This window comes from Myxococcus xanthus (assembly GCF_013116825.1).
In the GTDB taxonomy this organism is placed as follows: Bacteria; Myxococcota; Myxococcia; order Myxococcales; family Myxococcaceae; genus Myxococcus; species Myxococcus xanthus_B.
The window spans coordinates 1-44,548 of the sequence record NZ_JABFNS010000074.1 but is presented as its reverse complement, the minus strand read 5'-3'; the positions used below and the strand labels follow the sequence as shown (position 1 = coordinate 44,548).

Genomic DNA, 44,548 nt, shown 5'->3' with positions numbered 1-44,548 from the left:
ACCCGCCCCAGCATGTCCCCGCCCGCTTCCAGCGACAGCCGCAGCACGTCCTCCGCCGCGCGGTTGACGTTGAGCAGCCCTCCGTCCTCGCCGAACACCACCACCGGGTCCGGCAGGCTGTCGATGGCCGCCTGAGATGCCGCCTGCGCCTGGAGCAACTCCCCCAGGCTGCTGCGCCGGTACTGCTGAAGCGCCTCCGCCATGGCGTTGAAGTCCCGCCCCACCTGGGCGATTTCGTCCTGTCCCTCCACCACCGCGCGCGCCGCGTAGTCGCCCTCGCCCAGGCGCCGCACCGCCTGCGACAGCACCGACATCGGACGGAGCGCCCGGTCCGTCAGCGACTGCGAGGCGAACAACCCCACCACGAAGGCCACCAGCACCGCCGCCACCATCACCGTGTTCACCCGCGCGCTCTGCCGCTGCAACGCATCGCTCTTGCGCACCATGGCGTCCTGGTTCAGGTCCAGGATGGCCCGGGCCGCTCCCGTCACCTCCAGAAAGGCCGGCTCGAGAACACCGAAGTACGCCTCCCGCGCCGCCTCCGGCGATGACTGGGCGAGGAACCCGTCGTAGGCCTCCTGGTAACGCCGCCAGGCCGCGCGCAACTGGAGCGTCGCCGCGTCCTCGGCGGGCTCGGTGACGTTGCCTTCCTGCACCCGCAACTGCGACTCCAAGCGCTCGCGCTGCGCCGCCTGCTGCGTCAGCCCGCGCCGCCGCTCGCCCGCGATGATGAAGAGCGCCCCGCTGTCCATGCGCTCCAGATGCGCCATCATCTCCTGCGCGGCCAGCACACTGCGGTAGTTGTCCTGAAGCACGCGAGGCCCAGAACGCCCCACCTGGGACAACGTCACCACCGCCACCACGCCCACCAACAACAGCGCCAGGGCCAGGGGCGCCTGCGCCAACAACAACCGGGCTCGCAGCGTCATGGGCGGCGTCCCTCCTCGCGCGGCTCGAAGGCCACCACGTGGATGTCGAAGCCCCGGCCTTCACGCACCAGCCGCATGTCCACCGCGCGCCCCAGCCGCTGCTTCCACCACGGCTGATGCGAACGGCCGACGATGATGTGGCCCACGCCGTGCGAGCGCGCGAAGTCCAGGATGCTCTTCACCGGGTCCGTGGCCCGCAGGCGCACCACCTCCGCGCCCAGCTCCTTCGCCTTCTCGATGTTCGTCAGCAGGTGCCGCTGCGCCTCCGCGTCGATGAGGTGCGGCGCCTCGCGCGGCGTCTCCACGTACACGACGAACCAGTCCGTGTTCAGCCGGCCCGCCATCCGGGAGCCCCGGCGCAGCAGCGTCGCCGCGTGCCGGGGATAGCTGGACAGCGCCACCAGCACCCGGCCCCACGCCGCGCCCCGCTGCGGCCCCTCATCTCCCTCCTCCGAAGGCGGCCTCGCGGTGGCGCGCTCCAGGCTCTCCGCCACCTCACGCAGCGCCAGCTCGCGCAGGGTGGCCAGGTTCTCATCCTTGAAGAAGCGCTCCAGCGCCCGCGGCACCTTGTCCTGCGCGTAGATCTTCCCCGTCCGGAGCCGCTCATGCAGGTCCTCCACCGCCAGGTCCAGGTTCACCACCTGGTCGGCGGCCTTGAGGAAGCTGTCGGGCAGTGTCTCCCGCACGGTGACGCCGGTGGCGCGCTCCACCAGGTCGTTGAGGCTCTCCAGGTGCTGGACGTTGAAGGCCCCGATGACGTTGATGCCCGCGTCCAGCAACGCCTGCACGTCCTGGTAGCGCTTGCGGTGGCGGCACACCGGCAGGTTGGTGTGGGCCAGCTCGTCCACCACCGCCACCTGGGGCTTGCGCGCGAGTACCGCGTCCAGGTCCATCTCCTCCACGGTGACGTCGCGGTAGGTGTACTGCTTGCGCGGAACCACCTCCAGGCCCTCCACCAGCGCCTGTGTGTCCGCGCGGCCGTGCGACTCGACGAAGCCCAGCACCACGTCCACGCCGCGCCGCTTCAGCGCGTGTGCCTCCTCCAGCATCCGGTACGTCTTCCCCACCCCGGCCGCGAAGCCGATGTAGAGCTTGAGCCGGCCGCGCCTGCCCCGCTCCACCAGCTCCAGGAAGTCCTCCGCGCGCGAGCGCCGCGTCATCGTCATCCTCTGCCCATCCGGTGGGGCGCCGGGGCAAGGATGCCCTCGCGCCCGGCGAATCTCACGTGGTGAATGCGCGTGCCCCCACGTCGCTCAAGGTGCGCCCTGGCCCGGTGAGGCTCCGCCCCCCACGCCCGGCGCCGCGTCCGGAAGCGGCCCGAAGCGCCTGTCCAACGCGAGGTTCAACAGCAGGACGTTGACGCGCGGCTCGCCCAGCACGCCGAAGGTCCGCCCCTCCACCAGCGCGTCCACCACGTTCAGCACCCGCTCCGGCGCCAGGCCCCGCGCCCGCGCCACCCGCGCCGCCTGCCAGCGTGCCGCCTCCGGCGACAGGTGCGGGTCCAACCCGGACGCGGACGTCGTCACCAGTTCGGCGGGAACGGCCCCCGCCGCCTCCGGATTCTCCCGGCGCAGGCGCTCCAGTTCGGCCGCCGCGCGTTCCTTCAGCTTCAGCGACGTGGGCCCCAGGTTGCTGCCCGAGGACGCCGCGCCGTCGTAGCCCGGGCCAGCGGCGGAAGGACGCGGATGGAAGTACCCCGCCCGGGTGAAGCCCTGGCCGATGAGCGCGCTGCCCACCACGCGGCCCCGGCCGTCCTTCACCCACGAGCCGTTGGCCTCCCCCGGAAAGAGGAGCTGCGCCAGCCCGGTGACGGCCAGCGGGTACAGCAGGCCCGTGAGCACCATCGTGACGACGCACGTGCGCAGGGCCGTGAGGAATGTGGAGAACATGGGGATAAGTCCTTTCACGCCAGACCCATGGCGCCAATCAGCACGTCGATGACCTTGATGCCCACGAAGGGAACGATGACGCCGCCCACGCCGTACAGCAGCAGGCTGCGCCGCAGCAGGGCCTCGGCGCCCAGCGGGCGGTAGCGGACACCCTTCAGCGCCAGGGGGATGAGCAGGATGATGATGAGCGCGTTGAAGATGACGGCCGACAACACCGCGCTGAACGGCGAGGACAGCCCCATCACGTTGAGCGGCGCAATCTGGGGGAAGACCCCCATGAAGAGCGCCGGGAGGATGGCGAAGTACTTCGCCACGTCGTTGGCGATGGAGAAGGTCGTCAACGTGCCGCGCGTCATCAACAACTGCTTGCCCACCTCCACCACCTCCAGCAGCTTGGTGGGGTTGGAGTCCAGGTCCACCATGTTCCCGGCCTCCTTCGCCGCCTGGGTGCCGGTGTTCATCGCCACGCCCACGTCCGCCTGGGCCAGCGCGGGCGCGTCGTTGGTGCCGTCGCCCGTCATGGCCACCAGCTTGCCGCGCCCCTGCTCGGTGCGGATGAGGGCCAGCTTGGCCTCGGGGGTCGCCTCGGCCAGGAAGTCATCCACGCCCGCCTCGCGTGCAATGGCCGCCGCCGTGCGCGGGTTGTCGCCCGTAATCATCACCGTGCGGATGCCCATGGCGCGGAAGCGGTCGAAGCGCTCCTTGATGCCGCCCTTCACCACGTCCTTCAGGTGGATGATGCCCAGCAGCCGCGCACCGTCCGCCACCGCCAGCGGCGTCCCTCCCGCGTCGCCAATGCTGCCCGATGCCTGCGCCAGCTCGTCCGGCACCGCGCCGCCCTGGGAGCGGACGTACGCGATGATGGCGTCCACCGCGCCCTTGCGGATGCTGCGCGGGTGCGGGTCCACCAGGTCACAGCCGCTCATGCGCGTCTGCGCGGTGAAGGGCACGAAGGTCGCGTGGTGCGCCTGCAGTTCGCGCGGGCGCATCTTGTACGTGTCCTTCACCAGCGTGACGATGGAGCGTCCCTCGGGCGTCTCATCCGCGAGGCTGGCGAGCTGCGCGGCCTCGGCCAGCTCCTCCATCCGCACGCCCGACATGGGGAGCAGCTCCGTGGCCATGCGGTTGCCCAGGGTAATCGTCCCCGTCTTGTCGAGCAGCAGCGTGTCCACGTCACCCGCCGCCTCCACCGCGCGGCCGCTCATGGCCAGCACGTTCTTGCGCAGCAGCCGGTCCATGCCCGCGATGCCAATGGCGCTCAACAGGCCGCCAATCGTCGTGGGGATGAGGCACACCAGCAGCGCCACCACCGCAGTGCCCGACAACGGCACGCCCGAATAGAGCGCCAGCGGGACCAGCGTCACGCACGCCAACAAGAAGATGAGGGTGAGCCCCACCAGCAGGATGTGGAGCGCCACCTCGTTGGGCGTCTTCTGCCGGGCCGCGCCCTCCACCAGGCCAATCATCCGGTCCAGGAAGGAGTCGCCGGGGTTGGCGGAGATGCGGACGCGGATGCGGTCGGAGAGCACCTTCGTCCCGCCCGTCACCGCCGAGCGGTCGCCGCCCGACTCCCGGATGACGGGCGCGGACTCGCCGGTAATCGCGGACTCGTCCACGCTGGCGATGCCCTCCACCACCTCACCGTCACCGGGGATGAGGTCCCCGGCCTCGCAAATCACTTCGTCCCCCTTGCGCAGATCCGGCGCGGGCACGCGCTCCTCGCGCCCGTCCTTCCAGCGGCGCGCGGTGGTGTCCTTGCGCATCTTCCGCAGGGCGCCAGCCTGGGCCTTGCCGCGGCCCTCCGCCACGGCCTCCGCGAAGTTGGCGAAGAGCACGGTGAACCACAGCCACAGCATCACTTGCACGGTGAAGCCCAGCGGCGCGGCATCCGGGCGCGGCGACACCACGTCCTTCACCACCAGCACCGTGGTGAGCAGGCTCCCGGCCCACACCACGAACATGACGGGGTTGCGGGCCACGTCGCGCGGGTGGAGTTTGCGCAGGCTGTCCACCATCGCGAGTTTGAGCAGGGAGGCGTCCAGCAGCGACGCCGGTTTCGAGGCAGGCGAGGACATCTCAGTAGAGCTTTCCGGCCCCGGCGAGGAAGTGCTCGACGATGGGGCTCAAGGAGAGGGCGGGGAAGAACGTGAGCGCGCCGACGACGACAATCACGCTCACCAGCAGACCGGTGAAGAGCACGCCGTGCGTGGGGAGGGTGCCCGGGCCCGCTGGCACCACCTTCTTCCCCACCATGGAGCCGGCGATGGCCAGCGCGGGCACCATCATCAGGAAGCGTCCGCCGAGCATCGCCACGCCCAGGGTGATGTTCCAGAAGGGTGTGTTGGCGTTGAGGCCCGCGAAGGCGCTGCCATTGTTCGCCGTGCCGCTGGTGTACGCGTAGAGGATTTCCGACAGGCCGTGCGGCCCCCCGTTGTTGAGCGAGGACACGCCCTGCGGCAGCACGGATGCCAGCCCGCTGAAGCCCAGCGTGAAGAGCGGGAAGATGAGCACGTACAGCATCGCGAGCTTCATCTCCCGCGCCTCGATCTTCTTGCCGAGGTATTCGGGCGTGCGGCCCACCATCAGCCCGGCGATGAAGACGCTGAGCACCACCATGACGAGGATGCCGTAGAGGCCCGCGCCCACGCCGCCGAAGACGACTTCGCCCAGCTGCATGTTGACCATGGGCACCAGGCCGCCCAGGGGCGTGAAGCTGTCGTGCATCGCGTTCACCGCGCCGCACGAGGCCGCGGTGGTGACAGTCGCGAAGAGCGCGGAGGCCGCGACGCCGTTGCGCACCTCCTTGCCCTCCAGGTTCCCAGCCTGCGCCACCTGCCCCGCGGCGCTCACGGCCGGGTTCGCCTGGGACTCCGCCGCGTACACCGCTGCCACGCCTACGAGGAAGAGGACGGACATCGCCGCGAGCAGGGCCCAGCCCTGCCGGTGGTCACCCGCCATCTTCCCGTAGGTGTACGTGAGGGCCGCTGGGATGGCGAAGATGGACAGCATCTGCACCAGGTTGGTGAGGGGCGTGGGGTTCTCGAAGGGATGCGCGCTGTTGGCGTTGAAGAAGCCGCCGCCGTTGGTGCCCAGCGTCTTGATGGCCTCCTGCGAGGCCACCGGTCCCTGCGCCAGCGTCTGACTCGCGCCCTCCAGCGTCACGACCTGCGCATAGGGCGTGAAGTTCTGGAGCACGCCCTGCGACACCAGGAAGAGCGCGTAGACCAGGCACAGCGGCAGCAGCACGTAGAGGGTGGCGTTCATCACATCCACCCAGAAGTTGCCCAACGTCTTCTGCCCGTCCGGACCGGGACGGCGGGTGAAGCCCCGCGCCAGCGCCAGCGCGACCCCCATGCCCGCGGCGGCGGAGACGAAGTTCTGCCACGCCAGCGCCACCATCTGCGTGAAGTAGCTGAGCGTGGACTCACCCGCGTACGACTGCCAGTTGGTGTTCGTGGTGAAGCTGACGGCGGTGTTGAAAGCCAGCTCCGGCCCCACCGCGCCCAGCCCTTGCGGGTTGAACGGCAGCAGGTGCTGCACGCGCTGGAGGCCATAGACGATGAGGACGCTGAAGAGGCTGAACGCCAGCAGCGAGCTCGCGTAGGCCCCCCACGTCTGCTCGCGCCGGTCCGCCGCGCCACACAGGCGCAGCAGCAGGCGCTCCACGGGCCCCAGCACGCGCGGCAGCGGACGGGTGTCCCCTTCGAGGACGCGGAAGAGATAGGCCCCCAGCGGCTTCGTCACCGCCAGCACCAGGGCGAAGAACAACAGGATTTGCGACCAACCGATGAAGGACATGGTGGGGGCCTAGAAGCGCTCCGGGCGGAGCAGCGCGTAGATGAGGTAGGCACCGAGCAACACGGACAGGACGGCGCCAGCGGCGTATTCGAAAGTCATCGGGCAGTGCCTCACAGGCGCTCGCAGCCGTGGACGTAGGCCCACGCGAGCGCGAAGAAAGCGGTGGTGACAAGGACGAGCACGAGGTCCATGAGATGGGGCTCCCGTTCAGAACCAGGCGACGGCGCTGAGCACCCCGAGCGTCTCGGCGTCCTCGAGCGTGGGTGCGCCATCCCCTCCCGTGGCGCGGCCGGTGAATACGTCTGCGGTGGAGGTGTCGCGGCGCGCCTCCATCTTGAGGACCAGGTGTTCTGCGGGCTTCAACTCCAGGGTGAGGGTGCCGCCCGCCAACGTCTGGACGACCCCCGTGATGAGCCCGTCCTCGTCGCGATAGGCCTCCACCCGGGCGGCAACGGCCACGACGTCGGAGAGTTGCATCCGCGCGTTGAAGCCCGCCGCGTACCACAAGGCCGCGGACTGTCCGGAACGCGCCTGCCGGCCCACGTCCGCCGTGGCGGCCAGCGCGAGGGCGTGCGTCACCTTCCAGGTGGCCACGGCGTCCACGAAGAGCCGCAGGCCACCGTCACCTTCTTCGCCCACGAAGGTGTTGAGGGCGGTGGAGAGCCGCGTGCCCGCGTAGGCCACCTGCGTGCCCAACGCCTTGCCGCGGTTGTTCTCTCCAATCGTCTGCCAGCCATTGAGCAGGTGGAGCTGCGCGCTCCACGCGTCATCGAAGGCCCAGGTGCCCTTGAGGCCGGATTGGTAGTAAGGCGACAGCTCGCCCATCCACGAGCGCGTATAGGTCCAGTTGAGCTGCGACTGGAACGACTCCAGACCGATGTGGCTGGGATAGACGCCCGCCTCCAGCGTCAGGGGCCCCGTCGCGTATGACACCGTGGCCTGCTGGAGATGGCGCCACACCTCGGGCCCGATGGCCGGGCCTTCCGGCTCGGCCTGGTGCAGCACCTCCATGCCGGTGCCAAACCCCAGCAACACCTTGAAGCCCACGGGCTCGGGCGCGAGCGACACGCCCAGCGACGCGAGGTTGATGGAGACCTCGTTGTCCCGCCGGGCGGTGGTGCCCGTACCAGGGATGAAACTGGCGCCGTCGGCGGGGCGATTGGCGTTGTAGCCGAAGTAGACGTCCACCCCGCCTTCCACCTCCAGGCGAGACAGCAGGCCCGGGGCTTCGGCAGCGGGAGACGGCTCCGGCGAGGGAGCCTGGGACAACAACAGGGAGGACACCAGGGAGGTCAGCGGAGAAGAGAGCATGGTCGTGCCCTCCCCAAGAGCACGCGCCGTGCCTGGCGACGGCTCACGAAGGCGCCGTCATTCCAGGGGGTTGTGTCCCTGCCACCATTCTCCAGGTTGCAACTTGCACGAACGGGCTCGAGCGCATCGTGCGCGCTGAAATCCCGCCGCCTCTCCCTGCCCCGCGAGGCCAGGGCCCGTCCTCACGTCGACGTAGGGAGAACGGCACCCGCCCGGAATGACGGCTGCCCACCAACGCGGGACGAGCCGCGCCCACCCCGCGTGGCGCCGGGTGCTTTCTTCCGCGCGCGTGCAAGCCCCTGAACGACGCAGGCCTCAGCCGTGGCTCATCCGAGTCACCCACTGGCTCAACGTACCGCTGCTGCTCATCATGGCGGCCAGCGGACTCCAGATACTCGTCGCCTATCCGATGCTCGGCCCACAGGGCCGGCCCTACGGCTGGTATCCCTTCCAGGGCATCCCCCCGCCCGAATGGATGCGGCTGGGGAGCTGGCTGGCCGGCGCCCGACACTGGCACTTCGCCTTCGCGTGGTTCCTCACCCTCAACGGCGTGGCGTACGTGCTCTACCTCGCCCTCAGCGGTGAGTGGCGCCGCCGCCTCTTCCTGCCCCGCCGCGATACACGCAACGCCCTGGACACGCTCGCCTTCTACCTGCGCGTGCGAAGACACGCACCCGCGCAGGGGCTCTACAACGGCCTCCAGCGGCTGGCGTACACGGGCACGCTGGCGCTGGGGCTGCTCGCGGTGCTCTCCGGGCTGGTCCTCTACAAGCCCGTGCAGCTCGGCGCGCTCACTTCGCTGCTGGGTGGCTACGACGCGGCGCGCGCCATCCACCTCATCGTCCTGGCGCTGCTCGCCCTCTTCACCGTGGGCCACATCGCCCTGGTGCTGCTCCACCCGCGGAGCCTGGCGGAGATGGTGACGGGCGGAAGGAAGCCGGATGCCTAGACACCTCCTCACGCGGCGCACGGCGCTGCTGGGCACCACCGCGCTCACGGCCAGCGCGTGCGACAGCACCCGCCCTCGCGAGGGCTTCCTGGGCGTCATGGAGCGCTTCAACGCGCGCGCTCAGGCCGCGCTGTTCGACGAACGCCGGCTGGCGCCGGAGCTGCCCCCCGAAGAGACGACGCCTCCAGGCAAGTTCCCCGAGTACTTCATCTCCGACACGGTGCCGCTCGCGCCCTCGGGATGGGCGCTCCGAGTGGGCGGGCTCGTGGCGCGCCCCACCGTGCTGACGCTGGACGCCCTCCAGCGCCTGCCGCGCACGGACCTGCGCATTCGCCACCACTGCGTGGAAGGCTGGAGCGCGGTGGCGTCCTGGCATGGCGTTCGCCTGAGTGAGCTGGCCCGCCACGTGGGCGCGGACACCCGCGCGGGCTACGTGGAGCTGCGCTCGTTCGACGCGGGCTATTACTCGTCCTGGGACCGGCCCAGCGCCTTCCATCCGCAGACGATTCTGGCCTACGGAATGAACGGCCAGCCGCTGGCGCCCGGCCACGGCGCGCCGCTGCGCCTCTATTCGGGCGTGAAGCTGGGCTACAAGATGGTGAAGTACCTCACCGAGGTGAACTTCCTGCCCGAGCCCTCCGGAGGCTACTGGGAGGACCGCGGCTACGAGTGGTTCGCGGGCGTGTGAGGCCCCCTCAGCCCGCCTCAGACCTTGCTGCCGGCGAAGCCACCGCCAAAGGGCGAGAAGCCCCGCTTGCGCAGCGCCTCGCGCTCGGCGTGGAGCGCGGCCAGCGCCTCGTCGCGCGTGGCGTAGTGATTGACGGCCGCGCCGTTGATGGCGCCGCTGGTGAGCACGAACATGCGCGTCATCTCATCACCACCGAAGCGGTACGAGCGGTGCGTGTAGCGCTCCAGCACCTCGCGCCGCTCCTTGCCGAAGACGCGGCCGGCGGTGAACTTCACCACCAGCCCGTCCAGGTTGATGAGGAGGTCCACCTTGGGCGGATACTTGGAAAGGTGCTCCTCGACTTCCTTCCGCCAGCGAAGGACGTCCGCCTCATTCACCAACACACAGTCGGTGAAGTACGCGGTGACGACGTCGTTCAGCGCGTCGTACTCGAAGGACATGTTCCAGGCCATCGTGCTGCCTCCTCGAAGCGGGCGCTCAGGCCGGCAGGGAGCCGGCGAGGAAGGCGGACACCAGCGCCGCCGTCTCCGCCGGGCGCTCCACCTGTGGGTAGTGACCGGGGCCGGGAAGGTACGACAGGCGCGCGCCGCGAATCCTCGACACCACCGCCTCCCGCAGGAAGGCCGCCGGCAGGAAGGCGTCGTCCGTGGCCAACACCAGCGTGGGCGCAGTAATCGAGGCCAGCTTGTCGGCGAAGCCACCCGCCGTCCACGCGTCGAAGACGTGCTCGATGGCCGCCGGGCTGACGCCCATCGAGTCCTTCACCAACGCCTCCAGGGCCTCCGGCGACAGCTGCTTGCACGCGAGCCCGAGGATGGTCTGCTTCTTCTCGCGGCTGTCCGCCGACGTGCGGAACAGCCCCGCCGCATCCGGAGGCAGCGGAAGCCCCGCGGCGGGCACCGTGTTGAGGAGCACCAGCCCCTCCACGCGCGCCGGCACTTCCGCGGCCACCCACTTCACCAGCTGGCCGCCCATGCTGTGCCCCACCAGCGTGAAGCGCCGCGCGTCCACGGCGTCCGCCACGGCCAGCACGTCGCGCGCCAGCGACTCCAGGCTGAAGCCTCCGTCCGGCCGGCCCGACTGACCGGAGCCCCGCATGTCCGGAATCACCAGCCGCAGCCCCGTCAGGTCCAGGCGCTCCACCAGCGCGTCCCAGACGGCGCCTGATACCATCCAACCGTGGACCAGGATGACCGTGCGCGGACCCTCACCCACGACACGGTAGTGGAGCGAAGTCCCGTCTTTCGCTGAAGTCGTGGGCATTCCGTCTCTCCGTTGCAACGAGATAAAACAGGATTGTAGAAATCTACAGAAGCACTAGCAAGCCACGGTTTGGGCGTGTTGACCAGCCCGACGCGGAGTGCGCGCGGCTCTGGCAGACTCCGGCGCCTCATGGTGGACGAACAGGCAGGCGCCACGGGCGCGGCGAAGCGCACGGTGTACTGCGAAGACGCACTCGTGTGGCTGGAGGCGCGGCCGGTGCTGGAGGGCAGCTCGGCCATCGCGTCCCTGCCGGACTGGTCCGAGTTCCCGTCCCTCTCGCTGGCGGAGTGGAAGGCCTGGTTCATCCGCGCCGCGGCGCTCATCCTCGCGCGCGTGCCGCCCGAAGGGGTGGCCATCTTCTACCAGACGGACGTGAAGGACGAGGGCACCTGGGTGGACAAGGGCTATCTGGTGGCCCGCGCCGCGGAGGAGGTGGGCGTCGACCTGCTCTGGCACAAGGTGGTGTGCCGGCGGCCGCCCGGGACGGTGACGTTCGGCCGGCCCGCGTACTCCCACATGCTGTGCTTCTCGCGCGGCGTCCGCGTGGACATGGCGAAGTCCACGCCGGACGTCCTGCCCGAAGCGGGCGAGGTGACGTGGACGCGCGGCATGGGCGTGGAAGCGTGCCTCATCGCGTGCCGCTTCATCCTGGAGCACACCCGCACGCGCACGGTGGTGGACCCCTTCTGTGGCCACGGCACCGTGCTGGCCGTGGCCAACGCGCTGGGTCTGGACGCGGTGGGCGTGGAGCTCAGCCGCAAGCGGGCGCGCAAGGCCCGCAACCTGCGCGCGGAGCTGATGGACGGCACGCTGGTCCTGTCAGGCGCCCATGGCACGGGCGCGCCTGTGAGCGACGACGACGCGCTGTAGTCACCCTTGCGGCGACCGCGCCGCGACGTCCTCGCCAGGCGCCGGAACGAAGGCGGACTGGGCGCCCGACTCCCGCGCCACGGCGGCCTCCAGCTCACCGATGAAGGCCGCGAAGAGCCGCTCTTCCAGCGCCAGCGCGGCGTCCAGCGTGGCGCCCACGGCGGTGAGGCGCTCGACACACGCATCCTCGATGGTGCGCCGGTGGCTCTGCTCCTCGGTGACGACGCGCCCCAGCTCCTCGCGCACGGCCGGCTGGCGGGACGCGGCCTTGTAGAGCGGGTACAGCACCATGGCGCGCCGTTCGATGGCCGTCGTCGTGAGCAGGTAGTGCAGATAGACGTCCGGCGCGCCCGTGAAGGACGTCGCCCAGGTGGCCAGCTCGTGGTCCAGCGCCTGGAAGTAGCGGCCCGCGGCCTCCGGGCAGAGGAACGTGGTGATTTCCGCGCCGGCGACCTCGGCGGACAGGCGCTTGAAGGCGAAGGCGTGGCGCGTCTCGTCGGCCAGGTGCCCCAGCACCTCCAGCGTCGGGTGCCGGTCCGCCACGGTGCGCGAAATCTTCCGCGCGCCGATGAACTCCATCAGGGACAGGGTGTGGAGCCAGCGCGCCTCCATGTCGGGCGACTGGGCAAGCTGGCGGAGCACGGCCTGGATTCGGTCACGCATGAGGCCGTCCTCTAGCCCGGCGCCGGGCCCCATTGCGAGCCCGAAGACAGGCCCGCCCCCGGGGAACGGTGTCGGCGGACCCTTCCGGTCAGCTCGCGGCGGCGACTTCGACGGGCTTGCGAGACGTGGCGGAGCTGCCCACGGACGCCAGGATGATGCAGCCGATGGCCGCCCATTGCACCAGCGACAGCCGCTCCTTCAGCAGCAGCAGCCCGGACACGGCGGCCAGCGCCGGCTCCAGGCTCATCAGGATGCCGAACGTGCGCGTGGGGAGCGCCTTGAGGGCATACATCTCCAGCGAGTACGGCAGCGCGCTCGACAGCACGGCCACGCAGAGGATGATGGGCAGCAGCGACACGTCCAGCAGCTTCATGCCCGCGTGCGCGACCCCGAAGGGCATGACGAGCAGCGCCGCGACGCACATCCCCAGCGACGCCGCCGTGCCACCGTGGACGGTGCCTCCGGCCCGCTGACCGAAGAGGATGTACAGCGCCCAGCAGGTGGCGGCCACCAGCGCCCAGAAGACGCCCATCCAGTCCAGCGCCCGCGACGTCTCCGACAGCGGCAGAATCAGCAGGATGCCGGCCAGGGCCAGCAGCGCCCACACGAAGTCGAGCGCCCGTCGCGTGGAGAAGATGGCCAGGGCGAGCGGCCCGGTGAATTCAATGGCGACGGCGATGCCTAGCGGGATGCGCTCCAGCGCCAGGTAGAAGGTCAGGTTCATCCCGCCCAGCGCCGCGCCGTAGATGGCCACGGCCCGCAGGTCCTCGCGGGTGAGCCGCTGCCGCCAGGGCCGGAACACCGCCGCCAGGATGAGCGCCGCGAAGAACACGCGAAGCGCCGTGGCCCCCGCCGCGCCCAAGACGGGGAAGACTTGCTTGGCCAGCGAAGCGCCCGTCTGGATGGAGGCCATCGCGACGAGCAACGTCAGGACCGCCACCGTGACCGGCCCCGGCTTCGTCAAGACTCGAGACATTCCGCGCACCTCTTCCACCGCGCCCTCTGTCCATCCCGTATCACCCGCCTGCCCTGAAGGGTGAAGAGAACACGCTGGACAACACTCGCCTGGCCGGGAGTTTGACGGCGCGGGGGCGCCTTCGCTTTGCTCGGGGGTGAAACGACTGTGCCGGGCCCCGGGGGGGGGAAGCCAGCATGACGCCAAGAGTCCGAGAAATCCGGTTCCATCCACTTCGCACGCGACGAGAATGCCCACCGCGCTGGGATGCCCGCACGGGCGCGCTCGCGACGCCGCGGCCTCGAAGCCGCGCGTTCAAGCCAGAGCTCGGCGGCCCGCGCGGTGACACGGTCCGTGACGACGCGCTGACCGCCTACCTGGCGCGCTGCAATGAGCTGGGCGCGATGGAGGGCCCGTTGGGTGCGCGCACGCTCAACCCCGCACTGCGGCCCGTGGTGGAGGCCCTCCACCACGTGCTCGCGGGCGGCGAGGTGTCGGTGCAGCTGCTCCAGCGCGGCAACGCGGACATCGTCAATGAACTGAACCTCCGGGCCGAACGCGCCACCGAGGAGTCGTCCAGCCTGGGTACGGCGGGTGACATCCTGTCCGCCACCGTATGAGTCCGCGCTCCGCCGGGCGACAGGCCGTCCTGTCCTCGTTCCGGCGGTGGACGCGCGCCCAGGATGCCGCGGAGGTGCTGGCCGCCTCGGGCCTGGGCGCGTGGCTCGCGCTCTGCGCCTTCGTGCCGAGCCTGCTGGCCATGACGGCCTGGGCCCCCGGCGCGCGGAGCTTCTTCGGCATCCACTTCGGCACCGCGCTGCTGTGCGCCGCGCCCATGTTGGCCAGCGGCGTCCTGTTCTCGCTCGTCCACCGGCGGCGCCGCCGCATCGAGCCCTGGGGCTGGGTGTGGCTCATCTTCAGCGTGGCGGCGATGCACTTCTTCGTGGCCGCGCTGATGGCCCTGTCGGCGCCGCCAGGGGCCGCCGTCATCGCCTCGCTCTTCCTCTTCACCACCGCCTTCCATGGCCGCCTGCACCGGGTGACGCCGCGCCAGCCCTTCCTCGCCCTGGGCACCGCGCTGGCCCTGGCGCTGGCCCTGCCCCTGCGCGGCAGCGACGAACACCTGGCCCTCTTCGGCGTCATCGGCCCCGCGGCGCTCACCGCCCAGCTCTACCTGGGGACCTTCGCCGTGCAGCATGACCGGGCCCGCGCGGACGCGGAGCGCCTGCGCGCCGCCGTGCACGCGCAACTGCTGGAGCAGCAGGAGCGCGACGTGGGCCGCCTGTCGCAGGCGCTGTCGGAAATCCTGGGCTACCACCACGACATCGACAACGCGCTCATGGCGGCGGGCAGCGCGGCGGACATGCTGGCCGTGGTGGGCGCGCACCGCCCGGGCCCGGGCCGCACCGAGTTCGACGACCTGCTCCGGCAGCTCAACGACAACCTGACGCAGATACGGGACATGATGATGGACGCCCGCAACAAGGGGCGGCGCCATGCCGGCATGGAGCCGGAGCCCGTGGAGCTGACGCCGGTGCTGGACTCGGTGCAGGCCAGCGTGGGCCTGCGCTTCCCGGACGTGGACATCCAGGTGGAGGTGGAGCAGCCCTCCCCGCCCCTGCGCGCCCTGATGCGCGGCGGCGCGCCCACGCTGCGCCGGGTGGTGGAGAACCTGGTGCTCAACGCCTGCGAGGGCAACGGCGAGGAAGGCGCGGCGCGGGTCCTCATCCATGCGCGCGTGGAGCCGCTCAGCGGGCGCCTGGAGGTCACCATCACGGATGATGGCCCCGGCTTCCCGCCCGGCCAGCTCGGCCGCCCCGCCGAGGCGCTGTACACCAGCAAGTCCCACGCGACGGGCCTGGGCCTCTACACCAGCGAGTGCCTGCTGCGCGCCAGCGGCGGCATGCTGCACCGGCAGAACGCGGCCGGGGGCGGCGCCGTGCTCCGCATGGTCCTTCCCAGGGAGTACCGATGAGCGGCGGAGCCCTGTACCAGGAGTCGCTGCGCGCGCTCCGCCGGCTGAGCCTACCGGAGGTGTCGGAGCGGGACGTGCTCGCGGCGCTGGAGGCGGCGCAGCCGGGCCCCCTGTCCCTCTTCTACGAGGCGGGCGCGGAGGCCGGTCTGTCGCGCGAGGCCCTGATGGCGCGCGGCGCCGGGCTCTTCCTCAGCTTCAGCGCGGGCAACCTCGCCGACGACCTCATCGACGGCGAGTGCACGTACCACGACCCACCCATCCGCGTGGGTCCGTGCGTGCAGTTCATCCTCCAGAACCTGGCCTTCGCCACGCTGTGCGGCACGCAGGCGCGGCTGCCGGGCCCGGTGCTGGAAGAGGCGGTCCGCACCCTGGCGGTGGCCGCCGGCCCGCAGGCGCTGGAGGTGCGCGCCAGCGACTGGACGGCGCCGTTGTTCCGCCAGGTGGCGGAGGGCATCGCCGGCCAGCAGTGGGCCGCGTACCTGCGCGTGTTGTGGGCGGGCACGGTGCTGGAGCCCCGCGCGGCGGCGGCGGGCCGGGCGCTGGGCGTGGCCGCGCACGTGGCGGAGGACATCCGCACGCGGGACGTGCGCTTCACCAGCATGCCCGGGGCGGACCGTCACGCGGTGGTGGCCTGGGCGCGCGCCGCCGCGCAGACGCTGCGCCGACTGAACCTGCGCTGCCTGGACGCGGCGCTGCGCCGCATCGAACCGATGCTGCCAGAGGGGGAGTCATGAGAGCCGAAGCCGTGCAACCCGAGTGGAGGCGCGACGAGGTGAGCGCGTACTACGAGGCGAAGACGGAGCGGCTGCTCCAGCGCTATGGTCCCGGCCCCCGCGTGCACTATCACTCCGGGCTGGTGGACGGGGTGCCGCCGCCCGGCGCGCCCTCGGAGGTGCTGCGCGACACGGTCCATTCCGCGCAGGAAGCGCTGCTGGTGGAGCTGGCGCGCGCCGTGGGCCGCTTCCCGGACGGCGGCGAGGTGCTGGACGTCGGCTGTGGCCTGGGTGGCGGCGCGATGTACTGGGCCACCGAGCACCAGGCGCGCGTGACGGCGGTGACGAACGTGCCCTCGCATGTCGCGTTGGTGCGCGGCTTCGCGGAGGCCGCGGGCGTGAGCACGCGCGTGCGCCCCATCCTCTGTGACGCCCTCTCCGTTCCGGGCCGCGCGGCCTTCGACGCGGTGGTCGCGGTGGAGAGCACCTGCTACCTGCCGCGCGCAGAGTGGTTCCGCCACGCGCGGACGTTGCTGAAGCCAGGCGGCGTGCTGGCCATCGCCGACTGCTTCCTCTGTCGTCCGGAGCTGGCTCCCGGCTTCGACCGGTACTGGCGCACGCGCATCGGCTCGCTCGACGAATACCTGTCCGCCGCGCACGCCGCGGGGTTGGAGCTGGAGGTGCGCGACGACGTGTCCTCGCGCGTGGTGGGCTTCTGGTCGCTGACGCTGGAATTGATGGTGCATGAGCGCGCCTCGGCCCACCCCTCCCAGCATCCCCTGCGTGCGCTCGCTCAGGCCGGCCGCGGAGAGTCCAGCCGCGAGCACCTGCGCCTGCAGCAGGCGCTGATGGACGGCGGTCTGGAGTACGGGCTGCTCGTGCTCCGGCGGGTGGACTGAGGCCGCGACATCTCCGGCGAAAGCCTGCCCCTGGCCGCCTGGACGCAGCCCGGGCGTACGTGTGCAACGGCCGAGGGGACGGGGTGCAACACGCGAGGGTCGCCTCCAGCCTTGGGCCAGTCGCTACTCAGGGAGGAAACGCGATGCAGGCTTTCAATCGGTGGATGGTGCTCGGTGCAGTGGCGGTGGCGATGTCCGTTACAGGATGCAGGGATCAGAACCGTGAGCACCAAGGGACGACGACCACCCCGGGTGCGGAGGGCACCGGAGGTAGCGGCCAGGGCACGCAGCCGCACCCCAGCGGAGGAACCGGCGGCTCCGGCGGCACCGGCCGGGAGATTCAGGGCTATGACGCCGGCACCGGCGGCTCCGGCCACGAAATGCAAGGCTACGACGCCGGCACCGGCGGCTCCGGGATGATGAACGACCACAACCCCCAGGACACCGGGACGCACAGCCCCGAAGGTCAGCAGTAGCCCGCCTGCTCACGAACGGCCGCGAGCAAGCAACCCACGGGGTCCGGGATGCTCCCGGGCCCCGCTCCGCTTCTGGGCCTTCGCTCGGAACAACCCGGCGAGTCCGCCACACCGACCCGTGAGGATTCTCTCCGGACCTTCGGCTCTGTCCTACCCGGCACACCCCGTGTGGCCGCGAGTCGACGCCACCCGGGCACAAAGGGAGGGGTCGCTGTCGGCCAGCGACCGTGCGTCCGGGCCGGAATGTCGGGTCACCCGCCCGCATCGGGTACGTTGTGCGGCGAGCCATGCCCTTCAAGTTCGTTCATGCCGCCGACCTGCACCTGGACACGCCTTTCCGGGGCGTCGCGACCCAGGGACCGCTCCTGGGACGCTTCCAGGACTCGACGTTCCGAGCGCTCACGCGCATCACGGAGGTGTGCTTGCGAGAGCGGGTGGCCTTCCTGCTGCTCGCCGGAGACCTCTTCGACGTGAAGGACCGCTCGGTGCGCGCGCGGCTGGCGCTGCGGCGCGAGCTGGGCCGGCTGGACGCGGCGGGCATCTCCACCTTCATCGTCCACGGCAACCATGACCCGCTGAGCGGAGACACCGGCGCGCTGGGGCTTCCGCCGTCGGTGAAGGTGTTCGGCCCGGATTGGGAAGACGTGGAGGTGAAGCGCGAGGGCCGGAGACTGTGCCGCGTGCAGGGCATCTCCTATCCGGACGTGGAGGTGCGCGACGACCTCTCCGCGCGCTTCCGCCGCACCGGGGACGGCTTCAGCGTGGGGCTCCTGCACGCCAACCTGGGCGGCGCGGAGGGCCACGCCAACTACGCGCCCTGCACCACCGCGGGCCTGGGCTCGCGCGGGCTGGACTACTGGGCGCTGGGCCACGTCCACACGCGCGCCGAGCACATGCTCCCCGGCGGCGGCGTGGCGGTGTACCCCGGCAACCCGCAGGGCCGGCACGCGAACGAAACCGGCCCGCGCGGATGCATGTTGGTAGAGGTGGAGGACGGCGGCATGCGGCGGCGCTTCATCCCGGTGGACGGCGTGCGCTGGCACAAGCTGGAGGTGCCGCTGACCGGCGTCAGCACGCTGGACGGGCTGCTGGCCACGGCGATGGAGGGCGTGGAGGCACGCTGCGCGCCCGAGCTGGACGGCCACGCGGTGCGACTCACCCTCACCGGAAGAGGTCCGCTGCACCGCGAGCTGGCCCGCCCTGGCGCGCTGGCACAGCTGGAGGTGGACCTGCGCGAACAGCTCGCGAGGAGCCACCCACCGGTGCTGCTGGAGTCGCTGCGGGACAGCAGCCGGCCGGAGGTGGACCTGGAGGCGGTGTGCGCGGCGGGCGGCTTCGCGCGCACGCTGCTGGACGAGGTGGGCTTCCTCGCGGAGGACCCGGCGGCGCTGGCCCGGTTGTGGGAAGAGGAGGCCCTGGGCGCGTTGAGCCAGCGGCTGAAGCGGCTGGGCGTGGACGCGCTGGAGGCGCCTCGCGCGGAGTGGGTGGTGCAAGCGGGGCTGCACGGCGTGGAGTCGCTGCATGAGGAGGAGACGTCATGAAGCCGGGGCTGCGCATCGACGCGCTGCGCGTGCTCGGCTTCGGCCGCTTCTCCGGCCTCACGCGCGACCTGGGGCCGGGACTGCACCTGCTGTACGGCCCCAACGAGGCGGGGAAGAGCACGCTGCTGGCCTTCCTGCGCAGCATGCTGTTCGGCTTCGAGAAGCGCGGGCAACCGGAGCGCTACGAGCCCGCTCACGGCGGCGCGTTCGGCGGCGAGCTGACGCTGACCACCCACGCGGGACCGCTGCTGGTGCGCCGCATCGCGAGCCGGCGCTCGTCGGAGGGCGAGCTGTCGGTGCGCGACGCGGAGGGGACGGAGCTGTCGAAGGAGTCGCTGGAGAGCGCGCTGGCCCACGTGTCACGCGAGCTGTTCTTCGACGTGTTCGCCTTCCGCCTGGATGAGCTGGCCGGCTTCGAGCGGCTCACCGAACAACGAGGCGCCTCCGAGGCCCTGGTGGCCGCCAGCATGCGCGGCGCGCGCCGACTGCCGGAGGTCATGGACCAGCTCCGCAAGAGCACCGAGGGCATCTACAAGCCCAACGGCGTGAAGCCTTCGCTGAACGAGACGCTGAAGGCCCTGGAGGACGTCCAGGCACGGCTGCGACAGGAGGGAGATCGGCCCGCGCGCTACTTCGCGGAGAAGGAGCGGATGGGCGCGCTGGTAGAGGAGCAACGGACGCTCGAAGCGGTGCTGCTGGAGACGGGGACCGGACTGGAGCGGCTGACGCGGCTGGAGGCGGCGCTCGGGGACGTGGCGGCGCTGGCGCAGGCCCGCGCCGAGCTGGCGACGCTGCCCGCGCTGGAGACCTTCCCCGAGGCGGGTGAGTCGCGGCTCGAGGACGGCCTGCACCGGCGCCGAAGCTATCGCGCGGAAGGCGCTCGGCTGGCGGAGCGACTGGCCACGGTGGAAGCCGGACTGGAGCGGCTGTCCGCGCCGTCCGGGGTCCGGGGTCGCGAGGAGGCGCTGAGCCAGGCCCTGGCGGCGTACACCGAGGGCGCCGCGCTGCTGCGCGCCCTGCCCTCCCGCCGGGCCGCCCTGGCTGAGAAACAACGGCAGGTGGAGCTGGCCTTGCGCGAGCTGGGCCTGCCCGTGGATGGGCCCGGCCTGTTGGCGCTGGACTTGAGCGTGAGCGTCCGCGTGACGCTGGAGGAACTGGCGCTCCGGCTGGGGGCGGCCGAGGTCGCGCGCCGCGAGGCGGAGGGCGCATGGGCCCGCGCCGTCTCGGAGCGTGAGCGGCTGGACGGCGCGCTGGCGCGAGTGGACGCGGAGCTGTCCACGCTGCCGGAGGAGCGGGCGTCGCGGATTCGTCAGCAACAGGCGGGGCTGGGACGGCTGCGCACCGTGCGCGCGGAGATGGAGCGCCTGTCGGAGCAGCGCGCCGAGCTGCACCGGCAATTCGAGAGCGTCCGCACCCAGGGCGAGCCACAGGCGACGGCGGCGGTGCTGCCCACGTGGTGGGTGCCGGCGGTCGCGGCGGTGGTGGTGGCGCTCGCGGTGACGGCGTGGCTGCTGGCGGGCCATGTGGTGGGCGCGCTGTGCCTCGCGGGCGGACTGCTGCTGACGGGCGTGCTGGAGCTGGCCCGGCGCCGCGTGGAGGCGGCGCGCGACGCGGACGTGGAGGCACAACGCGCGCGCCAGCGCTGGCGGCAGCAGGAAGAGGAGCGGCTGCGAGCGGCCTTGATGAGCCTGTCCGCGCGGGAAGAGCTGCTGCACCGTGAGTTGTTGTCCGCGGCGTCCGAGGCCGGACTCAACCTGGTCGCGACGGCGGCGGACATGGCGGCGCGGGAAGCCGTGCTGGCGGATGCGCTGGAGCGAGCGGGACGGTGGGAGCAGCTCCAGCGGGAGCGGGAGACACTGCACGCGGAGCACACCGCCGCGCGACGCGAGGAGCACCGCGCGAGTGAGTCGGTGGGCGAGGCGGAGTCGCGGCAGGAACAGTTGGGCGCGGAGCTGACGGCCCTGCTGTCCGAGCGGCGCTTCCCTCCCACGTTGGCCGCGTCCGCGGCACTGGCGCTGTGGCGCGACGCGGCGGCGCTCCGCCAGCGACTCCTGGACGTCGGCGCGGAGGAAGCCGCGCTCACGGTGGATGCGCAGGTCTGCGCCCTGGTGACGTCGCGGCTGTGGGCGGAGGCCGTGGTGGCGGAGCTCATCCCGGGCGCGACGGAGGCCCGCGAGCTGGACGCTGGCGTCATGGAGCCCCTGGCGTCGCGGGTGGCGGCGGCGCTGGAAGCGGAGCGCGCGCAGAGCCTGGAGCGCAGGACGTTGGAAGAGCGGCGGCACGAACTGCGCGCGGAGAAGGCGCGACTGGACGGGCTGTGCCACGACGAAGAAGCGGCGTTGACGACGCTGCTGGCCGAAGGTGGCAGCGCCGACGAGGAGACCTTCCGCCGCCGCGCCGCGCAGGCACGCCGCTACGTGGAGCTGACGGGCCGGACGCGGGAGCTGTCACACCGCATCGAGGCGCGCACGGGCCTGTCGGAGACGCTCGCGCGGCAGGCGCTCATCGACGTGGGCGGCGAGCAGGGCCTGCGCGCGGAGCTGGAATCCCTGCGCGGCAGACAGGCGGAGGCCCAGGACCGGCTGAAGGCGGTGCTCACGGAGCGCGGCGCGCTCAGCCACCAATTGGAGCAGTGGGAGAACGACGACGCGCTGGCGAAGCTCCGCATCGTCGAGGAGTCCCTGCGCGCACGGGCCGCCGAACTGGCGAAGCAGTACGCGGCGGACCGGCTGACCCTGGCACTGCTGGCGCGGGCGCGCCGCCGCTTCGAGGAGGAGCAGCAGCCGCGGGTGGTGCAGCTCGCCTCGGAGCACTTCGCCGCGCTCACCCAGGGCCGCTACCAGCGCGTCTTCATCCCCACGGGAGAGGAGCGCGAGCTGCGCGTGGGTGATGGCCAGCGGGACTGGAGCGCGGCGCAGCTCTCCCGAGGGACGCGCGAACAGCTCTACCTCGCGTTCCGGCTGGCGGTGGTGCGCGACTTCGGCGAGACGCGCGGGGCGCTGCCGCTCATCGTCGACGACGTGCTGGTGAACTTCGACCCGGAGCGGGCGCGCGGCGCCATCCACCTGCTGGCGAAGCTGTCCGAGCACCAGCAGGTCATCGCCTTCACCTGCCATCCCTGGCTGCGAGACGCCTTCGCCGCCGAGGGCGCGCGGGTGCAGGCGCTGGACGCCTCCACGAGCGAACCGCCCGCGCCCGTGTCCGTGCTGAAGACGGGTTAGCCAGATGATGTGGAACGGGGTCATCGGCGTGAGCCCCGAAGCGGACCGGCGCGAGACACCTCCAAGTACAAGCCCACACCCCACGCGCCTGTGGCACACTGCGCGCGCCATTCGACTCCTCTTCTCCATCGTCTTCTGGGCGTTCCTGATGCTCTCCAGCGCCGTGCTCTTCGTGGGCGCCGTGCTGGTCTGGCTCGTCACGTTGCCGTTCGACCGCGACGGGCGCGTCCTGCACCTGTATTCGTGCTTCTGGGCGCAGCTCTACTTCTACGTCAACCCGCTCTGGCACCTGGAGGTCGACGGCCGCGAACACCTGCCCTGGCGGGGCCCGGCCGTGCTCGTGTCCAACCACGAGTCGCTCGGCGACATCCTGGTCCTCTTCGGTCTCTACCGCCCCTTCAAGTGGGTCTCCAAGGCGTCGAACTTCAAGCTGCCCCTCATCGGCTGGAACATGCGGCTCAACCGCTATGTCCCCCTGGTGCGCGGTGACAAGGCGAGCATCATGAAGATGCTGGCTGACTGCGAATACTGGCTGTCTCGCGGCGTGCCCATCCTCATGTTCCCCGAAGGCACGCGCTCCTCCGACGGCGTCGTGAAGCCCTTCAAGGACGGCGCCTTCGCGTTGGCCATGAAGCAGCGCTGCCCCGTCATCCCCGTGGTCCTCACCGGCACCGCGCGCACCCTGCCCAAGCACGGCCTGGTGCTGGAGACCACCGCCCGCTGTCACGTCCAGGTCATGCCCCCCGTCGACCCCAGCGCCTTCACCGATGTGGCGGCCTTGCGTGACCACGTCCGGAATCTCATCGTCTCGGAAAAGGCGCGTATCGAGGCCCTGACGCCCGGCGCCGCGACCCCATAGCGCCGGCCCGAGCCCCAGGCGAAGATACGCTCCGGGTTCGAGGCGGGGCTCGTGCTCCGGGGGACGCCATGCGAAAACAGCCACTGGTGATGGTCGCACTCGGAGGGCTCGCGCTGCTCCTGGCCGTGGCGCTCGTCCACCGGTGGGAGGACACCGGCGAGCGGCCAGCGACCTCCACCCCGCAGCGCCCCCCGTCACGGCGCGACCTCGGCGTCCCGACACCACCACCGCGTGGCAACCACTCGCTCCGTGGGCGCGTGGTCGACTCGCGGCGCCGCCCCGCCGCGGGCATCCAGGTCTCCGCCACGCGCGACATGCCTGGCGAGTCCCTGTCCGCGCGCGCATGTGACACGCGCTCACCGGAGCTGCCCCTGTCCTCCGGAGGCTGCATCGGCGAGCCCGAGGAAATGGTCCGCGCGCTCGTCGAAGCCGGCCACGGCGCCGCGCCCTTGGTGGCCCAAACCCTCACCTCGGCGGACGGAACGTTCCTTCTCGAGGACCTCCCCGAGGGCATGGTGGCGCTCTGGGCCATCGGCGAGCGCCACGCCACGCTGGCGCTGGATGTCCGCACCGACGCCCAGGACGTGCAGCTCGTGCTCGAAACAGGCCTCTTTCTTCCTGGCCGCGTCGTCGCCGAGACCGGGACGCCGCTGCCTGGCGCGCGCCTGACGCTCTTCCACCAGGACCACACCCGCTTCTTCGATGCCCTGGCCGGCGCGGACGGCCGCTTCGCCTTCGGCCCACTCCCGCCGGGCGAATACACCGTCGTCGCCACCAGCGAGGGCCTGCTGACGGATTCGCTCCAACAGGTGGACGCGGAGAAGCTCGACCCCATCGTCCTTCATCCACCGCGACGGCTGTCCGGGCGCGTGCTCGCCCAGGACAAGCCGGTGTCCGGGGCGGAAGTCCACGTGGAGTACACGCCGCATGTCACCGTGACGGACGACGAGGGCCGCTTCTCCTTCGAGCCACTTGCTCCGGGTGACTACGAGGTGCGCGCGGAGCATCAGGGCGAGTACGGCTTCGCCACGGTGGCGTTGACCGAGGAAGGCGGGGACGCGGAGGCCACCGTGCGGCTGGGCACGCTCGTCTACGTGGAAGGCTCGGTGCGTGACGAGTCCGGCCACCCCATTGCTCGCGCCAGGGTAGGCGCCGGCGCGCCCAGGGGACGGGCGCCGCCCGCGGACTACGTCACCACGGCGGAGGATGGCCGGTTCCGGATAGGCCCCCTGCGACTGGAGCCCTACATCTTCAACGTCATGGCCCCGGGCTACCAGGGCCAGCTCCTTGACGGGGTCGCCAGCCCCGGCGGGCGTGTGGACTTCACCCTCGCGCGCGCCCACCTCCTCCAAGGCACCGTCACCGACGCCCAGGGCAACCCCCTGTCCGGCGTGGACATCGGCGTGAATGACGCGATTCACGCCGAGACCGAGACCTTCCACGAACACGTCGACCCCACCACCTCGGACGAACACGGCCGCTTCGAGCTCACGCTCCCCACCCCCGGGAACTACACGCTCGGCCTCACCCTCCCCGGACACGTGGAAGAGCGGGTGGAGGTGAAGGTGCCTGGCCCCGCGCTCAGCGTGGCGCTGCGCGCGGCGGGCCGGGTGGAGGGAATCGTCACGAGCACCCAGGGCGCGCCCATCCCCGGCATGACGCTCAGTCTGGTGGACACCCGCAAGACGGTTGCTTCCCAGCAAATCGAAACGGACGCGGAGGGACGCTTCTCCATCACCGAGGTGGGCCCGGGCACGTACACCCTGATTTCCGGTTCGGACCTCGGCGACACCGAGCACCATGTGATGCGCACCGTCACCGTGCAGGGGGCTGAAACGGTGGAGGCCTCGCTGCGGCTGGAGACGGGGGCCCCGGTGTCCGGCATCGTCGTGGACGAGCGCGGGCGACCGGTGGCGAACGCGCTGGTGGACGGGACCCACCTCCCGACACGCCGTGACGGCGTCTTCGCAAGCACCGCCAGCGACGCGGAGGGCCGCTTCATCCTGCACCACCTGGCGGAGGGCGCGTGCTCGCTGCGCGCGTCGAAGGACGGATATGCCTTCGAAGCCACGGAGCCCGCGGTCCTCGCCAGGTCCGGGGCCAACGACGTGCGGCTGACGTTGCGGAGCCAGGGCCACATCCGCGGCCGCGTGGTGCGCGGGGATGGCTCGCCCATCACCCGCTTCACCATTGACCAGCGCGCCTTCCGGGACCCCCAGGGCGCGTTCAGGCTCGCCGCCGAGCGCGCGGGCACGCAGCGGCTGACCTTCGAGGCCCCCGGACTGACACGCGCGATGCGTGAGGTGCAGGTCTCCGCGGGCGCGGACGTGGACCTTGGCGAGGTGAGGCTGGAGGCCGGACGCCACGTGCGCGGCCGGGTGGTGGACGCGGAGACGTCGCGCCCCATCGAGGACGCCGTCGTCGAGGTCCACCCGCCCGATGAAGGCGGCTTGATGATGGAGGTCGCGCCCATCGCCGCGGAGGCCACCGACACGGACGGAACCTTCGCCTTCCCTCCGCTGGAAACACGCCCGCTGGACCTGCTGGTCCAGACGAACCAGGGCCACCCCCAGATGCGCCAGCGCATTGGCACCGGTGACGAAACACTGGAGCTGCGAATCTACCCGGGCGCCCAGGTGGACGGCACCCTGAAGGACCGCGACGGGAAGCCCGCGGAGGCCATCGTGCAGCTCGTGGCCAACGACGGGGACTACTCCGCCTCGGTGGACGACGCGTTGGGGACGTTCCAGGCCCGGAACGTCCCGGCGGGCACCTACACGCTGTCGGCGTCCATGGGACAGAACGCGGAAGGGCGCAGCGTGGCCTTCCTCCCGCAGCGCGTGAAGGTTCCCCCCATGGGGAAGGTGACGTTCACCTTCACGGAAACCACCGGTGGCGGCACGATGCGACTCGGCGTCCGGGTGCCTCCGCTCAAGCCGGGCGTGGGGATCTACAAGGCGTTGCTGTCGGGCACGGTGCCACCGACCGTGTCCGGCCGGGAGCTGCGCACGCGGGCCCGCTTCGGAGACATCCGCGCGTCCACGAAGAGCCTGGAGGGCGTGTTGGTGTACGAGCAGCTCCCAGCTGGGGCCTACACGTTCATCGTCCTGTTGGAAGAGGGGAAGCCCGCCCGCTTCACAGTCCACCGGGAGGAGCTCTTCCTCGCGGAGGGGGAGACGCTGGAGCGGGACATCCAGGTGACGCCACGGCCCCTGCCCTGAGCGCGGGTTGCGATTAAGTGAACCGGATGAGCGACAAGCGCCCCCTGGCGGACACGACCGAGTTGGAGCTGGACTGGCGTGGCCGCGCTCCCCGCCAGCCGGAGGCGCCCTCCAGCGCGGCCTTGGAGCCGCGCGCCGAGGTCGAGGTGCCGTCCGGCGCGGGCAAGGGGCTCCCGGGCGACCCGCGCCACATGAGCATCGAGCTGCGCCAGTCGGTGCAGGGGATGATGGAGACGCCCGCGCTGCGCATGCGGCAGATGCGCGAGGGGCTGGAGCTCATCTTCGGCGCCCAGACGCGCAACCGCTACGAGGTGTGCGACGATACGGGCCGCGTCGCGCTCTACGTGGAGGAAGAGGCCCGTGGCTTCGGCGCCATGCTCCGGCGGACCTTCTCGCCCTTCTACAAGGCCCGGATGGAGTGCATGACGCTGGGCGGCATCGTGGCGCTCGTGGTGGAGCGCCCCTGGAGCCTCCTCCTCACGAAGGCGGACATCCTGGCCTGGGACGGCCGGCGGATGGCGCGCATCCAGCAGCGCTTCACCCTGCTGGGACGCCACCTGGACATCGTCACGCCCGGCGGCGCCGTCATCGCCACCGTGAAGGGCCCGCTCTTCAGACCCTGGACCTTCCGCATCTTCCAGAATGACGTGGAAGTGGCCGTGGTCCGCAAACGCTGGAGTGGCTTCCTCCAGGAGAGCTTCTCCGCCGCGGACACCTTCACCCTCGACTTCCAGCCCCAGTGCACCGACTTCCGGCTGCGGCAGCTGGTGCTGGCCGTCGCCCTGCTCGTCGACCTGACGTACTTCGAGAACAACAGCCCCCGCGCCGCCCTGGGCCCGGGGCTGGACCTGTTCGACGCGTTGATGTTCTGGAAGAAGTAGCGTGGTAAATCCCCCTCCATGTCCACGTCCACGAGCGATGCGCTGAGCGCGGCAGACCTGGAGCGGCTGGTCCGCGCCGAGTCCCCTGACCTGGCCGATGCCGTCCTCGCCCTGCTCGAGCAGCCCGAGCAGACGCCGGAGAAGCCGCTGCCGAAGGATGCCTTCACCTTCGACGCGCTCCTCCGGACGCTCACCCAGGCCCGGGCGCACTACGAGTCGGACGGGCGGCGTCAGGCCTCCTCCGAGGCGTGGCAGCGCTACCTGGCGCAGCAGGACGTGCCCCGCCCTCCCCGCCTGGCCCTGGCCGACCTGCTGGTGGCGCTCTACCAGCGCGGCACCCAGGCCTCGCGCGCGGCGCTGATGGACATCGCCCGCCGCGCGGACCTGCGCTTCGGCCTGTGGGGCGGACTCAAGCGCATCTACAAGCTGGCGGAGGCCCACCACGACGCGGAGCTGTTCGGCGTGCTCGCCTGGCGCTTCGACGTGGAGCGCCACCGCCCCAGCGCCAGCCGGGAAGTCTCCGGCGGCACCCTCACCTACCTGCGCCGCCGCGCGTGGCGCTACCTGCGCCACCTGGGCGCCGCCGTGCCGGAGCTCTACCCGCAGTTCGCGGTGGAGGTGCTGCGCCACTACGCGCCGGACACCTCCTGGTACGGCGTCTGGGTGGCCCACCACATCTGGGCGCACGGCAGCGGCAAGTACACGCAGGACTCCTTCGCCATGCCGCCGCCGGGCGACATGGTGAAGCACCGCGCCTTCCCGGACGCGTGGAAGCGCTCGCCGGACGCGCTGATGCGCCTGCTGGACGTGTGTGAGTCGGACCCCGCCGCCAGCTTCGCCATCCAGGGCCTGCGCAAGGACTTCCCGGAGGCGCTGCGCAAGGTGACGCCCGCGTGGCTGGACCGGCTCGCCCGCCGGCCGCTGGGCAGCGCGCACGACTTCCTGGTGGAGACGCTGCAGGGCTCGCCCGAGTTCCACCAAGGCCGGCTGCGCGAGCTCGGCCTGCACGAGGCGGTGCTGGCGCTGCTGCTGTCCCCCAGCGCCAAGGCCCGCGCCTACGCCATCGAGTATGCCCGCGCCCACGCGCAGGACCTGCCGGCGGAGCGCCTGGAGGAGCTGGTGGCCCAGGGCGCCCCGGACGTGAAGTCCTTCGCCGCGGCCACGCTGGAGAAGCGCAACCCGCGCGAGCTGGGCGTGGCGCTGCTGGGGCGGCTCCTGCAGCACAAGGCCACGTCGGGCTTCGCCGCGGGCGCGCTGGCGCAGTCGTTCGACCGGGCCGAGCTGCCCGGGGACTTCCTGCGCGACATGTACCTGGGCACCGGTGAGCAGCTCAACTGGGTGAAGGGCTTCATCGGCTCCAAGTACGGCGCCACCGAGCTGCCCGCGGACTTCTGGAAGGCGCTGCTGGACGACCCGCGGCTGCAGAAGAAGCCCCACCCCGTGGAAGGACTGGCGATGCGGGCGCTGTCGGCCTACCCGGCCGCGGCCATCGGTCCGGAGTGGCTGCTGGAGAAGGCCGCCCATCCCCGCATCAGCCACATGGCGACCCAGGCGCTCATGCGCGCGGACAGCCTGCCCGGGCTGGACGTGGAGCAGGTGAAGGCGCGCGTCTTCAGCGCGAAGTACCGGGGCGTGGCGCTGGGCCTGCTGGGCAACCGCAAGCTGTTCACCGCGCGCCAGCTCACCGTGCCCTGGCTGCTGGCGCTGGCCCGCCGCGCCGACCCGGAGTTGCACGGCTTCGCGCACCGCTACCTGCTGGAGAACGTGGCCCCCGCGGACTTCAGCGACGCGGGTGACGCGGCCGCGGGCCTGGAGCGCCTCTTCGAGCTGGCCCTGGGTGCGAAGCAGCCGGCGCCCGTGCGCGCCTTCGCGCAGACGTACCTGCGCTGCCACCACCCCGTCATCGGGCCGGAGCAGCCGGAGTCGAAGTCCTACAACCTCAAGCCCCGCGCGCCGCGCAAGGCATACACGCCGGAGCTGCTGTGGCCCGCGCTCACCGATTCGCGGGACGACGTGCGCCGCTTCGCCCTGGCCATTGCCCGCGCGGAGCTGCGCGCCTGGGGCTGGCACACGCGCGTGTACGAGCTGGCGGACGCCGAGGCGAAGGAGGTCCGCAACCTGGCCTATGACGCCCTGCTGCGCGCGGGCGAGGAAGGCGCGGACGCCCGGCACACGCTCCAGCCGGAGGAGCTGGACCCGGTGAAGGTGTTCTCCCTCACGGAGAGCACCAAGCGCAGCACGCGCGAGGTCGCGGTGGAGCTCATCCGCCGGCACTACGCGCGGCTGGGCGGCGCCGAGCGGCTCGCGTGGCTGATGCAGAGCGCGGACCGCGAGGTGGGCTTGTTCGCGGTGCGCCTCCTCTGGGAGAAGCACCGCCCCACGCACCTCCCGGAGGGGTGGAAGCCCGCGGGCGCCAAGGAGGCCCCGGCCGCCAGTGGCACGGAGCGCTTCGCCAACGTGGACGCGCTGCGCACCTTCCTGCGGAAGATGCTCTTCGGCCTGCCGCCGGGCCGCGCCAAGGAGGCCCGCGAGGGAGAGGTTCAGAAGCGCCTGTCCGCCAGCGTGGCCAAGCGCCGCGTCATCGAGCTGGTGCGCGACCTGGGCCTGGACGACGCGGCCTTCGCCCGCGTGGTGGCGCCGGTGCTGGAGGAGTTCACCGGCTCGCTGGCCAAGGGGGAATGGCAGAGCTGCCTCGCCTCGCTGGTGCAGCTGCGGGCCGCGCACCCGGATGCGCAACTCGGAAGCGCCTGAGCAGATTGAACGCCCATGCTGCTCGATGAACTGCTGAATGGCTTTCCGCGGGAGCGCTTCCTCCAGGAGCACTACCTGCGGCGTCCCTTCACCGGCGCTTCCGCCGCGGAGCGCCTCCAGCGCCTGGGGACGTGGGAGACCATCGACTTCCTCGTCGAGGAGACGGCCTGCGACGTGCTGCTCGCGCGCCAGGGCGTGCCCTACCCGGGAGACAGGCCCACGACGGCGAAGGCGGCGCGGGAGCTGTTCGCGCAGGGCTACACGCTCGCGCTGCGGCAGCCGGACTTGCATCACCCGGACCTGGCCCAGCTGGCGCGCGCCTTCAGCGCGGAGCTGCACGGCCGCATCAACCTGCACATCTACTGCACGCCCGCGGGACACCACGGCTTCGGCTGGCACTGCGACCCGGAGGAGGTGTTCATCCTCCAGACGGCGGGCCGCAAGGACTACCTGCTGCGGGAGAACACGCTCCACCCCGCGCCCCTGCCGGAGTCCGTGCCCAGCGGCTCCCTGGCGGCGCAGGAGAAGACGCCCGTCGAGACGCACTCGCTGGGCGCCGGGGACTTCATCTACATCCCAGGCGGGCACTGGCACATGGCGCAGGCAACCGAGGAGGCGCTGTCCATCTCCATCGGCCTGATGCCGCCCACGCTCCTGGACCTCCTCGACGGGGTGAGGGCCGCGCTGGCCAGCAGCCCGGTGTGGCGGCGGCGGATGCCCTCGTTGGGGCGCGCCTCCACGCTGGACGACCCGAGCAAATTGGCGCTGCTGCGGACGCTGCTGTCGGAGCTGGGCGGTGAACTCCAGCGCCAGCTCGCCGACCCTGGATATCCCCTGCGCTTCCTCGCGCAGACGGCCCGGTTCTATCTGCGCTCCACGGGAATCCGGGGCAACGGGCGCTGACGGCGCGCGGCCCCGCGAACCCCTTCACTGTGCGCTCTTCTATTGAGGGCGCTGGTGCTAAGAAGAGCAGCCACTGAGGAGCGTGATGCCCGTACTCGCCATCGGCAACATCGAGAAGGTCCGCGCACTCGCGGCCAATGCGCGCCTGCTGCTGGTGGGCGGCGCTCGCGCATCCACCGCCAGCCGCCTCACCGCGTTCGAGCCCGGCACCAACAAGGTGCTGTGGAGCACGGAGCTGCCCTCCGCGGTGAACGCGCTCGCCCTGGCCGGCGGTCAGTGGGCCGCGGCCGGCGCGGATGGAACGGTGCGCATCGGCACGCTGTCCGACGGGCAGGTGCAGTTCCAGCTCAACGACGTGCACCCCGGCGGCGTCACGGCGCTGGCCTCCAGCGCGGATGGCACGCTCCTCTTCAGCGCGGGCGCGGACGGCGTCGTGCGCGCCTGGGACTGGGAGTCCACGCGCAAGATGCACGAGTGGAAGGCGTCCACCCAGCCCCTGCGCGCGGTGGCCGTGGACCCCTCCGGCACCTACGCGGCGGGCGCGGGTGACGACGGCGTGGTGCGCGTCTTCACCGTGGCCACTGGGGCGCAGCGCGACATGGCCGGCCACGAAGGCGCCGTGCGCGCGCTCGCCTTCACGCCGCGCGACGGCCGGCTGGTGTCCGCCGGTGACGACGGCAAGCTGCGCATCTGGTACCTCGTGGGCGCGGTGGAGTTCGAGGTCCGCGGCGAGAAGGACACCGGCCATGCCGGCCCGGTGCTCGCCCTGCTCTTCCCGCCCACGCCCACCGCCAAACCGGGGGAGGAAGAGCCCGGCGACCGCGTGTGGTCCTCGGGCAGCGACGGCCAGGTCAAGGTCTGGCGCCTGGACATTCGCCGCAAGCCGCGCTCGCTCGACGCGGGGGGCAAGCCCGTGCAGGCGCTCGCCTTCGTGCCGCCGGCCAATCCGCGGCTGGCGAAGACGTCCCTGGGCTCCGTCTTCACGGGCGGGGATGACCGCCGCACGCACCGCTTCGGCCTCGCGGCGGATGGCTCGCCCGCGGGCGACCACGACACGTCCCAGCACGGCATCGACCTGCTGACGGAGTCACTCAAGGCCGGCCGGCCCCGCCGCGAAGCCGCGGTGCGCGAGGCCGCCGCGCTGGAGGAGACGGAGGCGCTGGACTTCCTCTTCCAGGTGCTGTCCTCGGAGAAGGACGCGGAGGTCCGGCGGCTCGCCGTGCGCGAGCTGGCGGACAAGGGCCGCACCGCCGCGCGCCCCAAGCTGCGCGAGCGGCTGGACGACTCGCATCCGATGGTGCGCAAGGCCGCGCTGGACGCGCTCGTCGCGCTGGAGCCTGAGTCCCCGCTGTCCGCGCCGCGCGCGGCGCTGGGCTCGCAGCACCCGGAAGTGCGCGTGCTGGGCCTGGAGCTGCTGGCGAAGCTGGGAGGCACGTCCCCGCTGGTGCCGGGCCTCATCGCCGGCCAGCTCGCGGACAACCAGGGCGCGGTCGGCCTGGCCGCGCTGGACGCGCTCACCCAGGTGATTCCGGGCGACGGCGCCGAGCCGCTGCGCACCGCCTTCGAGCGCGGCCCCTCCCAGCTCAAGGTGGAGGTGCTCATCCGCGCCGTGGCGGGCGGGCTGCTCGGCCACGCGCAGCTGCAGGCCCTGGTGGCCCGCGCGCTGGATGACGCGGACCCCGGCGTTCGCCGCACGGCCTTCACCGTGCGCGTCATGGAGCGCCGGGCGCTGTCCCACGCGCTGGAGTCACGCGACGAGGACTTCGGCCGGGGCACCAAGGAAGTCTCCCGCTGGCTGGTCCAGCGCGCGCGCCGGGCGCAGGGCGTCGCGGGCAATCCGCCCATCACCGACGCGGAGCTCCAGACCGCACGCGATGCGATGCCCGCGCAGGGCACCACGGGCGCGGCCATCACCGAGAGCGACCTGGAGCCGCTGCTGGCCGCCATGGCCTGCCGCACGCCGGACACGGCCGTGCGCGGCGCTCGCGGCCTGGCACAGCTGGGCGACGCACGGGCGCTGGGCGCGCTGCTCCAGCTCTCCCGCGAGCCGGACGCCGCCATCCGCCGGGTGGCTGCCTCTTCCCTCCAGGCACTCCAGGACGCGCGCGCTCGCGAGCGGCTGGTGTGGATGCTGGACGACGAGAACGCGGACGTGCGCGCCGCCGCGCTGGACGCGGTGGTGGCGCTGGACGCGGACGCGCCGCTGGCGTCGGCGGAGGCCGCCCTGCGCTCGGGCCACGAGGACGTGCGAGTGCGGGGCCTGGACCGGCTGGTGAAGCTGGGCGCGGCGACGCCGGGCGCGGAGGCGCTGCTGGGCGACGCGCTGGAGGACGAATCCGGCAAGGTGCGCGGCGAGGCCTTCCGCACGCTGTGGGCCTGGAATGAGAAGGCGCCGGAGAAGGCGCTGGACCGCGCGCTGGCGGGCCGCTTCCCCGACCTGCGCCACCGGGCGGTGGAGGTGCTGGCACAGCGCGCCGCCGAGGGCTGGGCGCTGGAGCGGCTCAAGAAGGCCGTGGAGGACCGCGACACCAGCGTGGCCACCGCCGCGTATGACGCGTGGGTGAAGCACGTAGGCAAGGAGCACGCGGAGACCCACCTGGCGGCGCTCGCCACCACGCACGCGCCGCTGCGGGAGCACGCCGCGAAGGGCGCCATCCACGCCCCCATCGAGCCCCTGCGCTCGCCGCTGCTCAAGCGCGTCCAGGACGAGGAAGTCCCCGTCGCCGTGGCCGCGCTGGAGGCGCTGGACAAGCTGGTGCCCAACGAGAACGGCCCCCTGCTGGCCGGGCTCTCCGCGGCGCCGCTGCCGGTGCGCGTGCGCGCGGTGGAGCTGCTGGCTCCGCGTGGCGCCGAAGACATCATCGAGCCGATGCGCGCGTTCATCACCGACAAGGACCTGGAGCGGCTCTACCCTCCAGCCTTCCTGGTGCCGCTGCGCATCCGCGCCGCGCGGGCCCTGGCATCACTGGGCTCGCGGCGCCTGCTGACCTTCTTCGCCACCGTGCTGCTGCCGCACGAGCTGGGTGACATGCAGGAGCAGGGCGGCCGTGGACTCGCCACCGCCGCCCGCCGGGGTGACGAAGGCTTCCTGCTGGACGCGCTGGGCCACGCCAACGTGGCGGTGCGCTCCTGGGCCGCGGACGGCCTGTCCCGCCTGGGTGACGTGCGCGCCCTGCCGGTGCTCACCGGCAACCTGCGCCACGACCACCTCCCCATCCGGCTGGGCGCCATCCTCTCCTTCGCGGCCCTGGGCCCGGAGGGCGACGGCGGCCTGCTGCACGGCCTGGAGGACCGCGCCCGCGAGGTGCAGGAGATGGTGTTCGCCATCGTCCTCGCCCGTGATTTGCGCGCCAGCCGCCGGGGTGAGCCGCCCGACCTGCTCACCAGCGCCCTCTCCAGCGGCAGGCCGGAGGTCCGCTACGCCGCCGCCCGCGCGCTGGAGCTGCGCACGGAGCCGGACGCGGCGCGCGCCCAGTTGGTGGAAGCCCTGCTGCCGCCTCGGCCGGAGAAGGTGGCCGACATGAAGGACTGGCCGGCCGAAGAGGAGCGCGTGAAGTACGTCGTCGGGCTCGCGGAGGCCCTGTCCAGCCTCCAGCCCGAGCAGCGCTACGCGGCGGCCCAGGTGCTGCTGCTGCGCGACAAGCCGCTGGAGTACTTCCGCCACGCCAAGAAGGTGGCGCGGCCGAGCACGCTGGATGCGCCCTGGAAGCCGGAGACGGCACCCTCCAGTTCGCCTGTGCAGGCCACGCCCGCGAAGAACTGGCTGCGGCGCATCTTCTCCGCCGTGAAGACGGACGCCCCCGCCGCCTCGCCCGAGGCCTCCGCCCAGGCCGAGCGGCAGCACCTGCGCCGGCTGGCCTTCGGTGCCTACGTCGGCCTGCTGCGGCAGGTGTCCACGGGCGACGATGAGAGCCACCGCGTGCGCCGCGACGCGGTGGACCGCGTGGTGAAGCTCACGCTGGAGGGCTTCGCCGGCACGCCCGCCGCCGTGGCCGCCCTGCTGCGCGCCCTGGAGGACCCGCACCAACTGGTGCGCAAGGCCGCGCTGGCCGGGCTGAAGGAGCTCTTCCCCGCCGGGAGCGATGAGCCGCTCGCGCTGGCCCTGGCCTCGCTGGCGCCGGACGTGGCGCGCGCGGCGCTGGATGAGCTGGCCACGCGGGGTGACGCCGCGAAGCCGCGCATCACCGCCGCGCTGAACTCGCCGCTGACGGACGTGCGCCGCTACGCCTTCGAGCTGCTGGAGAAGCTCAGCCCGCCCGGCAGCCTGGAGCCGCTGCTGGCCGCGCTGGGCAGCGAGCACGCCGACCTGCGCGTGGGCGTCATCGAGCGGCTGGCGGGCGCCAACGACTCGCGCGTCACCGAGGCGCTGGGACGCGCCATGGCCAGCGAGCACGAGGACCTGCGTCTGCGCGCCTCGGAGCTGCTGGCGTGGCGTGGCGATGACCGCGCGGTGGAGGTGCTCGCCACGTTCCTGCGCGCGGAGAACGCGAGCGCCGCGAAGCGCGCCACGGAGGCCCTGGCCCGGCTGGCCACGCCCGCCTCGGTGGCCGCGCTGGCCGCCCGGCTGCCCGCGGCCCAGGACTCCCATGAGCGCAAGCGGCTGGTGACGGCCCTGGGCAACACGCGCCGGCCCGAGGCGCTGGAGGTGCTGGCCCGCCAGTGCCAGACGGACGCAGAGGGCGTCATCCGCGGCGAGTGTGTCACCGCGGCCATGACGGTGGCCGGCACCGACGTGAAGAAGCGCGACGTGAAGCTGGCCGTGTCGTTCCTGCGGCAGGCCGTGAAGAGCTTCGACGTCGCCGTGCGGCTGGAGGCCCTGCGGCACCTGGAGCACGGCGCGGAGGCCGGCCAGTCGGAGCTGCTGGTCAGCCTCTTCACGGACCGCTTCCCCACCGTGAGCGGCGCGGCCGTGGAGGCCTACGCGAAGCGCGTCATCGAGCACGGCGCCCCGGCGGAGCCGCTGGAGGCGGTGCTGCGCGGCGGCTCGCGCGACCTGATGCTGCCGGCCGCGGAGGGCGTGGCCTTCAAGGGCGGCGCCAGCGCGCTGCGGCCCCTGATGCTGTACGCCCGCGCGGGCGAGGACGGCCAGCGCGAGCGGGCCCTGCTGGCCCTGGGAACGCTGGGTGACGCGCGCGCCCTGGCCGAGTTGGAGACGGTGGCCGCCGGCGGCACCGCGGAAGCGCCCGTGGAGCCGAGCATGGTGTCGGCCGCCATCGAGGGCCTGGGCCGGCTCGCCGCGAAGCTGCCGGACGGTGAGGAGCGCCGCCGCGTCGAGGAGAAGGTGGAGGCCGCCGCGGTGGAGGGCGCCACGCTGGTGCTGCAGCAGGCCGGCGTGAAGGGCCTGCGCGCCATCGGCGGGGAGCGCGCCCGGGTGAAAATCGAGGCGCTGCTCGGCGACACCAGCACGGCGCTGCCGGTGCAGCTCACCGCGGCCCAGGAGCTGGGGAAGCTCAAGGACACCGCGGCGGAGACGGCCCTGGCCGCCGCGCTGGACGCGCCCCAGCAGGAGCTGCGCAAGGAGGCGCGCAAGGCGCTCGACGTGCTGTTCCCCACCGAGCGCACGCGGGTGGAGTTCCACGCGGTGGCCAGCCGCTACCCGGACATCTCCGCGCCCGCCGCGGCCTACCTCGCCAACGAAGGCGACCCGGCGCTGCTGGTGCCCCGGTTGGCCACGCTGGACAACGTGACGCTGCGGCTGCGCCTGCGGCGCGGGCTCGCACGGCGGGGCGCCCTGCCCCTGCCGGAAGTGGTGGCGCTGCTGGGCCACGACAAGCCGGAGGCCCGCGAGGAGGCCGCGCTGCTGGTGGGCACCTGGACGGGTGAGGCCCGCGAGCCCGGCACGGTGGACCTGGCCGCGCTGTCCCGCGCGCTGGTGACGGCCGAGCGCCGCACGGCCACGGACTGGACCTCCGCCGCGCCGTCCAGGCGCGCCGTGCTGGAGGGCGCCTGGGAGCGGCTGCTGTGGGCGGGCTCCCGGCTGGGCACCGCGGGCATGGCGGACTCCGCGCGCACCCTCCTCCAGGGTGGAGAGACGGCGGCCCCGGGCACCGTGCGCCGGGAGGCCGCGCGCGCCCTGGGCCGGCTGGGTACGCCGGGGGGCACGCTGACGCTCACCGGACAGGCCCCGGCGACCGTGCTGACGAACGAGAAGGAGCGCGCCGCCGCGGCGGACACGCTGCGCAAGTCGCTGGTGGACCCGGACGCGCGGGTGCGGGCGGCGGCGGCGGACGCGCTGGCGAAGCTCGCCCCCGAGCGCGCCACCGCCTGGGCACTGGAAGTGAAGCCCTTCGACGCGGTGGCCTTCGGCCCCATGGGTGCCCGGACGTCGCGAGAGCTGCTGGCCACCTCCGAGGGTCGCCGGCTGTCGGTGCCGACGCTGCTGGGGGCCCACGCGCTGGAGCCCCTGAAGTCCCTGGCCAGCGACGCGAAGCCGGAGACGCGGCAGGACGCGTGGGCCGCGCTGGGTCGCCTGGGCGGAGACGACGCGGCGAAGCTGCTGCACGAGGCCGCCTTCGACAAGTCGCAAACAGTGGAGCTGCGCAAGGCCGCCTGGCGCGCCCACAAACGTGCACGCCGGGCCGCTGAGCGCGCCCGGAACCGGAAGGAAGGGAACCCGTCGTGACGACCGCCACCCGACACCCCGTCGAGCTGCGCTACGCCACCGCGAGCGACGTCGAGTCCGGCACGGACAGCTCCCGCGTCCGCCTGGCCCTGGAGGGCTCGCGCGGCACCGTGGGCGTGAGCGGCCGCGTCACCGACGCCGCCCTCTTCCGCGACGCGCTGGCCGCTACCTTCGGCATCCTCGCCAGCGACTTGCGCTACCGGGGCAAGGACCGCACCGCGTACCTCGCCTACCTGATGAAGCAGGGCAAGCGGGCCAGCGCGCTCATCTGGGAGGCGCAGAAGGCGTTCCTGGACAACGCGCTGGACGGCGAGAAGAAGCAGGACGCGGTGCTGGACCCCGTGCTCACGGTGGACCCGGACAGCGTGTCCCTGGAGGTCTTCTCCCGCGACGAGAGCGCCTACGCCCGGCTGTCCTTCGACAACCGCCTCTTCGAGGGCCGCGAGGCCGCGCACGGCTCCACCTTCCTGGACGTGCCGCCGGAGCTGCCCGCCCGGGTGGACCGGCTGCGCACCTACGTGCCCGTCTCCCTGGAGGCGCACGTCGCGCTGGCCACGCCGGCCTCGCAGCCAGCCCGCGCCCCGCGCAACGTGGAGGTGCCCCACGCATGGCTGCGCGGCTTCCTCCAGGTGCAGTCCGCCGCCACGCTGCCCGCGAGCACCTGCGAGCTGGCGCCCATCGACCTCTACAACCTCCTCTTCGCCCTGCGCGCTCGCAAGGCGAAGAAGGCCCCCCGCGCGCTGCGCTTCGAGCTGGTGCCCGGCGCCCCGCCCCGGCTGGTGCTGGAGCCGTGGGAGCTGGTGCTGGAGTGCCACGGCGGCACGTACAACGGCACCGCGCCCGCGGTGGTGCGCACCTTCGGCCGTCAGCGCCTGGCCGCGCTCGCGCGCCTGCTGCCCCACGCGAAGTCGGTGCGGGTGCAGTTGATGGGCCCCGGCCTGCCGGTGTTCTGGGTCATCGACATGGGCGCGGCCACGCTCACGCTGGGCCTCACGGGCTGGACGGAGAGCGGCTGGTCCTCCGCCGCGGCCTTCGACGTGCTGATGCCCCGCGCGGTACCGGACGGACTGGCGGAGCAGCTTCGCAACCGGCTGCGGACCGAAGGCCCCCTGCCCTTCGACACGCTCGCCGCCAATGCCGGCGCGCCCAAGGAGTCCGTGCGCGCGGCGCTCCAACTGGAGTGCCTGCGCGGACGCATCCTCTTCGACGTGGCGCGCGGCCAGTACCGTCCGCGCGAGCTGATGCCCACGCCGGTGGACGCCGCCGTCATCCGCTACGGCAACGAGCTGGAAGCGCGGGCGCACCGCCTGCTGGGCGGCGACGGCGCTCCGGGCGCGGGCGAGGTGAAGCTGACCAAGGTGCACGACGTGGTGGGCGAGGGCATCCGCATCCACGGCGAGGTGGTGGACCGCGAGGCCCTGCGCAGCTTCTTCCCCAGCTTCACGTTGGATTTGGAAGGCCGCGTGAAGGACGCCAGCTGCGGGTGCCCGCACCACCGGCGCTCCGGCCTGCGGGAAGGCCCCTGCGAGCACCTGCTGGCGCTGCGGCTGGCCTACGCGCGCCGCCGCGCGGAGGAAGAGGCGCTGCGGCAGACGCCCGAGGGCCGCAAGCTCATCCGCGCGGAGACGCGCTCCTACGTGCGACGCGACGCGGAGAGCGGCCTGGAGACGGTGTACCGGGTTTCCCTGGATGGTCAGGTGGTGGCGGTGGAGTGGGGCCCGCGCACGGGCTCGCCGCGTCACCAGCGGCTCTGGTTCGACTCGGATGCGGAAGCGCGCGGAGCGTACTTCGCGCGCCTGGAGAAGTTGGCGGCTGACGGCTACATCGACGCGGCCTCGGCATTGGTGTAAACCCTTCAACCACGGCCCGGCCGCCACGAGCGGTCGGCAGGACAGGTGCGACGAAGAGACGACGACGTGCGCTTCACGCGCGAGCAGCCGAGAGAGGTCCGGAGTGCATCAGCCTGAGCGCCTCGAGCGCGGGAGCGGCGTTGCGCCGCTCCGGTTGAAATGCAGGACACTCTCCGCAAGGTAGCCTGTTCTTGGCTCTCTCCCTCCTAGGCACTACTGCCAGGGTGGGTAGCGGAGCCAACGACGCGACCGCCGTTTACCCACCCCGGCAGTAGTGCCTAGGAGGGGAGAGCCGGTGAGGCTACCGTGCCCCAGGTAAGATGGTGGTGCTTTCCCGGCCTCCCTCGACTGCTCGCGCCATGTCCCGTCATCCATCGCCGCGCCCGCCCAAGGTGCAGACATGACCGCCAGGCTGGACCCGTTCGTCCCCGCAGCTTCGCCGCAGGCCGTGCCCACGCCCGAACCCACCGCTCCGTCGCCGGACGCGGCCGCGAAGCGTGAAGCCCGCCGGCTGGCGCACGAAGCGCTGCTCGTCCGCGCGAAGGCCATCGACGAAGCGGGCGGCGCCGACGACTGGGTGCAGGCGCAGCTCGTCTCCAAGGGCCTCGCGGTGGAGGACCTGGACTTCTCCAGCGCCTCCGAGAAGGACAAGAAGGCCTGGAAGGAGAAGAAGAAGGCCGAGGCCACCGAGCGCCGCGCGCTGAAGCGTCAGGCGCACGAGGCGTGGAAGGCCACGCACGTGGGCCACCTGGGCGCGGGCGTGCATTGGGCGGAGGACCGCCCGGCCGACGCATTCGACGTGCCCCACCGCGAGGAGCGCGCCCGGACCAACGGCCTGACGGAGCTGGACTCGGCGGAGGCGCTGGCGAAGGCGCTGGGGCTCAGCGTGTCCAAGCTGCGCTGGTTCGCGTTCCACCGCGAGGTGGACACGGCCACGCACTACGTGAGCTGGACGATTCCGAAGCGGGACGGCGGCAAGCGCACGATTACGTCCCCCAAGCCGGAGCTGAAGGAGGCGCAGCGCTGGGTGCTGTCCAACGTCGTGGAGCGGCTGCCGGTGCACGGCGCGGCGCACGGCTTCGTGGCGGGGCGCTCCATCCTCACCAACGCGCTGGCCCACCAGGGCGCGGACGTGGTGGTGAAGGTGGACCTCAAGGACTTCTTCCCCTCCGTCACCTGGCGCCGGGTGAAGGGCCTGTTGCGCAAGGGCGGCCTGCCGGAGGGCACGTCCACGCTGCTGTCGCTGCTGTCCACGGAAGCGCCGCGGGAGGCGGTGCAGTTCCGGGGCAAGCTGCTGCACGTGGCCAAGGGCCCGCGCGCGCTGCCCCAGGGCGCGCCCACGTCGCCGGGCATCACCAACGCGCTGTGCCTGAAGCTGGACAAGCGGCTGTCCGCGCTCGCGAAGCGGCTGGGCTTCACGTACACGCGCTACGCGGACGACCTGACCTTCTCGTGGACGAAGGCGAAGCAGCCCAAGGCGCGGCGGACGCAGCGTCCCCCGGTGGCGGTGCTGCTGTCTCGCGTGCAGGAAGTGGTGGAGGCGGAGGGCTTCCGCGTGCACCCGGACAAGACGCGCGTGGCGCGCAAGGGCACGCGGCAGCGGGTGACGGGGCTGGTCGTGAATGCGGCGGGCAAGGACGCGCCGGCGGCCCGAGTCCCGCGCGACGTGGTGCGCCAGCTGCGCGCCGCCATCCACAACCGGAAGAAGGGCAAGCCGGGCCGCGAGGGCGAGTCGCTGGAGCAGCTCAAGGGCATGGCCGCCTTCATCCACATGACGGACCCGGCCAAGGGCCGCGCCTTCCTGGCGCAGCTCACGGAGCTGGAGTCCACGGCGAGCGCGGCTCCGCGGGCGGATTGACGCTCAGCGCGCGAGCAACGCGGCGTCGAGGAACGTCTTCAACCGCTGGGGGTACGCCTCCGGCTCGGTGGCGCTGAAGTTCCCGTGCCCGGCGCCCTGGATGCGCCATGTCTGGGCATACTCGCGCACCTTGGCGAAGAGCTCGTCGGCGAGCGGCTGTCCTGACTCCTCCGTCCCCATGACGATGAGCAGCGGCCGGGGGCGGATGCGCTCCACCGCATCGATGGTGCGCACCTCTTCCAGGGCGATGCCGCGCCGCCAGAAGGGGACCAGCGCCCCGCTTTGCGACACGAAGCCGAAGCGGCGGAAGTCATACGCGGCGGCCAGCCACAGCGTGTTGAACGGAGACAGCAGCACCACGGCGCGCACCGCCGGGTCCTCCGCCGCCACCTCGGCCACGGCCGCGGAGCCAATCGAGAAGCCAAGCGCGCCTACCCACTCCGGGTCCACGTCCGGCTGGGCGCGCACGAAGTCCAGCGCGGCCCGCACGTCCCGGCGCTCCAGGTCTCCCCAGGTGGAGAAACCGCCCTCGCTTTCACCGTGGGCGCGCAGGTCGAAGAGCAGCACGCCATAGCCCGCGGCCCGCAGGATTCGCGCTTCGGGCAGCAGGTCCGCGCGCGTCTGGGACAGGCCGTGCGCCAGCACCACGGCGGCGCGATTGCGGGACGGCACGTACCAGCCCCGCAGCGTCAGCCCGTCCGACGTCTGAAGTGAAACGTCCTTGGCCTCGGCGAAGTCAGCGGGGCGCTCGGCCCTGGGACGTGGGTAGTGGAAGTAGGCCTCGGAATGACGCAGCGCCCGACCGAACACCGCCAGCGCGGCCAGCAGCCCCAGCGCGAGCGCTCCACCCAGCAGCCACCGCCACTTCATCTTCGTTGGACCTCGCGGAAGGAAGCTGGGGTGTTTGAACCCCAGGAGTGCAGACGGGACCCACGTTGCTCCGCCACGTACCGAGCAGCTTACACTCCCTATAGACAACTCACAGTGCCATCAAAGACGGCACTGTCGCGCCAGGAAACCTGTGGGCACATCCAGGACGATGTTCGACGTGGTGGTGGTGGGTGGAGGCGCTTGCGGCGGATGGACAGCCAAGCAGCTGACGGAAGCAGGCTTGCGTGTCCTGGTGCTCGAAGCGGGCCGAGGCATGGGCGCGGACCGGATGCTGTGGATGCTCCACCGCGTGCGCCAGTCCTTTGGCTACCTGGCGGAGACGGATGACCAGCGCAAGGTGCGCCAGTCGGTGCAGAGCACCACCTTCGCGTGGCCCTTCCACCCGCACGCCTTCGTCGACGACGTGGACAATCCCTACACCACGCCGGAGGACCAGCCCTTCACGTGGATTCGTGCACGGCAGGTGGGCGGGCGCACGTCCGTGAAGGCGCACGGGCGCCAGTTCTACCGGCTGTCTGACTTCAACTTCAAAGCAGGCACGCAGGATGGGCAGGGGCCGGACTGGCCGCTGACGCTGGCGGAGCTGGCGCCGCACTACGAGACGGTGGAGCGGTGGATGGGCATCCACGGCAACGCGGATGGCCTGGACATTCTGCCGGACTCCATCTTCGCGGGTGCCATCACCATGACGCCCGCGGAGCAGCGCCTGAAGGAACAAGTGGAGCGCCGCTGGCCGGAACGCCGCGTCATCGTCCGCCGCACCGCGGGAGCGCCCGTGACGATGCCCGCCGCGTTGAAGACGGGCCGGCTCGCGCTGCGCACGAACGCGGTGGTGGACCAGGTGCTGTACGACGCGGCGACAGGGCGCGCCACGGGGGTGCACTACCTCGACGCGAGGACGGGCAAGTCCTACGAGGCCCACGCGCGGGTGGTGGTGCTGGCGGCGGGCGCGATTGAATCCACGCGGCTGCTGCTGCACTCGCGATGCAGCGCGTTCCCGGACGGATTGGCGAACTCGTCGGGGCAGCTGGGCCGCAACCTGATGGACCACACGTACATGCTGGGCATCGAGGCGAAGATGAACCTGCCTCCCGAAGCCCAGCGGCAGGAGCATAGCTGGGCGTACATCCCCCAGTTCCGCAACGTGGCCACGAAGGAGCAGGACTTCGCCCGCGGCTACGGCGTGCAGGTCTTCACCTTTGGAGACAACTGCCACTTCGTGCCCTTCGGGGAGATGGTGCCGCGCGCGGAGAATCGCGTGACGCTCAGTCCGACTGTGAAGGACCGCTGGGGCATCCCCGCCGCGCACATCGAATGCCGGCACTCCACCAACGAGCTGAAGATGGCCGAAGACGCGCTGGCGGCCTGCAAGGAGATGATGGAGGCGGCCGGCTTCACCGTGGAGAAGGCCGACGCCACGTTGTCCACGCCGGGCATGGCCATCCACGAGGTGGGCACGGCGCGCATGGGCGCGGACCCGAAGACGTCGGTGCTCAATCCCTACAACCAGAGCTGGGACGTGCCCAACCTCTTCATCAACGACGGTGCCTGCTTCCCGTCCCAGGGACCGCAGAACCCCACGCTGACGATGATGGCCATCGCAGTGCGGGCCAGTGCTCACATCGTGGAGGAGTTCAAGGCCGGGCGGCTGTAAGGCCGCGCCAGCTCACGGCACCTGCTTCAACGCCGCGAGGGTGGCGGGCGCCAGCTTCTCGGGACGGCGAACTTCTTCGCCTTCAGGGCGGCCAGTGACTCCCGGGTGCTTCCTTTCGGGGGACAGGTGGCGAAGCCATCCGCCGCAACGAACAGAGGCAGGACAGCGAGCACGCGAAGCCACGCCATGATGAGAATCCCAAGGAGCCGGGCATCTCGCCCCGTGCACAGACTCGACTTTCGCCCCTTTCGGCTGGGTGGCTCAACAAGAGGCGAGCTGAGTGACCTCCAAGTGCATCGAAGCGTTGAGCGGCACCGCGCACGTGACAGTGCGGAAGGGTGACCCCATTGAGCCCAGTTCCGCCGACGAGCGTGTCTTGACTGCGAGGGGGACACGACAAGGCCTCGGCGCTCACCCTGGTAGCTGAGGAAACCGCTCGAGGGCGAACACGCCCCCGCCCTGCCCCGTCTCGAAGTGCGCCCGGAGCGCATGCTCCCACCGCGCATCCAGGGGCAGGCCGAGCAGCCATTCCTGCGTCCAGCCCTTCAGGGCATCGGTGCCCATGCAGAGGCGGGGCACCCCGGAGAGGGCGCCTTTGAGGCGGCCCCAATGATTGCGAGCCGCGACCGCATCAGGAATGTGCACCTCCTCCGTGGAGGCCTCCGCCTCCTCCAGGTCCTGGGTGGAGAGGACGGCGACGCGATGGGCGGTGTTGACATCAAGGCCCGTCAGCTTCCGAAACGAGTTGGCGGCGGCCGCCGCAACCGCTGGCCCACCGGACTCCATGGCGTGAAGTACCTCCTCCATGAGGCCGGGATGGCCAAAGGTGCCAGCCAGGAGGAACCGCTCGGGGCCCAGTTCCCGCCGCCCCAAGGCCTCTTCGAAGAGGGGGAGGTCGGCCTGCCCCCCCAGCACTGT

Annotated in this window: 31 protein-coding genes and 1 pseudogene; 19 read left to right on the top strand and 13 right to left on the bottom strand. The window is 71.9% G+C overall.

Annotated elements, in window-relative coordinates; all coding sequences use genetic code 11:
- The 7 genes from HNV26_RS21645 to HNV26_RS21615 all read right to left on the bottom strand — a co-directional run.
- Nucleotides 1-929, bottom strand: a 929-nt coding sequence (locus tag HNV26_RS21645) for a methyl-accepting chemotaxis protein (protein WP_171452863.1), incomplete at its 3' end; no start/stop codon positions are given.
- Nucleotides 926-2,095, bottom strand: a complete 1,170-nt coding sequence (locus HNV26_RS21640) for a sensor protein KdpD (protein WP_171442505.1) — start codon at nucleotides 2,093-2,095, stop codon at nucleotides 926-928. The genes HNV26_RS21640 and HNV26_RS21645, both read right to left, overlap by 4 nt.
- A gap of 87 nt (nucleotides 2,096-2,182) precedes the next feature.
- Nucleotides 2,183-2,818: a potassium-transporting ATPase subunit KdpC gene (gene kdpC, locus HNV26_RS21635; protein ID WP_171442504.1), complete on the bottom strand. Its 636-nt coding sequence runs from the start codon at nucleotides 2,816-2,818 to the stop codon at nucleotides 2,183-2,185.
- 14 nt (nucleotides 2,819-2,832) lie between these two features.
- On the bottom strand, nucleotides 2,833-4,893 hold the full coding sequence (gene kdpB / locus HNV26_RS21630; RefSeq protein ID WP_171442503.1) for a potassium-transporting ATPase subunit KdpB: 2,061 nt from the start codon (nucleotides 4,891-4,893) through the stop codon (nucleotides 2,833-2,835).
- 1 nt (nucleotide 4,894) lies between these two features.
- On the bottom strand, nucleotides 4,895-6,616 hold the full coding sequence (kdpA, locus tag HNV26_RS21625) for a potassium-transporting ATPase subunit KdpA (RefSeq protein ID WP_171442502.1): 1,722 nt from the start codon (nucleotides 6,614-6,616) through the stop codon (nucleotides 4,895-4,897).
- Between the two features lie 9 nt (nucleotides 6,617-6,625).
- Nucleotides 6,626-6,715 carry a K(+)-transporting ATPase subunit F gene (kdpF, locus tag HNV26_RS21620; RefSeq protein WP_140786629.1) on the bottom strand — a complete coding sequence of 30 codons (90 nt, stop codon included), beginning with the start codon at nucleotides 6,713-6,715 and terminating at the stop codon, nucleotides 6,626-6,628.
- 108 nt (nucleotides 6,716-6,823) lie between these two features.
- A complete protein-coding gene (locus HNV26_RS21615) occupies nucleotides 6,824-7,927 on the bottom strand; it encodes an outer membrane beta-barrel protein (RefSeq protein WP_171442501.1) in 1,104 nt (367 codons plus the stop codon).
- A 271-nt stretch (nucleotides 7,928-8,198) separates the two neighbouring features.
- On the opposite strand from HNV26_RS21615, the gene HNV26_RS21610 reads away from it, so the two are divergent.
- Together HNV26_RS21610 and HNV26_RS21605 are read left to right on the top strand one after the other, a co-directional pair.
- On the top strand, nucleotides 8,199-8,876 hold the full coding sequence (locus HNV26_RS21610) for a cytochrome b/b6 domain-containing protein (RefSeq protein ID WP_171442516.1): 678 nt from the start codon (nucleotides 8,199-8,201) through the stop codon (nucleotides 8,874-8,876).
- Nucleotides 8,869-9,564, top strand: a complete 696-nt coding sequence (locus HNV26_RS21605) for a molybdopterin-dependent oxidoreductase (RefSeq protein ID WP_171442500.1) — start codon at nucleotides 8,869-8,871, stop codon at nucleotides 9,562-9,564. Before HNV26_RS21610 ends, HNV26_RS21605 begins: the two co-directional genes overlap by 8 nt.
- Nucleotides 9,565-9,581: 17 nt before the next feature.
- On the opposite strand, the gene HNV26_RS21600 is transcribed toward HNV26_RS21605, so the two are convergent.
- Together HNV26_RS21600 and HNV26_RS21595 are read right to left on the bottom strand one after the other, a co-directional pair.
- Nucleotides 9,582-10,016: a hypothetical protein gene (locus HNV26_RS21600; RefSeq protein WP_171442499.1), complete on the bottom strand. Its 435-nt coding sequence runs from the start codon at nucleotides 10,014-10,016 to the stop codon at nucleotides 9,582-9,584.
- A gap of 25 nt (nucleotides 10,017-10,041) precedes the next feature.
- The gene (locus tag HNV26_RS21595; RefSeq protein WP_171442498.1) at nucleotides 10,042-10,827 is read right to left on the bottom strand and encodes an alpha/beta fold hydrolase; all 786 of its coding nucleotides are present in this window, start codon (nucleotides 10,825-10,827) and stop codon (nucleotides 10,042-10,044) included.
- 129 nt (nucleotides 10,828-10,956) lie between these two features.
- Between HNV26_RS21595 and HNV26_RS21590 the strand changes: the two genes are divergently transcribed.
- Nucleotides 10,957-11,697, top strand: a complete 741-nt coding sequence (locus HNV26_RS21590) for a DNA methyltransferase (RefSeq protein WP_171442497.1) — start codon at nucleotides 10,957-10,959, stop codon at nucleotides 11,695-11,697.
- Here the strand turns inward: HNV26_RS21590 and HNV26_RS21585 are convergent, their stop codons facing one another.
- Nucleotides 11,698-12,360 carry a hypothetical protein gene (locus HNV26_RS21585; protein ID WP_171442496.1) on the bottom strand — a complete coding sequence of 221 codons (663 nt, stop codon included), beginning with the start codon at nucleotides 12,358-12,360 and terminating at the stop codon, nucleotides 11,698-11,700.
- Nucleotides 12,361-12,448: 88 nt separating this feature from the next.
- Nucleotides 12,449-13,336 carry an EamA family transporter gene (locus tag HNV26_RS21580; RefSeq protein ID WP_171442495.1) on the bottom strand — a complete coding sequence of 296 codons (888 nt, stop codon included), beginning with the start codon at nucleotides 13,334-13,336 and terminating at the stop codon, nucleotides 12,449-12,451.
- A gap of 176 nt (nucleotides 13,337-13,512) precedes the next feature.
- On the opposite strand from HNV26_RS21580, the gene HNV26_RS38535 reads away from it, so the two are divergent.
- The 15 genes from HNV26_RS38535 (at nucleotide 13,513) to HNV26_RS21505 (ending at nucleotide 41,085) form a co-directional block, all read left to right on the top strand.
- Nucleotides 13,513-13,935, top strand: coding sequence for a hypothetical protein (locus HNV26_RS38535; protein ID WP_253816872.1), 423 nt, complete (start codon nucleotides 13,513-13,515; stop codon nucleotides 13,933-13,935).
- A complete protein-coding gene (locus HNV26_RS21570) occupies nucleotides 13,932-15,290 on the top strand; it encodes a sensor histidine kinase (protein ID WP_171442494.1) in 1,359 nt (452 codons plus the stop codon). Before HNV26_RS38535 ends, HNV26_RS21570 begins: the two co-directional genes overlap by 4 nt.
- A complete protein-coding gene (locus HNV26_RS21565) occupies nucleotides 15,287-16,024 on the top strand; it encodes a hypothetical protein (RefSeq protein ID WP_171442493.1) in 738 nt (245 codons plus the stop codon). Before HNV26_RS21570 ends, HNV26_RS21565 begins: the two co-directional genes overlap by 4 nt.
- Entirely contained in the window at nucleotides 16,021-16,902 is an 882-nt protein-coding gene (locus tag HNV26_RS21560) for an SAM-dependent methyltransferase (RefSeq protein ID WP_171442492.1), read from the top strand. Before HNV26_RS21565 ends, HNV26_RS21560 begins: the two co-directional genes overlap by 4 nt.
- Nucleotides 16,903-17,045: 143 nt before the next feature.
- Entirely contained in the window at nucleotides 17,046-17,378 is a 333-nt protein-coding gene (locus HNV26_RS21555) for a hypothetical protein (RefSeq protein ID WP_171442491.1), read from the top strand.
- 287 nt (nucleotides 17,379-17,665) lie between these two features.
- Nucleotides 17,666-18,919, top strand: a complete 1,254-nt coding sequence (locus HNV26_RS21550; RefSeq protein ID WP_171442490.1) for a metallophosphoesterase family protein — start codon at nucleotides 17,666-17,668, stop codon at nucleotides 18,917-18,919.
- Entirely contained in the window at nucleotides 18,916-22,140 is a 3,225-nt protein-coding gene (locus HNV26_RS21545) for an AAA family ATPase (RefSeq protein WP_171442489.1), read from the top strand. Before HNV26_RS21550 ends, HNV26_RS21545 begins: the two co-directional genes overlap by 4 nt.
- 4 nt (nucleotides 22,141-22,144) lie before the next feature.
- Nucleotides 22,145-22,999: a lysophospholipid acyltransferase family protein gene (locus tag HNV26_RS21540; RefSeq protein WP_171442488.1), complete on the top strand. Its 855-nt coding sequence runs from the start codon at nucleotides 22,145-22,147 to the stop codon at nucleotides 22,997-22,999.
- Between the two features lie 68 nt (nucleotides 23,000-23,067).
- Entirely contained in the window at nucleotides 23,068-26,220 is a 3,153-nt protein-coding gene (locus tag HNV26_RS21535; protein ID WP_171442487.1) for a carboxypeptidase-like regulatory domain-containing protein, read from the top strand.
- A 26-nt stretch (nucleotides 26,221-26,246) separates the two neighbouring features.
- Nucleotides 26,247-27,101, top strand: coding sequence for a phospholipid scramblase-related protein (locus tag HNV26_RS21530; RefSeq protein ID WP_171442486.1), 855 nt, complete (start codon nucleotides 26,247-26,249; stop codon nucleotides 27,099-27,101).
- An 18-nt stretch (nucleotides 27,102-27,119) separates the two neighbouring features.
- Nucleotides 27,120-29,852 carry a hypothetical protein gene (locus HNV26_RS21525; RefSeq protein WP_171442485.1) on the top strand — a complete coding sequence of 911 codons (2,733 nt, stop codon included), beginning with the start codon at nucleotides 27,120-27,122 and terminating at the stop codon, nucleotides 29,850-29,852.
- 15 nt (nucleotides 29,853-29,867) lie between these two features.
- Nucleotides 29,868-30,755, top strand: a complete 888-nt coding sequence (locus HNV26_RS21520) for a JmjC domain-containing protein (RefSeq protein ID WP_171442484.1) — start codon at nucleotides 29,868-29,870, stop codon at nucleotides 30,753-30,755.
- Nucleotides 30,756-30,840: 85 nt separating this feature from the next.
- Entirely contained in the window at nucleotides 30,841-37,377 is a 6,537-nt protein-coding gene (locus HNV26_RS21515; RefSeq protein WP_171442514.1) for a HEAT repeat domain-containing protein, read from the top strand.
- Entirely contained in the window at nucleotides 37,374-39,227 is a 1,854-nt protein-coding gene (locus tag HNV26_RS21510; RefSeq protein WP_171442483.1) for an SWIM zinc finger family protein, read from the top strand. Before HNV26_RS21515 ends, HNV26_RS21510 begins: the two co-directional genes overlap by 4 nt.
- A 400-nt stretch (nucleotides 39,228-39,627) precedes the next feature.
- Nucleotides 39,628-41,085, top strand: a complete 1,458-nt coding sequence (locus HNV26_RS21505) for a reverse transcriptase family protein (RefSeq protein WP_171442482.1) — start codon at nucleotides 39,628-39,630, stop codon at nucleotides 41,083-41,085.
- A 3-nt stretch (nucleotides 41,086-41,088) separates the two neighbouring features.
- On the opposite strand, the gene HNV26_RS21500 is transcribed toward HNV26_RS21505, so the two are convergent.
- Nucleotides 41,089-41,955, bottom strand: coding sequence for an alpha/beta hydrolase (locus tag HNV26_RS21500; protein ID WP_171442481.1), 867 nt, complete (start codon nucleotides 41,953-41,955; stop codon nucleotides 41,089-41,091).
- A 151-nt stretch (nucleotides 41,956-42,106) separates the two neighbouring features.
- Between HNV26_RS21500 and HNV26_RS21495 the strand changes: the two genes are divergently transcribed.
- The gene (locus HNV26_RS21495) at nucleotides 42,107-43,630 is read left to right on the top strand and encodes a GMC oxidoreductase (protein ID WP_171442480.1); all 1,524 of its coding nucleotides are present in this window, start codon (nucleotides 42,107-42,109) and stop codon (nucleotides 43,628-43,630) included.
- 411 nt (nucleotides 43,631-44,041) lie between these two features.
- On the opposite strand, the pseudogene HNV26_RS21490 reads toward HNV26_RS21495, so the two are convergent.
- A pseudogene (locus HNV26_RS21490) lies at nucleotides 44,042-44,548 on the bottom strand (hypothetical protein); the annotation flags it as partial.

What these genes read in the sequence shown, in the direction of transcription:
- HNV26_RS21585 (WP_171442496.1), bottom strand. Translation starts at nt 12,360, where the DNA reads ATGCGTGACCGAATCCAGGCCGTGCTCCGCCAGCTTGCCCAGTCGCCC.
- HNV26_RS21500 (WP_171442481.1), bottom strand. Translation starts at nt 41,955, where the DNA reads ATGAAGTGGCGGTGGCTGCTGGGTGGAGCGCTCGCGCTGGGGCTGCTG.
- kdpA (WP_171442502.1), bottom strand. Translation starts at nt 6,616, where the DNA reads ATGTCCTTCATCGGTTGGTCGCAAATCCTGTTGTTCTTCGCCCTGGTG.
- HNV26_RS21565 (WP_171442493.1), top strand. Translation starts at nt 15,287, where the DNA reads ATGAGCGGCGGAGCCCTGTACCAGGAGTCGCTGCGCGCGCTCCGCCGG.
- HNV26_RS21615 (WP_171442501.1), bottom strand. Translation starts at nt 7,927, where the DNA reads ATGCTCTCTTCTCCGCTGACCTCCCTGGTGTCCTCCCTGTTGTTGTCC.
- HNV26_RS21540 (WP_171442488.1), top strand. Translation starts at nt 22,145, where the DNA reads ATGATGTGGAACGGGGTCATCGGCGTGAGCCCCGAAGCGGACCGGCGC.
- HNV26_RS21525 (WP_171442485.1), top strand. Translation starts at nt 27,120, where the DNA reads ATGTCCACGTCCACGAGCGATGCGCTGAGCGCGGCAGACCTGGAGCGG.
- HNV26_RS38535 (WP_253816872.1), top strand. Translation starts at nt 13,513, where the DNA reads ATGACGCCAAGAGTCCGAGAAATCCGGTTCCATCCACTTCGCACGCGA.
- HNV26_RS21535 (WP_171442487.1), top strand. Translation starts at nt 23,068, where the DNA reads ATGCGAAAACAGCCACTGGTGATGGTCGCACTCGGAGGGCTCGCGCTG.
- kdpB (WP_171442503.1), bottom strand. Translation starts at nt 4,893, where the DNA reads ATGTCCTCGCCTGCCTCGAAACCGGCGTCGCTGCTGGACGCCTCCCTG.
- HNV26_RS21520 (WP_171442484.1), top strand. Translation starts at nt 29,868, where the DNA reads ATGCTGCTCGATGAACTGCTGAATGGCTTTCCGCGGGAGCGCTTCCTC.
- HNV26_RS21545 (WP_171442489.1), top strand. Translation starts at nt 18,916, where the DNA reads ATGAAGCCGGGGCTGCGCATCGACGCGCTGCGCGTGCTCGGCTTCGGC.
- HNV26_RS21560 (WP_171442492.1), top strand. Translation starts at nt 16,021, where the DNA reads ATGAGAGCCGAAGCCGTGCAACCCGAGTGGAGGCGCGACGAGGTGAGC.
- kdpC (WP_171442504.1), bottom strand. Translation starts at nt 2,818, where the DNA reads ATGTTCTCCACATTCCTCACGGCCCTGCGCACGTGCGTCGTCACGATG.
- HNV26_RS21530 (WP_171442486.1), top strand. Translation starts at nt 26,247, where the DNA reads ATGAGCGACAAGCGCCCCCTGGCGGACACGACCGAGTTGGAGCTGGAC.
- HNV26_RS21600 (WP_171442499.1), bottom strand. Translation starts at nt 10,016, where the DNA reads ATGGCCTGGAACATGTCCTTCGAGTACGACGCGCTGAACGACGTCGTC.
- HNV26_RS21595 (WP_171442498.1), bottom strand. Translation starts at nt 10,827, where the DNA reads ATGCCCACGACTTCAGCGAAAGACGGGACTTCGCTCCACTACCGTGTC.
- HNV26_RS21605 (WP_171442500.1), top strand. Translation starts at nt 8,869, where the DNA reads ATGCCTAGACACCTCCTCACGCGGCGCACGGCGCTGCTGGGCACCACC.
- HNV26_RS21570 (WP_171442494.1), top strand. Translation starts at nt 13,932, where the DNA reads ATGAGTCCGCGCTCCGCCGGGCGACAGGCCGTCCTGTCCTCGTTCCGG.
- HNV26_RS21640 (WP_171442505.1), bottom strand. Translation starts at nt 2,095, where the DNA reads ATGACGATGACGCGGCGCTCGCGCGCGGAGGACTTCCTGGAGCTGGTG.
- HNV26_RS21550 (WP_171442490.1), top strand. Translation starts at nt 17,666, where the DNA reads ATGCCCTTCAAGTTCGTTCATGCCGCCGACCTGCACCTGGACACGCCT.
- HNV26_RS21590 (WP_171442497.1), top strand. Translation starts at nt 10,957, where the DNA reads ATGGTGGACGAACAGGCAGGCGCCACGGGCGCGGCGAAGCGCACGGTG.
- HNV26_RS21580 (WP_171442495.1), bottom strand. Translation starts at nt 13,336, where the DNA reads ATGTCTCGAGTCTTGACGAAGCCGGGGCCGGTCACGGTGGCGGTCCTG.
- kdpF (WP_140786629.1), bottom strand. Translation starts at nt 6,715, where the DNA reads ATGACTTTCGAATACGCCGCTGGCGCCGTCCTGTCCGTGTTGCTCGGT.
- HNV26_RS21505 (WP_171442482.1), top strand. Translation starts at nt 39,628, where the DNA reads ATGACCGCCAGGCTGGACCCGTTCGTCCCCGCAGCTTCGCCGCAGGCC.
- HNV26_RS21515 (WP_171442514.1), top strand. Translation starts at nt 30,841, where the DNA reads ATGCCCGTACTCGCCATCGGCAACATCGAGAAGGTCCGCGCACTCGCG.
- HNV26_RS21555 (WP_171442491.1), top strand. Translation starts at nt 17,046, where the DNA reads ATGCAGGCTTTCAATCGGTGGATGGTGCTCGGTGCAGTGGCGGTGGCG.